At 73.7% G+C, this 57,671-nt stretch carries 43 protein-coding genes; 34 read left to right on the top strand and 9 right to left on the bottom strand.

What is annotated here, in order from left to right; all coding sequences use genetic code 11:
- Positions 1-229 precede the first annotated feature (229 nt).
- The gene (locus ACFWPQ_RS09620) at positions 230-643 is read right to left on the bottom strand and encodes a TIGR03618 family F420-dependent PPOX class oxidoreductase (protein ID WP_361286565.1); all 414 of its coding nucleotides are present in this window, start codon (positions 641-643) and stop codon (positions 230-232) included.
- A 113-nt stretch (positions 644-756) separates the two neighbouring features.
- Between ACFWPQ_RS09620 and clpB the strand changes: the two genes are divergently transcribed.
- A complete protein-coding gene (gene clpB, locus ACFWPQ_RS09625; protein ID WP_384031677.1) occupies positions 757-3,369 on the top strand; it encodes an ATP-dependent chaperone ClpB in 2,613 nt (870 codons plus the stop codon).
- 184 nt (positions 3,370-3,553) lie between these two features.
- On the opposite strand, the gene ACFWPQ_RS09630 is transcribed toward clpB, so the two are convergent.
- The gene (locus tag ACFWPQ_RS09630) at positions 3,554-4,483 is read right to left on the bottom strand and encodes a LuxR C-terminal-related transcriptional regulator (RefSeq protein WP_384031679.1); all 930 of its coding nucleotides are present in this window, start codon (positions 4,481-4,483) and stop codon (positions 3,554-3,556) included.
- 474 nt (positions 4,484-4,957) lie between these two features.
- On the opposite strand from ACFWPQ_RS09630, the gene ACFWPQ_RS09635 reads away from it, so the two are divergent.
- The 10 genes from ACFWPQ_RS09635 (at position 4,958) to ACFWPQ_RS09680 (ending at position 25,803) form a co-directional block, all read left to right on the top strand.
- The gene (locus ACFWPQ_RS09635; protein ID WP_384031680.1) at positions 4,958-5,206 is read left to right on the top strand and encodes a phosphopantetheine-binding protein; all 249 of its coding nucleotides are present in this window, start codon (positions 4,958-4,960) and stop codon (positions 5,204-5,206) included.
- Complete coding sequence (locus ACFWPQ_RS09640; RefSeq protein ID WP_384031682.1) at positions 5,203-8,427, top strand: amino acid adenylation domain-containing protein; 3,225 nt, start codon at positions 5,203-5,205, stop codon at positions 8,425-8,427. The genes ACFWPQ_RS09635 and ACFWPQ_RS09640 overlap by 4 nt, the downstream gene beginning before the upstream one ends.
- The gene (locus ACFWPQ_RS09645) at positions 8,424-14,978 is read left to right on the top strand and encodes an amino acid adenylation domain-containing protein (RefSeq protein WP_384031684.1); all 6,555 of its coding nucleotides are present in this window, start codon (positions 8,424-8,426) and stop codon (positions 14,976-14,978) included. The genes ACFWPQ_RS09640 and ACFWPQ_RS09645 overlap by 4 nt, the downstream gene beginning before the upstream one ends.
- Before the next feature lie 69 nt (positions 14,979-15,047).
- A complete protein-coding gene (locus ACFWPQ_RS09650; protein ID WP_384031686.1) occupies positions 15,048-19,127 on the top strand; it encodes an amino acid adenylation domain-containing protein in 4,080 nt (1,359 codons plus the stop codon).
- A 50-nt stretch (positions 19,128-19,177) separates the two neighbouring features.
- Positions 19,178-20,512 carry an MFS transporter gene (locus ACFWPQ_RS09655; protein ID WP_384031688.1) on the top strand — a complete coding sequence of 445 codons (1,335 nt, stop codon included), beginning with the start codon at positions 19,178-19,180 and terminating at the stop codon, positions 20,510-20,512.
- The gene (locus ACFWPQ_RS09660; RefSeq protein WP_384031690.1) at positions 20,509-20,694 is read left to right on the top strand and encodes an MbtH family protein; all 186 of its coding nucleotides are present in this window, start codon (positions 20,509-20,511) and stop codon (positions 20,692-20,694) included. The genes ACFWPQ_RS09655 and ACFWPQ_RS09660 overlap by 4 nt, the downstream gene beginning before the upstream one ends.
- A gap of 35 nt (positions 20,695-20,729) precedes the next feature.
- Entirely contained in the window at positions 20,730-21,818 is a 1,089-nt protein-coding gene (locus ACFWPQ_RS09665; protein ID WP_384031692.1) for an LLM class flavin-dependent oxidoreductase, read from the top strand.
- A 157-nt stretch (positions 21,819-21,975) separates the two neighbouring features.
- On the top strand, positions 21,976-23,607 hold the full coding sequence (locus tag ACFWPQ_RS09670; protein WP_384031694.1) for an ABC transporter substrate-binding protein: 1,632 nt from the start codon (positions 21,976-21,978) through the stop codon (positions 23,605-23,607).
- Positions 23,600-25,201 (top strand): amino acid adenylation domain-containing protein, encoded by a 1,602-nt coding sequence (locus ACFWPQ_RS09675; protein WP_384031696.1) that lies wholly within the window; start codon positions 23,600-23,602, stop codon positions 25,199-25,201. The genes ACFWPQ_RS09670 and ACFWPQ_RS09675 overlap by 8 nt, the downstream gene beginning before the upstream one ends.
- Positions 25,202-25,275: 74 nt before the next feature.
- Positions 25,276-25,803: a YbjN domain-containing protein gene (locus tag ACFWPQ_RS09680; RefSeq protein WP_361286556.1), complete on the top strand. Its 528-nt coding sequence runs from the start codon at positions 25,276-25,278 to the stop codon at positions 25,801-25,803.
- A gap of 20 nt (positions 25,804-25,823) precedes the next feature.
- On the opposite strand, the gene ACFWPQ_RS09685 is transcribed toward ACFWPQ_RS09680, so the two are convergent.
- The 3 genes from ACFWPQ_RS09685 to ACFWPQ_RS09695 all read right to left on the bottom strand — a co-directional run bounded on the left by ACFWPQ_RS09685 (position 25,824) and on the right by ACFWPQ_RS09695 (position 30,713).
- On the bottom strand, positions 25,824-27,011 hold the full coding sequence (locus ACFWPQ_RS09685; protein ID WP_384031698.1) for a hypothetical protein: 1,188 nt from the start codon (positions 27,009-27,011) through the stop codon (positions 25,824-25,826).
- Between the two features lie 191 nt (positions 27,012-27,202).
- The gene (locus tag ACFWPQ_RS09690) at positions 27,203-29,404 is read right to left on the bottom strand and encodes a serine/threonine-protein kinase (RefSeq protein ID WP_384031700.1); all 2,202 of its coding nucleotides are present in this window, start codon (positions 29,402-29,404) and stop codon (positions 27,203-27,205) included.
- Positions 29,405-29,525: 121 nt separating this feature from the next.
- The gene (locus tag ACFWPQ_RS09695; protein WP_384031702.1) at positions 29,526-30,713 is read right to left on the bottom strand and encodes a pyridoxal phosphate-dependent aminotransferase; all 1,188 of its coding nucleotides are present in this window, start codon (positions 30,711-30,713) and stop codon (positions 29,526-29,528) included.
- Between the two features lie 140 nt (positions 30,714-30,853).
- On the opposite strand from ACFWPQ_RS09695, the gene ACFWPQ_RS09700 reads away from it, so the two are divergent.
- From ACFWPQ_RS09700 to ACFWPQ_RS09735, 8 genes are all read left to right on the top strand, one after another.
- Complete coding sequence (locus ACFWPQ_RS09700) at positions 30,854-31,144, top strand: hypothetical protein (protein WP_384031704.1); 291 nt, start codon at positions 30,854-30,856, stop codon at positions 31,142-31,144.
- A gap of 332 nt (positions 31,145-31,476) precedes the next feature.
- The gene (locus ACFWPQ_RS09705) at positions 31,477-32,007 is read left to right on the top strand and encodes a DUF2617 family protein (RefSeq protein ID WP_384031706.1); all 531 of its coding nucleotides are present in this window, start codon (positions 31,477-31,479) and stop codon (positions 32,005-32,007) included.
- A gap of 85 nt (positions 32,008-32,092) precedes the next feature.
- The gene (locus ACFWPQ_RS09710) at positions 32,093-33,724 is read left to right on the top strand and encodes a polyamine aminopropyltransferase (RefSeq protein WP_384031708.1); all 1,632 of its coding nucleotides are present in this window, start codon (positions 32,093-32,095) and stop codon (positions 33,722-33,724) included.
- Positions 33,725-33,810: 86 nt separating this feature from the next.
- Positions 33,811-34,566, top strand: coding sequence for an SRPBCC family protein (locus ACFWPQ_RS09715; protein WP_384031710.1), 756 nt, complete (start codon positions 33,811-33,813; stop codon positions 34,564-34,566).
- 160 nt (positions 34,567-34,726) lie between these two features.
- Complete coding sequence (locus ACFWPQ_RS09720) at positions 34,727-35,533, top strand: aldose 1-epimerase (protein WP_384031712.1); 807 nt, start codon at positions 34,727-34,729, stop codon at positions 35,531-35,533.
- Positions 35,534-35,543: 10 nt separating this feature from the next.
- A complete protein-coding gene (pyrE, locus tag ACFWPQ_RS09725) occupies positions 35,544-36,092 on the top strand; it encodes an orotate phosphoribosyltransferase (protein WP_384031714.1) in 549 nt (182 codons plus the stop codon).
- Between the two features lie 162 nt (positions 36,093-36,254).
- Entirely contained in the window at positions 36,255-37,277 is a 1,023-nt protein-coding gene (gene fbaA / locus ACFWPQ_RS09730; RefSeq protein ID WP_384031716.1) for a class II fructose-bisphosphate aldolase, read from the top strand.
- Between the two features lie 67 nt (positions 37,278-37,344).
- Positions 37,345-38,787, top strand: a complete 1,443-nt coding sequence (locus tag ACFWPQ_RS09735) for an MFS transporter (RefSeq protein ID WP_384031718.1) — start codon at positions 37,345-37,347, stop codon at positions 38,785-38,787.
- Between the two features lie 30 nt (positions 38,788-38,817).
- On the opposite strand, the gene ACFWPQ_RS09740 is transcribed toward ACFWPQ_RS09735, so the two are convergent.
- The 3 genes from ACFWPQ_RS09740 to ACFWPQ_RS09750 are packed head-to-tail and all read right to left on the bottom strand — an operon-like array spanning position 38,818 to position 41,062.
- The gene (locus ACFWPQ_RS09740) at positions 38,818-39,519 is read right to left on the bottom strand and encodes a hypothetical protein (protein WP_384031720.1); all 702 of its coding nucleotides are present in this window, start codon (positions 39,517-39,519) and stop codon (positions 38,818-38,820) included.
- Positions 39,516-40,550, bottom strand: a complete 1,035-nt coding sequence (locus tag ACFWPQ_RS09745; protein WP_384031722.1) for a metallophosphoesterase family protein — start codon at positions 40,548-40,550, stop codon at positions 39,516-39,518. The genes ACFWPQ_RS09740 and ACFWPQ_RS09745 overlap by 4 nt, the downstream gene beginning before the upstream one ends.
- Complete coding sequence (locus tag ACFWPQ_RS09750; RefSeq protein ID WP_384031724.1) at positions 40,547-41,062, bottom strand: cupredoxin family copper-binding protein; 516 nt, start codon at positions 41,060-41,062, stop codon at positions 40,547-40,549. The genes ACFWPQ_RS09745 and ACFWPQ_RS09750 overlap by 4 nt, the downstream gene beginning before the upstream one ends.
- A gap of 144 nt (positions 41,063-41,206) precedes the next feature.
- On the opposite strand from ACFWPQ_RS09750, the gene ACFWPQ_RS09755 reads away from it, so the two are divergent.
- The 3 genes from ACFWPQ_RS09755 (at position 41,207) to ACFWPQ_RS09765 (ending at position 43,288) form a co-directional block, all read left to right on the top strand.
- Positions 41,207-41,809, top strand: coding sequence for a sigma-70 family RNA polymerase sigma factor (locus ACFWPQ_RS09755; protein ID WP_384031726.1), 603 nt, complete (start codon positions 41,207-41,209; stop codon positions 41,807-41,809).
- Between the two features lie 25 nt (positions 41,810-41,834).
- Positions 41,835-42,617, top strand: coding sequence for a zf-HC2 domain-containing protein (locus tag ACFWPQ_RS09760; protein ID WP_384031728.1), 783 nt, complete (start codon positions 41,835-41,837; stop codon positions 42,615-42,617).
- Positions 42,618-42,859: 242 nt separating this feature from the next.
- Positions 42,860-43,288, top strand: coding sequence for an ATP-binding protein (locus ACFWPQ_RS09765; RefSeq protein WP_384031730.1), 429 nt, complete (start codon positions 42,860-42,862; stop codon positions 43,286-43,288).
- A gap of 398 nt (positions 43,289-43,686) precedes the next feature.
- Here ACFWPQ_RS09765 and ACFWPQ_RS09770 read toward each other — a convergent pair whose 3' ends face one another.
- Complete coding sequence (locus tag ACFWPQ_RS09770) at positions 43,687-44,106, bottom strand: DUF3151 domain-containing protein (RefSeq protein ID WP_384031732.1); 420 nt, start codon at positions 44,104-44,106, stop codon at positions 43,687-43,689.
- Between the two features lie 97 nt (positions 44,107-44,203).
- Here ACFWPQ_RS09770 and ACFWPQ_RS09775 point away from each other — a divergent pair, with 97 nt between their 5' ends.
- The 12 genes from ACFWPQ_RS09775 (at position 44,204) to ACFWPQ_RS09830 (ending at position 57,667) form a co-directional block, all read left to right on the top strand.
- Positions 44,204-45,379: a M23 family metallopeptidase gene (locus ACFWPQ_RS09775; protein ID WP_384031734.1), complete on the top strand. Its 1,176-nt coding sequence runs from the start codon at positions 44,204-44,206 to the stop codon at positions 45,377-45,379.
- Positions 45,380-45,578: 199 nt separating this feature from the next.
- Complete coding sequence (locus tag ACFWPQ_RS09780) at positions 45,579-46,433, top strand: tryptophan 2,3-dioxygenase family protein (RefSeq protein ID WP_384031736.1); 855 nt, start codon at positions 45,579-45,581, stop codon at positions 46,431-46,433.
- On the top strand, positions 46,426-47,622 hold the full coding sequence (gene kynU / locus ACFWPQ_RS09785) for a kynureninase (protein WP_384031738.1): 1,197 nt from the start codon (positions 46,426-46,428) through the stop codon (positions 47,620-47,622). The genes ACFWPQ_RS09780 and kynU overlap by 8 nt, the downstream gene beginning before the upstream one ends.
- A 176-nt stretch (positions 47,623-47,798) precedes the next feature.
- Positions 47,799-48,674, top strand: coding sequence for an alpha/beta hydrolase (locus tag ACFWPQ_RS09790; protein ID WP_384031740.1), 876 nt, complete (start codon positions 47,799-47,801; stop codon positions 48,672-48,674).
- Positions 48,675-48,949: 275 nt separating this feature from the next.
- Positions 48,950-49,966, top strand: a complete 1,017-nt coding sequence (locus ACFWPQ_RS09795) for an alpha/beta hydrolase (protein WP_384031742.1) — start codon at positions 48,950-48,952, stop codon at positions 49,964-49,966.
- Positions 49,967-49,994: 28 nt separating this feature from the next.
- Entirely contained in the window at positions 49,995-51,173 is a 1,179-nt protein-coding gene (locus ACFWPQ_RS09800) for an acyltransferase (protein WP_384031928.1), read from the top strand.
- A gap of 10 nt (positions 51,174-51,183) precedes the next feature.
- Complete coding sequence (locus tag ACFWPQ_RS09805) at positions 51,184-52,575, top strand: sensor histidine kinase (protein ID WP_384031744.1); 1,392 nt, start codon at positions 51,184-51,186, stop codon at positions 52,573-52,575.
- Positions 52,572-53,258 carry a response regulator gene (locus tag ACFWPQ_RS09810; RefSeq protein ID WP_384031746.1) on the top strand — a complete coding sequence of 229 codons (687 nt, stop codon included), beginning with the start codon at positions 52,572-52,574 and terminating at the stop codon, positions 53,256-53,258. The genes ACFWPQ_RS09805 and ACFWPQ_RS09810 overlap by 4 nt, the downstream gene beginning before the upstream one ends.
- 114 nt (positions 53,259-53,372) lie before the next feature.
- Positions 53,373-54,734: a sensor histidine kinase gene (locus ACFWPQ_RS09815; RefSeq protein ID WP_384031748.1), complete on the top strand. Its 1,362-nt coding sequence runs from the start codon at positions 53,373-53,375 to the stop codon at positions 54,732-54,734.
- On the top strand, positions 54,731-55,396 hold the full coding sequence (locus ACFWPQ_RS09820) for a response regulator transcription factor (RefSeq protein ID WP_361286478.1): 666 nt from the start codon (positions 54,731-54,733) through the stop codon (positions 55,394-55,396). Before ACFWPQ_RS09815 ends, ACFWPQ_RS09820 begins: the two co-directional genes overlap by 4 nt.
- 250 nt (positions 55,397-55,646) lie before the next feature.
- Positions 55,647-56,492 carry an MHYT domain-containing protein gene (locus ACFWPQ_RS09825; RefSeq protein ID WP_384031750.1) on the top strand — a complete coding sequence of 282 codons (846 nt, stop codon included), beginning with the start codon at positions 55,647-55,649 and terminating at the stop codon, positions 56,490-56,492.
- Positions 56,493-56,632: 140 nt separating this feature from the next.
- Positions 56,633-57,667, top strand: a complete 1,035-nt coding sequence (locus ACFWPQ_RS09830; protein ID WP_384031752.1) for a YHYH protein — start codon at positions 56,633-56,635, stop codon at positions 57,665-57,667.
- The last annotated feature ends 4 nt before the right edge of the window (positions 57,668-57,671 follow it).

Raw genomic sequence — 57,671 nt, forward strand, 5'->3', positions numbered from 1 at the left:
CCGCACGCGCCCCAGATAAAACCACGTGATAAAAGTCAGGCTGTGGGGTCCCACCCCTCGCCGGCTCCACCGGAATCTAACCATGTGCCGCCCGCTGCAGTTTCGGGGGGACATTTCATGGTATCGACTGGTTTCGGCCATACCCCATGGTGGCCGAAACCAGCCGCCAGAACGGGTCGGTCGCCCCGGCCCCGCACCCGCCCTCACCCGCGCCCCGTACGTCCGTTCGTCACCCCCGCCCCAGCGCCCGCTCCACCGTGATCTCGATCACCACCCGGGACGGGTTCTCCCCGGGTGTCCTCCCGTACCGCTCGGCGTACCGCCGCTCCGCCTCCGCGACCCTCCCCGGCTCGGTCCGGACGTGCGCCCGCCCCTCCAGCGTCGCCCACCGCCGCCCCGCCACCTGGCACACCGCCACCCGTGCCCCGTCCGGGCCCGCGGCCAGCACGTGGGACACCTTCGCGCTCGCCTTGTTCGTGATCACCCGGGCCAGTCCCGCCTCCGGGTCGTAGGTCACCCCCACGGGGACGACGTGCGGGCTGCCGTCGGGGCGCGGGGTCGTGAGGGTGCACAGGTGGTGCTCCCGCCAGAAACGCAGATACGCCTCGCCCGGCGCGGCGGGATTCACGCGGTATGTACTCATGGCCCGGAAGGTAGTCCCCGGAAGGGCTCCCGATCGCACCTTGAGTGGATTAGACTCAACTTTGTGTACGTTGGCTGAGTCAGCCGTACGACGCCGAGGAGGAGAACGCGAACGTGGACGCCGAGCTGACCAACAGGAGCCGGGACGCGATCAACGCGGCCAGCAGCCGGGCCGTGACCGAGGGGCACGCGGATCTGACGCCTGCTCACCTGCTGCTGGCTCTGCTGGCCGGGCAGGACAACGAGAACATCACCGACCTGCTCGCGGCCGTCGACGCCGACCAGGCCGCCGTACGCCAGGGCGCCGAGCGCGTGCTGGCCGCGCTGCCCAGCGTGACCGGTTCCACGGTCGCGCCGCCGCAGCCGGGCCGCGACCTGCTCGCGGTCCTCGCCGACGCCGACGAGCGCGCCAAGGAGCTCGGCGACGACTACCTCTCCACCGAGCACCTGCTCATCGGCATCGCCGCCAAGGGTGGTGCCGCCGGCGAGGTCCTCGACCGGCAGGGCGCGACCGCGAAGAAGCTGGTGGAGGCCTTCCGGAAGGCGCGCGGCGGGCGCCGGGTGACCACCGCCGACCCCGAGGGCCAGTACAAGGCGCTGGAGAAGTTCGGCACCGACTTCACGGCGGCCGCCCGGGACGGCAAGCTCGACCCGGTCATCGGACGCGACCAGGAGATCCGCCGGGTCGTGCAGGTGCTCTCCCGCCGCACGAAGAACAACCCCGTCCTCATCGGTGAGCCCGGCGTCGGCAAGACCGCCGTGGTCGAGGGGCTCGCCCAGCGGATCGTGAAGGGCGACGTCCCCGAGTCCCTGAAGGACAAGCGGCTCGTCTCGCTCGACCTCGGGGCCATGGTCGCCGGGGCCAAGTACCGCGGCGAGTTCGAGGAGCGGCTGAAGACCGTCCTCGCCGAGATCAAGGACTCCGACGGGCAGATCATCACCTTCATCGACGAGCTGCACACGGTCGTCGGGGCGGGCGCGGGCGGCGACTCCGCCATGGACGCCGGCAACATGCTGAAGCCGATGCTGGCCCGCGGCGAGCTGCGCATGGTCGGCGCGACCACCCTGGACGAGTACCGGGAACGGATCGAGAAGGACCCGGCGCTGGAGCGCCGCTTCCAGCAGGTGCTGGTGGCGGAGCCGACCGTCGAGGACACCATCGCCATCCTCCGCGGCCTGAAGGGCCGTTACGAGGCCCACCACAAGGTACAGATCGCCGACAGCGCGCTGGTGGCCGCCGCGACCCTCTCCGACCGCTACATCACCTCCCGCTTCCTCCCCGACAAGGCCATCGACCTCGTCGACGAGGCCGCCTCCCGGCTCCGCATGGAGATCGACTCCTCGCCCGTCGAGATCGATGAACTCCAGCGCTCCGTCGACCGGTTGAAGATGGAGGAGCTGGCGCTGGTGAAGGAGACCGACCCGGCCTCCCGGGAGCGCCTGGAGAAGCTGCGCCGCGACCTCGCCGACAAGGAGGAGGACCTGCGCGGCCTCAACGCCCGCTGGGAGCGCGAGAAGCAGTCCCTGAACCGGGTCGGCGAGCTGAAGGAGAAGCTCGACGCCCTGCGCGGCACCGCCGAACGCGCCCAGCGCGACGGCGACTTCGACACCGCCTCCAAGCTGCTGTACGGCGAGATCCCGCAGCTGGAGAAGGAGTTGGAGGCCGCGTCCGAGGCCGAGGAGGAGACGGCCAGGGACACCATGGTCAAGGACGAGGTCGGCTCCGACGACATCGCCGACGTGGTGGCCGCCTGGACCGGGATCCCGGCCGGGCGCCTGCTGGAGGGCGAGACCCAGAAGCTGCTCCGCATGGAGGACGAGCTGGGCCGCCGCCTGATCGGCCAGACCGAGGCCGTACGGGCCGTCTCCGACGCCGTCCGCCGCTCCCGCGCGGGCATCGCGGACCCGGACCGCCCCACCGGCTCGTTCCTCTTCCTCGGTCCGACCGGCGTCGGCAAGACCGAACTCGCCAAGGCGCTCGCCGACTTCCTCTTCGACGACGAGCGGGCGATGGTCCGCATCGACATGTCGGAGTACAGCGAGAAGCACAGCGTGGCCCGGCTGGTCGGCGCCCCGCCCGGATACGTCGGCTACGAGGAGGGCGGCCAGCTGACCGAGGCGGTCCGCCGCAGGCCGTACACGGTCGTGCTCCTCGACGAGGTGGAGAAGGCCCACCCCGAGGTCTTCGACATCCTGCTCCAGGTGCTGGACGACGGCCGCCTCACCGACGGCCAGGGCCGCACGGTCGACTTCCGCAACACCATCCTGGTGCTGACGTCGAACCTGGGCAGCCAGTACCTGGTGGACCCGGTCCTCGGCGAGGAGGAGAAGAAGCGGCAGGTCCTGGAGACGGTCCGGCAGTCCTTCAAGCCGGAGTTCCTGAACCGGCTGGACGACCTGGTGGTCTTCTCCGCCCTGGCCAAGGACGAACTGGCCCGGATCGCCCGGCTCCAGATCGACCGGCTCGCGGGGCGCCTCGCCGACCGCCGGCTCGCCCTGGAGATCACTCCGGAGGCGCTGGCGTGGCTGGCCGAGGAGGGCAACGACCCGGCGTACGGCGCCCGTCCGCTGCGCCGTCTCGTCCAGACCGCCATCGGCGACCGGCTGGCCAGGGAGATCCTGTCCGGCGAGGTCAAGGACGGCGACACGATCCGGGTGGACGCGTTCGGGGAAGGCCTGATCGTGGGGCCGGTGACGGCCGAGGAGAAGCCCGCCAAGACGCTCTGACGGCAGCGGCAACTGGGGCCGGGGGCCCGTGAACCGGTGGGTTCACGGGCCTCCGGCCTTTGCAGCGCCCCGTAAGGGGCGCGGGGCTGTATTGCATGTGCGGCTACCGCCGCGTGGGCGCGACCAGCCACGACGATGCCGCAGCCGAACGACGACACATCGCGGCACTGCCGAAGCGGAGCGCTCAGCGGGCGATCTCCCCCAGCAGGTCCCGGGTGGCCGCCAGATACCCCGCCTGGAAGCGGCTCTCGGCCTGCAGCTCCTGGAAGAGGTCCGCTATGTGCTTGCGGCAGGTGCGCAGCGAGATGCCCAGCCGGCGGGCGATCACCTCGTCCTTCAGGCCCTTGCTCAGCAGCCGCAGGATGCCCTGACGCAGGTCGTCGACGGCGACCTTGGTGCGCTCGGCGCCGCAGAACGGGGTGGCGTGGTCCCAGGCACGGTCGAAGGCGTCGCACAGGTAGGCCACGGCGGCCGGCGAGCGCAGCACCACCGCCCCGCCCCGGCGCTGGTGGTGCGGGACGAAGGCGATCCTGCGGTCGAAGGCGACCAGCCGCCCGAACAGGTCGGTCATCGTCCGCACCTGGGCGCCCGCGGGAGTGACCCGGTCCACGTAGGCCTGGGTGGGCGCGTGCCGCCGCGCGGAGTGCTGGTAGAGCGTGCGCATCCGGACGCCCCGGGCCAGCAGCGCGGTGTCCCGGTCCACCGCCTGTTCCAGTTCCGCGGGGGGTCGGCCGCCGCCGGGCTGACAGGTGATCATCTCCTGCGTGCACTCGGCGCTGGCCTGCTCGATCAGAGTGATCACGTCGTCGAGCGAGTCCACCACCTCCAGCGCCCCGGAGGGCTGGGCCTCCCGGTGCGCGCCGGCCGGGTAGGCGGAGGCGAGGGCGGTCAGCGAGTCGCGCCGGGTGTTGAGTTCGTAGAGCTGCCGGCGCAGCCGTGACTCCGCGCCCGCCATGTGGGCGGCGGCCATGTGCGGATGGACGGTGCGCCACCAAGGACCGTGGTCGCACATCCCGTCGAGGTTCTCCGAACCGTTCACGCGGTCGACGAGATGGAATTCCTCCAGGGCGTCGACCGCCTCGACCGTTTCGGATTCGCTGATGTCCAGGACCACCGCGGCTTCTTTCGTCGTGAAAAAGGCCTGGGTGGCCCCCCAGTGATAAAGCCGTATGTGGCTCGGCGAGAGTCCCTGGAGAAGCAGCGAAGGGTCGGTTTCCAGGATTTTGTCCATTTCTTCCCCCCTGCAGTTTCCTGTTCGCAACATCATGCGCGCCGACCTCCCTGGACGGCCATGGAGACGGGATTACAACATCGTGAAGCGGCTGCCCATGCGGTCGGCCGGTCACACAGCGTCTCGACTACGGGGGAATTTCCATGAAGAAGTACAGGTCTGTCGCTTTCGCTCTCCTGGTCGCGGGTGGGCTCGTCGGTGGTGTGCACGTGGTCACCGAACCCGTTGCCCATGGTCCTGCTACGGCCGCGGTGGCCGAAAACACGCGTTCCGCCGCCGTCGACCCGCTCGGTGACAGCGGCTGGAGCTAGGAATCCGTTCGTCCGGCCCGGCCCGCTGAGCACTGGAGAAAACGATATGAGTCATCTCGATGTCACCGGGGAAATCACCGCGGAAAGCATCCGGCTGCTTCTCGCCGAGATCCTGGACACCGAAATCCACGACGACCTGACTTTCCTGGCGCAGGGCGGCGACTCGTTCCACGCGGTACTGGTGGTCGAGCGTGTCGCGGATGTCTGGGGAATCGAGGCCGACTTCACCGCCGTACTCCGGTCGACCCCCGTCGAACTGGCGGAAGTGCTCGGCACGGCGCCCCGGCTGTCATGACGGTCCCGCGTCCTTCGGTCGCCGTCGGCCCGGGGCGGCCCGTCCCGGCCGGTGCCACCGCCCACGAGGCGGTACTGCGGCAGGCCGCCCGGTCCCCGCGCGCCACCGCGCTGCGCGGACCGGGCGGTTCCCGGCTCACCTACGCCGAACTGGTGGCCCGGGCCCGCGCGGTGCGCGACCTGCTCGTCGCCTCCGGCGTCCCGGCCCGCGGCCTCGTGCCCGTGGCCGCCCGGGCCGGCGGGGAGTTCGCCGTCGCCGCGCTCGGCGTGCTGCTGGCGGGGGCCGCCTACGCCGCCGTCGACCCGGAGTGGCCCGCACGGCGGCTGCGCGAGGTCATCGACGACCTCGGCGCGCCCGTCGTCCTCGACGCCACCGGCGGTACCGTCCGGCTCCCGGCCGGGACCCGGGCCATACCGCTGCCGGACCCCGCCGCCGCACGGCCGGCGGCCCCGGACCCCGGCCTGCCGGCCGTCGGTGCGGACGACCCCGCCTGCGTCTTCTTCACCTCCGGCTCGACCGGCCGCCCCAAGGGCGTCGTCCTGCCGCACCGGGCCTTCGTCCGCACCTTCGTGGACGGCGGATACGCCGCGTTCGGGCCCGGCACGGTCATGCCGCTGCTCGCCGCGCCCTACTGGGACGCCGGCGCGCTGGAGGTGTTCGGGCCGCTGATGAACGGCGGCTCCTGCGTGACCCCCGACGAGTCGCCGATCACCCCCGACGGACTGCGGGCCCTGATCACCGAGGACGGCGTCGACACGCTCTGGCTCACCAGCTCCCTGGTCAACCTGATCGTCGACGAGGACCCGGACGCGTTCACCGGGATACGGCACCTGCTCTGCGGCGGCGAACGGCTCTCCCCGCCGCACATCGCGGCCCTCCTCGACCGCCACCCCGGCCTGCGCGTCACCAACGGCTACGGGCCCGTCGAGTCCATGGTCTTCGTCAGCACCCACGACGTCCGGCCCCCCGACACCGCCGACCCCTCCGGCATCCCGGTCGGCCGCCCGGTCCGCGGCACCGTGCTCGCCGTCCTCGACCCCGAGAACCTGCGTCCCGTGGCCCGCGGCACCGAGGGCGAACTGTGGGTGGCGGGCGACGGACTGGCCCTCGGCTACCTCCACCGGCCGGAGGAGGACGCCCGCCGGTTCACCCGGGTCGCCGTCCCGGGCCACGGCACGCTGCGTGCGTACGCCACCGGGGACCGGGTCCGGATGGACGCCGAGGACCGGCTGTCGTACGTCGGCCGGGCCGACCGCCAGTTCAAGATCCGCGGCCACCGCGTGGAGCCCGGCGAGGTGGAACGCCGGATCTCCGCCCTGCCCGGCATCCGGCACGCCTTCCTGGTGCCGCTGCGGGACGCGGGGGCCACGGTCACCTCGACGGCCTGCGCGTACACCACGCAGGACGCGGCGCCCGTCCCCGAGCACACCCTCCGGCACGCGACCGCGGACGCCCTCCCGGCCTACCTGCGCCCCGACCGCTTCCTCCACCTCCATCCGCTGCCCCTGGGCCCGACCGGGAAGGCGGACCTGCGGGCGGTGGAGGCGTGGGTACGGGAGCGGGTGGCGGCGGGTGGCGACGGGGCTGTGGAGAGCGCCGGGGTGGCTGGAGCGGAAGCGGCTGGGGTGGCGGAGGCCGCCCTGCGCGAGGCGCGGGCCGTGCTGGCGTTGCCCGGACTGGGCTCCGGCTCGGATCTGCTGGCGTCCGGTGCGAGTTCGCTGCACGTGCTGCGGATCGCCGCCCGGCTGTCGCGGCTGTTCGGCGTACGGCTCTCGGCCCGCGACGTGTACGAACACCCCAGTGCGGCCGCCCTGGCCGAGCTCGCGGCGGCACGCCGGGCGGGGAGACCGACGGACGGCACCGGCTCGGGCGGCCCGGCCGCCGACAGCGCCTCGGGAGTCCTGGCCGGTTCGGCATCCGGCACCGGCTCGGCCGACCCGGCCGGTGGCTCGGGCTCCGGCGACCCGGCCGGTGGCTCGGGCTCCGGCGACCCGGCCGGGCTCTCCCCGGGCGAACGCCGCTTCTGGCTGGCCTCCCGGCTCGCGCCCGGTGCTCCCGGGCAGGTCGCGGTCAGCCGGATCGAGGTCACCGGCACGCTGGACCCGGCCCGGCTGCGGCAGGCGCTGGCCGCGGTCGCCGCCGCGCACCCGGCCCTGCGCACCACGTTCCCCCGGGAGGGGGGCCGCCCGCGCCGGCACACCGCCGAGGCCCCGCCGCCCCCGCTGCTGCTCGGTACCGGTACCGAGCAGGCACTCACCCGGGAACTCGTCGCCCGGGTCGGCGACCTCGGCACCGGTCCCCTGTTCGCCGCCGGTCTCCTCGGCCGGGCGTCGGCCGGGCGGCGGCTCCTGCTGCTCGCCGTCCACCACATCGTGTACGACGCCCGGTCCGAGGAGATCCTCGTGGCCGACCTCGCCGCCGCGTACGCCGGCCGCACCCCGGAGCCCGCGCCCGCGCCGCCCGTCGGCGGGCCGCGGCCCGGTGCCGGGGCGGCCCGCGCGTTCTGGCGCGGTCGGCTCGCCGGGCTCACCGCCCCGGAGTGGCCCGGCGGCGCGGCGCTCGGGATGCGGGAGGTGTGGACGCGGCCCGCCGTCGCGCACCCGCTCGACCTCGGGCCCGACACCACCGCCCGGCTGCGGGAGTTCGCCGCCCGGGAGCGCCACCCGGTGCTGGTACCGCTCCTCGCCGCCTGGTGGCGGGCGCTGGCCAAGGTCACCGGGCGGGAGGACCTCGCCGTCGGCACCGTCGTGGAGGACCGCGACGCCGCCCACGAACGCACCGTCGGCTACTTCGCCAACGGCCTGCCCGTACGGATCGCCGCCGACCCGGCCCTGGACGGCCCGGCCCTGCTGGCGCTGGTCCGAGAGCGGCTCCTGGAGGTCCTCGCGCACACCGGCCTCGGCACCGACGAGGTCGCCGCGCTGGCCCCCCGCCCGGCGCCGGGCCGCGCCCCGCTCTACCAGAACCTGCTGGTGCTGCAGCGCGTCGCGGCCCCCGCCGAGGCGGACGGCGTCCGGTTCACGCCGCTGCCCGCGCCCGCGCTCGGCTGCCAGACCGAGCTGACGTGCGAACTCTGGGACGACGGCCGGTCCTTCGCCGGCGCCGTCACCGCACCCGAGGGCCTGCTGAGCCCTGCCGCGCTCGCCGAGACCGCGGCCCTGTTCACCGTCGGCCTGGCCGACCTCACCGGCCGCACCGACTCCCTGGGGGACCCCACATGACCGACCACCCGCCCTCCCACCCGCCGTCCCACGCGCTCTCGCACGCGCCCTCCCACCCGCTGTCCTGGACACAGGAGCGGATCTGGTTCGAGGAGCAGCTGCGGCCGGGCGACACCGCGTACCACATGCCGGTGATCCTGCGGGTGCGCGGACCTCTCGACCCCGCCGCGCTGCAGACCGCCGTGGACGCCCTGGTGGCCCGGCACGACGCCCTGCGCACGGTCTTCGGCACCGCGGACGGGGAGCCCCGGCAGCGGGTGCTGGACGCGGTGACCGTGCCCGTCCGCACCCAGGACGTGCGCGGGTCCGCCGACCCGGAGGCGGCGGCGCACGCGGCGCTGCGCCGGGCCGTGCGCGAGCCGTTCGACCTGGCCCACGGCCCGCTGCTGCGGATCCTGGCGGTCCGGTACGCCGACGACGCGCGGCTGCTCCTGGTGTCCGCCCATCACCTGGTCGCGGACGGGCAGTCGTTCGCGGTCCTCTTCGACGAGCTGACCGCGCTGTACGGCGCCGCGGACCCGGAACTCAGGCCGTTGCGGCGCGGCTTCGCCGAGACCGTGCGGGCCGAGCGCGAGCGGGTCGGCGAGGCGGGCGCCGACGCGCTGGTGGCGTGGTGGCGCGGCCATCTCGACGGGGTGCCCCGGGTGCTGGAGCTGCCCGCCGACCGGCCGCGCCCCGCCGTACGCGGTTCGCACGGCGCCCGCGTCCGGACGGAGCTGGACGCGGCGGCCGGGGCGGCCGTCCGCGAGCTGGCCCGGGCCCACGAGGCGACGCCGTTCATGGCCCTGCTCGCCGCGTTCGGGGTCGTACTCGCCCGGCACAGCGGGCAGCAGCGGATGGTCGTCGGCACCCCGGCGTCCACCCGCGGCCCCGGCGGCCGCGACCTGGTCGGCTGCTTCCTCAACACCCTGCCCCTGAAGGTGGACGCGGCGGGCGACCCGGGGTTCGCCGAACTCCTCGGCCGGGTCCGCGACGACGCGCTGGAGGCCTTCGCCCGGCAGCGGGTGCCGTTCGGCAGGCTGGTCGCGGACCTGGCGCCGGAGCGCGACCTGTCCCGGGGACGGCTGGTCCAGGTCTTCTTCAACATGCTGCCGCCGGTCGGCGCCCCCGCCCTGCGCGGCTGCACGGTGGAGCAGCTGCCGTTCGGGGACATCGACAACAAGTTCGACCTCACCCTGTACGCCGGTGCCCGCCCCGACGGCGGCTACACGCTGGAGGCGGTCTACGACGCCGGTCTCTTCGACGCCGCCCGGGTCGAGGACCTGCTGCGCCAGCTGGCCGCCGTACTCGCCCAGGCGGCGGCCGAACCCGCGCGCACGGTACGGGACTTCGACCTGGCGACCGCCCGGTCCGCCGCCCTGCTGCCCGACCCGGCCGCCGACCTCGTGCCCGCCCGGCCCGAGCCGCTCACCGACCGGCTCGCCAAGCACGCCGCGGCGACCCCGGACGCCCCCGCCCTGATCCTCGGCGACCGCGTCTGGTCGTACGCCGAGACCGAGCGGACCACCGACCGGCTGGCCCGGCTGCTGCACGACCGCGGCATCCGCCCCGGCGACGTGCTCGCCCTGCACGCCGTGCGGCACCCCGCCGTCGTCCTCGGCATCCTGGCCGCCGTCAAGGCGGGCGCGGTCTTCGCCGTGCTGGACGCGGACCACCCCGACGACGCCCTGCGCGCCCGCGCCGAGGCCCTCGCGCCCCGGGCCTGGCTCGGCTGCGCCCCCGGCCTGCCGCTGCCCGGCTTCGTTACCGGACCGGTACTGCGCATCGAGCCCGGAGAGGGGCTCGACCGGGCCCTGGCCGGACTGCCCGACGGCGCGCCCGTCGCCGCGCCCGCGCCCGACGCCGACGCCTACGTCGCCTTCACCTCGGGCACCACCGGCCGACCCCGCCGGGTCGTCGGCACGCACCGGCCGCTCACGCACTTCCTCGACTGGTACACGCGCACCTTCGACCTCGGTCCCGACGACCGGTTCGCGGTGCTGTCCGGGCTCGGTCACGACCCGTTCCTGCGGGACGTCCTCGCCCCGCTGTGGGCGGGCGGCGCCGCCGTCTTCCCCGACGCGGACGTCCGCGACACCGCCGCCCTCGCCGGCTGGCTCGCCGACGCCGCGCCGACCGTCGCCCACCTCACCCCGGCCCTCGGCCGCGCCCTCGCCGGCCAGGCGGACGGCACGGCCGGCTGGCCCGCGCTGCGGTTGGCCGGCTTCGGCGGCGACACCCTGACCGGCCGCACCCTGCGCGCCTGGGCCCGGCTCGCCCCCGGCGCCGACCTGCTGAACCTGTACGGCGCCACCGAGACCCCGCAGGCGGTCTCCGTCCACCTCGCCCACCGCGCGGGTACGCCCGCGGACGCGATCCCGGCCGGGCCGGTGCCGCTCGGTCCGGGCATCGAGGGCGTCCAGCTGCTCCTGCTCGCGGGCGACCGGCCGGCCGGGATCGGGGAGATCGGCGAACTCGTCGTCCGCACGCCGTACCTGGCCCGGTACGCCGACCACACCGGGTCCGGGGACGGCGACCACACCGGGTCCGGGGACGGCGACCACACCGGGTCCGGGGACGGCGGGGAGGCCTCCGGTTTCGTCCCCGACCCGTTCACTGGCGTCTCCGGCGTCTCCGGCGTCCACGGCGGCTCGCCCGGCGCCCGCCTCTACCGCACCGGCGACCTCGCCCGGCTGCGCCCCGACGGGCTGCTCGACCCGCTCGGGCGGGCCGACCGGCAGGTCAAGGTGCGCGGCCACCGGGTGGAGCCCGCCGAGGCCGAGGCCGCGCTCGACGCGTTGCCGGGGATCCGGCAGAGCGCCGTCCTCGCGGTGCCGGACGGCGACGGCGACCACCGCCTGGTCGCCTTCCTCGCCACCGGCGGCGCGTCTCCGGACCTCACCGAGGTCCGTGCCGCACTGGCCCGCCGGCTGCCCGGCCACCTGGTGCCGTCCGCGTACGCCGTCCTCGACACCCTGCCGCTCACCGCCAACCGGAAGGTCGACCGGGACGCCCTGCACGCCCTGGAGCACCGTGCCGAGGCCGCCACCGGCGGCTACGTCGCTCCCGCGGGACCGGTGCAGGAGCGGCTGGCCGAGCAGTGGCGGGTGCTGTTGCGCCGCGAACGCGTGGGTGCCACCGACGACTTCTTCGCGCTCGGCGGCCACTCCCTGCTGCTGACCCGGCTGTTGGCCCGGATCCGGCGCGAGTTCCCCGGTGCCGCCGCCGAACGCCTCACCCTCCAGGACCTGTTCGCCCACCCCACCGTCGCCGGACTCGCCGCCCTCCTGGCGGAGACGACCCCGGCACCGCACCCGGACGACATCCCGCGCACCGACCCCGCCGAGCCCGCGCCGCTGTCCTGGACCCAGGAACGCCTGTGGCTGGAGGAGCAGGTACGCCCCGGCGACGCGGCCTACAACATGCCCGTCGTGCTGCGGCTGCGCGGCCCGCTGGACCCGGCGGCGCTGCAAGGGGCCGTGGACACGGTGACCGGCCGGCACGCCGTCCTGCGCACCGTCTTCGGGACCGGCCCGGACGGCAGTCCGCACCAGCGGGCCGTCCCCGGCGCCCGGACCGTCGTCCGCACCACCGATCTGTCGGACCGCCCCGACCCCGAGACGGCGGCCCTCGCCGCCGCGATGGACAGCGTCCGGGAGCCGTTCGACCTCACGCGCGGCCCGTTGCTGCGGGTGGCGCTGCTCCGGATCGGCGACGGCGACCACCTGCTGGCACTGACGGTGCATCACATCGTGTTCGACGGCTGGTCGTTCGGGGTGCTGCTGCGCGAGCTGTCGGCCGTGTACGCCGACCGCCGGGACGAACTGGGCGAGCCCGCCCTCCAGTTCGCCGACGTGGCCCGCTGGGAGCGCGCCGACCTGGCCGGGCCGGTGCTCGACGGCCTGGTGGCCTGGTGGCGCGGGCATCTCGACGGCGCCCCCCGGGTGCTGGAGCTGCCCACCGACCGGCCGCGCCCGGCCGTCAGCGCCCACCGGGGCGCCCGGCGCCGGATCACCGTGGACGCGGCCACCTCGGCCGCCCTGCGCGAGCTCGCCGTCGCCCACGGCTCGACCCTGTTCATGACCCTGCTGTCGGCCTACGCCGTCGTGCTCTCCCGCTGGAGCGGGCAGGAGCGGCTGCTGGTCGGCACGCCCGTCGCCAACCGGCCCCGTGCGGAGTTCGAGGACCTGCCCGGCTGCTTCCTCAACACCCTGCCGCTCCGCGTCGACCTGGACGGCGACCCCGCCTTCGGCGACCTCCTCGGCCGGGTCCGGGACAGCGCCCTGGCGGCCTTCGCCCACCAACGCGTGCCGTTCGGGCGGCTGGTGGGCGAGCTGGCCCCGGAGCGGGACCTGTCCCGCGGCCCGCTGGTGCAGGTGCTGTTCGCCCTGCAGAACGTGGAACTGGGCACCTTCGACGTGCCGGGGGTCGAAGGCGAGCTGGTGGACGTGTCCGTCGCCAACAGCCAGTTCGACCTCAACCTGCGGATGATCGACACCGGCCGGGAGCTGATCGGCTGGCTCGACCACGACGTGGAACTGTTCGACACCGCCACCGTGGAGCGGTTCGCCGAGCACTTCACCAACGTGCTCACCGCCGTCGTCGCCGACCCGGCCACCGCGCTCTCCGGCATCGACCCGCTGGGCACCGCCGAGCGCGCCCGGCTCCTGGACGTCTGGAACGACACCGCCGTGGACCGGCCGGCCGGCGACACCCTGACCGGGCTGCTCGCCGAGGCCGCCGTACGGCACGCGGACGCGGTCGCCGTACGGTTCGCGGACCGCGAGCTGACGTACGCCGCACTGCACGCCCGTGCCAACGCGCTCGCCCACCGGCTGCGGAGCCTCGGCGTCGGCCCCGACACCGTGGTCGGCGTCCACCTGGACCGCTCCCCGGAGCTGATGGTGGCCCTGCTCGCGGTGCTCAAGGCGGGCGGCGCCTACCTGCCGCTGGACACCGGATACCCGCACGAGCGGCTGGCGTTCATGCTCGCCGACGCCCGGGTCCCGGTGCTGCTCGCCCACCCGGGCGGGGGTGAGGCGCTCGCCGCCGACGGCGTCACCGTCGTCGCCGTGGACGAGCGCGCCGGGGACGGCTTCCCGGAGACCGAGCCCGCCCCGGCCGCCGGGCCGGCCCCCCTGACGCCGGACCACCTGGCGTACGTGATCTACACCTCCGGCTCCACCGGCCGCCCGAAGGGCGTGCAGGTGCCGCACCGCGGGATCGTCAACCGGCTGCGCTGGATGCAGGACGCGTACCGGCTGACCGGCGCGGACACCGTGCTGCAGAAGACGCCGATCAGCTTCGACGTGTCCGTGTGGGAGCTGTTCTGGCCGCTGCTCACCGGCGCCCGGCTGGTCCTGGCCGAACCCGGCGGGCACCGCGACCCCGACCACCTCGCCACCCTGGTGCGGGACGAGCGGGTCACCGTCTGCCACTTCGTGCCGCCGATGCTGGACACGTTCCTCGCGGCCGGCCGGGCCGCCGACTGCGGTTCGCTGCGCCTGGTGGTGTGCAGCGGCGAGGCGCTCCCCGCGGACCTGGCCCGCCGCTTCCACCTGGCCCTGCCCGAGGCCGCCCTGGAGAACCTGTACGGCCCCACCGAGGCGTCCGTCGACGTCACCCGCTGGACCTCCCGCCCCGGCTGGACCGGCCCGGCCGTCCCCATCGGCACCCCCATCGCCAACACCCGCGCCTACGTCCTCGACGCCTTGCTCAGGCCCGCCCCCGTCGGCGTGCCCGGCGAGCTGTACCTGGGCGGTGTGCAGCTGGCCCGCGGCTACGGCGGGCGGCCCGACCTGACCGCCGACCGGTTCGTGCCCGACCCGTACGGCGGCTCGCCCGGCGCCCGCCTCTACCGCACCGGGGACCTGGCCCGCTGGCACGCCGACGGTTACGTGGAGTACCTCGGCCGGACCGACCACCAGGTGAAGGTGCGCGGCTTCCGCATCGAACTCGGCGAGATCGAGGCGGCGCTGCTGGACCTGGAGCCGGTCGGCCAGGCGGTCGTGGTGGTCCGCGAGGACCGGCCGGGGGACCGGCGGATCGTGGCGTACCTGACGTCGAGCCGCAGTCCTTCCGCGGGCGACCTGCGGGCCGCCCTCGCCGAGCGGCTTCCCGAGCACATGGTGCCCAGCGCCTTCGTCGTGCTGGCGGCGCTGCCGCTCAGCCCCAACGGCAAGGTCGACCGCAAGGCCCTGCCCGCCCCGGACCACGGGGCGGGCAGGACGGGCGACCACCTCGCCCCGGCGACCCCGGAGGAGGAGCTGCTGGCCGGGCTCTGGCAGCGCGTCCTCGGCCTCGACCGGGTCGGCACGCGGGACAACTTCTTCGAGATCGGCGGCGACTCGATGCACGCCGTCCGGATCGTCGGCCTGGCCCGCGAGGCCGGTCACGAGATCCCGCTCCAGCGGCTGTTCGCCGCGCAGACCGTCGAGACCCTCGCCCGCTGGCTGGCCGAACACACCGGCCCCGCGGGCTCCGCCGCCGACCCCGCCGCCGGACCCGCCCGCCAGGAGGTCGCCGCCTTCGGCCTGCTCTCCCCGGAGGACCTCGCCCGCCTCCGGGCCTGACCCTCCGGCCCGCCCCCGCCCCCGGTCCGCCCTCGCCCGGCTCCCCAGACGCACTCCGGAAGGAACCCCGTGCCGTCCCACGACGACATAGCCGACCGCACCGACCGCACCGACCGCACCGACTTCGCCGACCGCACCGAGCTCGCCGACCCCACCGACACCGCCGGCGGCACCGCGGCCGCCGAGATCATCGACGCCTACCCGCTGACCCTCCTCCAGTCCGGCATGCTGTTCCACAGCCACGCCGACGGCGACACCCCCACCTACCACGACATCTCCGCCGTCCGGCTGTCCGGCCGGTTCGACGAGGCCGCGCTGCGGGCTGCCCTCGCCGGGGTCATCGCACGCTCCGACATCCTGCGCAGCTCCTTCGACCTGACCCGGTTCAGCAAGCCGATGCAGCTGGTGCACGCGGCCGTGGCGACCCCGCTCACCGTGCAGGACCTGCGCGGACTCGACCCGGCCGAGCAGGAGCGGCAGGTGGCCGCGTGGACCGAGCGGGAGAAGGCGACGCCGTTCACCCTGACCCGGGCCCCGCTGCTCACCCTGCACGTGCACGTCTTCGCCGACGACGACTTCCGGCTCAACCTGAGCTTCCACCACGCGGTCCTGGACGGCTGGAGCCTGTCCCTGGTCACCTCCCAGCTGATCACCGGCTACGACGCCCGGCTGGCCGGCCGCCCCGACCCGGCGACCGCCCCGGTCACCCGGTTCCGCGACTTCCTCGCCCTGGAGCAGGAGGCGCTGGCCAGCGCGGAGTCCCGGGCGTACTGGGCCGACGTGCTGGCGGACACCGACTTCACCGGGCTGCCCCGGCGCGCGGACCCGGAGCTCGCCGCCGTCCGCGAGGCCCGGGTGCACGAGGTGCCGCTGCCCGCGGGGCTCGGGGAGAAGCTGCGCGCGGTGGCCGCCGAGGCGCGGGTGCCGGTGAAGTCGGTGATGTTCGCCGCCCACGCCCGCGTGCTGTCCCTGCTGTCCGGGCAGAGCCGGATCGTCACCGGCCTGGTCGGCAACGGCCGCCCGGAGACCGCCGACGGCGACCAGGTCGTCGGCCTGTTCCTCAACACCCTCCCGCTCGTCGTGGACGTCACCGGCACCACCTGGACCGAGCTGGCCCGGCGCGTGCACGCCGCGGAGAGCGGGGCGCTGCCGCACCGCCGCTACCCGATGGCGCAGATGCTCCAGGACCAGCGCCGGCCGGGGTTCTTCGAGACGGTCGTCGACCACCGCAGCTTCCGCAGCTACGACATGGAGCTGGAGCAACTGGCCGTCACGGGCGGCGAGTTCTTCGAGCAGACCAACTTCCCGTTCACCGCGAACTTCGGCACCGACCCGGTCACCGGCGAGGTCCGGCTGCGGATCAACCACGACGCCGCCGAGTTCACCGCCGCCTGGATCGACACCGTCGGCGGCTACTACGCGGGGGCCCTCGCCGCGCTGGTCGCCGACCCGCACGCGGCCGTGCACGCCACCCCGCTGCTCGGCGCCGCCGACCTGGACCTGCTGTTCACCGAGTGGAACGACACCGCGGCCGGCTGGGACCTCGACCGCACCCTGCCCGAGCTGCTCGCCGAGCGGGCCGCCAAGCACCCCGACCGCACCGCCGTACGCTTCGGCGAAACCACCCTGACCTACGGCGAGTTCAACGCCTGGGCCAACCGGCTCGCGCACGAGCTGCGCGGGCTCGGCGTCGGCCCGGACACGCTGGTCGGCGTCCACCTGGAGCGCTCGGCGGAGCTGGTGGTGGCCCTGGTCGCGGTGCTGAAGGCGGGCGGCGCCTACGTCCCGCTGGACCCCGGGTATCCGCGCGAGCGCCTCGCGTACATGCTCGACGACGCCCGGGTGCCGGTCCTGCTGACCGGCGCCGGGCTCGCCCCGCCCGCCGTGCCCGAGGGCACCGCCGTCGTCGAGGTGGACCGCACGGTCGCCGCGGACCGGCCGGAGACCGACCCGCTGCCGCAGGCCGGGCCCGAGCACCTGGCGTACACGATCTACACCTCGGGCTCCACCGGCCGCCCCAAGGGCGTGCAGATCCCGCACCGGGCCCTGCTCAACCTGCTGCTGTCCTTCGGCCGCGACCTCGAACTGACCGACGAGGACCGGCTGCTGGCGGTCACCTCGCTGTCGTTCGACATCGCCGCCCTGGAGGTGTACCTGCCGCTGCTGGCCGGCGCCGAGCTGATCGTCGCCCCGGACATCGCGGTGGACGGGCCCCGGCTGCGGGAGGCGGTCGAGCGGTCCGGCGCGACCGTCGTGCAGGCCACCCCGTCCAGCTGGCGGCTGCTGGTCGAGGCGGGGCTCGGCGGCGACGAGCGGCTGCGGGTGATCTCCGGCGGCGAGGCGCTCCCCGAGGACCTCGCACAGGAGCTGACCGCCCGCTTCCCGGTGGTGTGGAACGCCTACGGGCCCACCGAGACCACCATCTGGTCCGCCCTGGACCGGGTGCGCCCCGGCGAGCCGGTCACCCTGGGCCGCCCGATCGCCAACACCCGCGTCCACGTCCTCGACGCCTCCTTCGCCCCGGTCCCCGACGGCGTCCCCGGCGACCTCTACATCGCCGGTGACGGGCTGGCCCGCGGCTACTCCCGGCGCGGCGACCTGACCGCCGACCGCTTCGTGCCCGACCCGTACGGCGGCCCGGCGGGCGCCCGGATGTACCGCACCGGTGACGTGGCCCGGTGGCTGCCCGACGGCCGCCTGGAGTTCCTCGGCCGCTCCGACCACCAGGTGAAGGTGCGCGGCTTCCGCATCGAACTCGGCGAGATAGAGACCGTGCTCGCCCGGCACCCGGGCGTCGGCCGGGTGGTCGTCATGGCCCGCCACGACCAGCCCGGCGACGCCCGCCTCGCCGCCTACCTCACCCCCGAGACCTCCGGGACCTCCGGGACCTCCGGGACCTCCGGGACCTCCGCGGGCGGCACCGCCCCCAGCGCGGCCGAACTGCGCGAACTGGCCGCCGCCGCCCTCCCCGAGTACATGGTGCCCAGCGCCTTCGTGGTCCTGGACGCCTTCCCGCTCACCCCCAACGGCAAGGTCGACCGGCTCGCGCTGCCCGCCCCCGGCCGCGAGGAGACCACCGCCGGCGTCTTCGTCGCGCCCCGCACCCCCACCGAGGAGGCCATCGCGGCGATCTGGCGGGACGTCCTCGGCGTCCCCGAGGTCGGCGTCACCGACGCCTTCCTCGACCTCGGCGGCAACTCCATCTCCGCGCTCCGCGTGATCATGCGGCTGCCCGACATCACCGACGTCGAGGTGCCGGTGGCCGCGCTGTTCGAGGGCGGCACGATCGAGCGGCTCGCCGAGATCGTCAGCGGCGAGCGGCAGCAGGCCGCGTCCACCCTGGTGCCGCTGCGTTCCACCGGCACCCAGGCCCCGTTCTTCCTGGTGCACCCGCTGGGCGGCAGCGTCTTCTGCTACTCCGAACTCGTCGACGTCCTCGACCCGGACCGCCCGCTGTACGCGTTCCAGGCGCCCGAGTACGCGGGCCCGGACGTGCCCCGCCCGGACAGCGTCGAGGAGATCGCCGCGCTCTACCTCTCGGAGGTGCGCGCGGTCCAGCCCGAGGGCCCGTACTTCCTGGGCGGCTGGTGCATGGGCGGCATGGTCTCCTACGAGATGGCCCGCCAGCTGGAGGCCGCCGGCGAGGAGGTCGGCATGCTGACGATCATCAGCGCCAGCATCGACGACCCGGTCCCGCCGCGCTACGCCACCAGCGAGTCCGCCGCCATCCTCGGCGCGTTCGCCGGCCGGCTCGACGTCACCGAGGCCGAACTGGAGGCCCTGGACCCCGAGGCCCGCCTCGCCCACGTCGTCCGGCTCACCCAGGGCACCACCGACGAACGGGCCGACGCCCGCTCGGTCGAGGACCTGCGCCGGCTCGTCCAGCTGTACACCCGGCACGCCCGCGCCCTGCTCGCCTACCGCGACACCCCGCGCGAGCCGCTGCGCGGCGACGCGGTGCTGATCCGCGCCGAGACCGAGCTGTTCGAGGGCTGGCACATGGGCTGGCAGCCGCGGGTCGGCGGCACCCTTCTGATCGACGAGTCGCCCGGCGACCACTTCAGCATGCTCGAACAGCCCAACGTTCCCCAGGTCGCCCGCCGCCTGCAGGACGCGGCCGCCGGCCGCCCGCAGGGTGTCACCCCCTAGTTCCCCCTAGTTCCCCTCTGTAGGACCAACCCCCTGTGTAGGAGCACCCCATGAGCGACGCCGCGACCGTCGGGGAAGCCGCCGCCCCGCCCGCCCCCAGCGTCTGGCGCAACGCCGACTTCACCCGGCTGTGGACCGGGCAGACCGCCTCCCTGTTCGCCGCCCAGATCAGCGAACTCGCGCTGCCCCTGGTCGCGGTGCTGGCCCTGGCCGCCAGCTCGGCCCAGGTCGGCCTGCTCACCTCGGTGGTCAAACTGCCGTACCTGCTGGTCTCGTTGTTCGCGGGCGTGCTCGTGGACCGGGTCCGGCGCAGGAACATCCTCATCGCCACCGACCTCGGCCGCGCCCTCGTGCTGTCGGTCGTCCCCGTCCTCTACTGGACCGACCGGCTCGGCATCAGCTGGCTGTACGTGCTCGGCTTCCTCGCCGGCTGCGGCAGCGTGCTGTTCGACGTGGCCGGGCAGGCCTATCTGCCCCGGCTGGTGGAGCGCGACCAGCTCACCGCCGGCAACTCGGCGCTCGGCGCCAGCCAGTCCGCCGCCACCATCGGCGGGCCCGCGCTCGGCGGGGTGCTGGTGCAGTGGCTGACCGCGCCGGTCGCGGTGCTGGCCGGAGCCGTGTCCTACCTGGCGTCCGCGCTGACCATCAGCACCATCCGGCACAAGGAGGACCGGGCCGAGCACGCCGGGGACGCCTCCCCGGCGGGGACCCTGCGCGAGGTGTGGGCGGGCCTGAAGTTCGTCTTCGGCAACGAGCCGCTGCGCGCCATGACGATCATGGCCTCGATCTTCAACCTGTCCTTCACGGCGCTGGAGGTCGCCTTCGTCCAGTTCATGCCGCGCACCCTGGGCCTGTCCGCGGGCGAGATCGGCCTGGTGATGGCCGCGCTGGGCCCCGGCTTCCTGGTCGGCGCGGCCTTCGCGGGCCGGCTGCCGCAGCGCTTCGGCTACGGCCGCACCATGCTGACCACCGCCGCGATCGCCAACCTCGTCATGCTCGGCCTCTCCGCCGTGCACGGCTCCGGGCTCCTCGCGGTCGGCACCCTGATGCTGATCAACTTCCTGTTCGCGTCGTTCGGCGTCGCCAACAACGTCACCGTGCTCAGCATCCGGCAGACCCTCACCCCCGACTCCCTGCAGGGCCGGGTGGCCGCCACCAACCGCTTCGTCGCCATGGGCATCGCCCCCGTCGGCGCCCTCCTCGGCGGTTTCCTCGGCGGCGCGGTCGGCCTGCGCGCCACCGTCCTGATCACCGCCATCGGCCTGTCCTCGGCCCTGCTCCCGCTCGGCCTGTCCTCGCTGGCCCGGATCAGGTACGACCTGCCGTCCCCGCTCACGGACGGCACCTCCCCGTCCACGCCCGACACCAAGGAAGCCGCCCGATGACCGAACAGCACACCCTCCGCCATCTCGTGGTCGTCAACCACGAGGAGCAGTACTCGGTGTGGCCCGCCCCGCTGCCCCTGCCCGCCGGCTGGCGTGCCACCGGGTTCGAGGGCAGCCGCGAGGAGGCCCTCGCGCACATCGCCACGGTCTGGACCGACCTGCGCCCGCTCAGCCTGCGCTGACCGCCACCGACCCACCCGTCCCGAGAGGCCCCGAGATGGACTTCAGTCTCTTCTACTTCGCCGACGGCAGCGCCGGCGAGCGCTCCGACGGCAGCGTCGGCGAGCGCATCGGCGAAAGCGGCGGCGGCCGTTACGACCTGCTGCTCGAAGGCGCCAAGTACGCCGACACGCACGGCTTTTCGGCCGTGTGGACCCCCGAGCGCCACTTTCACCCGTTCGGCGGGCTCTACCCGAACCCGTCGGTGACCGGCGCCGCCGTCGCCACCGTCACCGAGCGGGTCGCGATCCGCGCGGGCAGCGTGGTCGCCCCGCTGCACCACCCGCTGCGCATCGCCGAGGAGTGGTCGGTCGTCGACAACCTCTCCGGCGGCCGCGCGGGCCTCTCCCTGGCCTCCGGCTGGAACGCCGTCGACTTCGCGTTGCGCCCGGAGGGCTACGCGGGCCGCAAGACCGCCGTCATCGACGCCGTAGAGCAGGTGCGCGCCCTGTGGCGCGGCGAACCCCTTGCCGTCACCGACGGCGCCGGGAACCCGGCCGAGGTACGCGTCTTCCCGCCGCCCGTCCAGCCCGAACTGCCGGTCTGGGTGACCAGCGCGGGCGGCCCGGAGACCTTCCGCGCGGCCGGCACCGCGGGCGCCGGGGTGCTCACCCACCTGCTCGGCCAGGACTTCGACCAGCTCGCCGAGAAGATCGCCCGGTACCGCAAGGCGCTCGCCGAACGCCCCGGCCACGACGGATGGCCCGGCCATGTCGCCCTGATGCTGCACACCTACCTCGGCGAGGACCCGGAGCAGGTGAAGGCGACGGTCCGGGAGCCGTTCACCGCGTACCTGAAGAGCTCCTTCGGGCTCATCGCCCGGTCCGCGGGCAGCATCCTGTCCGGCTTCGACCCCGACAAGCTTCGCGAGTCCGACATCGACTTCCTGGTCCGGCGCTCCTTCGACACCTACTACGGCACCAGCGGGCTGTTCGGGACGGTGGCGCAGGCGTCGGCCGTGGTGGAGCGGGCCCGCGCGGCCGGCGTCGACGAACTGGCCTGCCTGATCGACTTCGGGGTGGCCAAGGACGCGGTGCTGTCCGGCCTGGACCACCTGAACGCGCTGCGCGAGGCGTCGTCCTCGTGACCTCACCCGCACCCGTATCGGCACCCGTGCCCGCGCCCGTATCGGCACCCGCGCCCGCACCCGAATCGCCATCCGCACCCGCACCCGCACCCCCACCCGTGTCCGCGTTCGCCACCGACGGCCGCACCACCCCGCCCGCACGCATCGGAGCACGACCATGAGCAGGACATCCATCGCCCGCGACCCGCGCGACTCGCAGGGCCCGGCCCGCCCGGTGCCGGGCGCCGTGCGCGGCGGCACCCTGCGCGTGCTGCGCGACGGCGACCACGACCACCTCGACCCGCAGCGCATCCAGACCCTCCAGGCCACCGCGCTCGGCCACCTCCTCTTCCGCACGCTGACGATGTTCGCGGAGGACGGCGCGGGCGGCTGGCGGCTGGTCGGCGACCTCGCCGAGCACCCCGGCCGGGACGTCGACGGCGACGGCCGCACCTGGGAGTTCACCCTCAAGGCGGGCCTCAGGTACGAGGACGGCCGGGAGATCACCGCCGCCGACGTGGCGCACGGCATCGCCCGCTCCTTCGAGGAGAGCCTCGCCGGCGGCCCCCGCCACCTCCAGGAGTGGCTGGCCGCGAACGGCCCCTACGCGGGCCCCTTCACCGACGGCACCGCCGCGGTGCCGGGCCTGGAGGTGCGCGGCGCCCGCACCCTGGTGTTCCGCTTCCCCGAGCCGCGCCCCGACCTGCCGTTCGCCGCCGCCCTGGTGACCACCGTGCCGGTCCCGCGCGACACCGACACCGGCGAGACGTACGGCAAGGCCCCCCTCGCCTCGGGGCCGTACCGCATCACCGGACACCTCGCCGGCGAGCGCCTGGTCCTGGAACGCAACCCGCACTGGGACCCGGCCACCGACGCCGTACGGCACGACCACCCGGACCGCATCGAGTTCGAACTCGGCGCCGACGCGGCCGCCCAGAACCGGCGCGCCCACGCGGGGGAGGGCCCGGACGCCTTCGCCGTCGCCGAGAACAACGCGCCCGAGGAGGTCGCCGCGGAGCTGCTGGCCGACCCCGGCCTCGGGGCCCGGCTGCGCCGCGACCGCACCCCGCTGGTCTGGTACCTCGCGATCAACACGGCCCGCGTGACGGACGTCGAGGTCCGCCGGGAGATCGCCCGCGCCCTCGACAAGGAGGCGGTCCGCGACGCGATGGCGGGCGCCGCCCAGGGCGAGACCACCCACACCATCCTCTCCCCGGCCACCCTCGGCCACCGCCCCTACCCCGACCCGCACGCGGGCGGCCCGCGCGGCCTGCCGGACGGCTGGGACGGCCGTCCGCTGCGGCTGCTCAGCCGCGACGGCGCGTACTTCACGGCGGGGGCCCACGCGGTCGCCCGCTCCCTTCAGGCGGCGGGCTTCGCGGTCGAGGTGGTGGAGACCGACCGGCCCCGGCACAACACGACGGTCCTCACCCGCGGCCACGCCTTCGACCTCTACCTGATGGGCCAGGCCGCCGACTGGCCCGGCGCCGCCACCCTCCTCACCGGCTTCGACGGCCGTACCCTGCGACCCACCGGGAACGCCGACTACACCTACCTCGACGACCCGGACGTCAACGCCGAGATCGCCCGGATCTCCGCGCTGCCCGCCGACCTCGCCGCCGCCGAGTGGGCCGCCCTGGACGAGACCCTGACGACCTGGCACGTCCCGCTGGTGCCGATCTTCTCCTACGTGCACCTGGCGGTCTCCGGTCCGCGCGTGGGCGGGGTGTTCACCTCGTCGTTCCTCGGCACGCCCGTGTACTACGACGCGTACGTGACGCCCGCACCGGAGGCCGCCGGCCGTGGCTGACCAGCGCACCCTCTACGAACGGTTCGCCGCGTCCGCCGACGCCCACCCCGGGACGGCCGCCCTGGAGACCGGCGGCCGGGTCCTCGGCTACGCGGAGCTGCGCCGCCTCGCCGAGCACACCGCCGCCCGGATCCTGGGCGCCCTCGGCGGGCGGCGCCCGGAACGCGTCGGCGTGCTGGCCAACCGGACCGTCGCCGCCTACGCCTCCTACCTGGCCGCCCAGCGGCTGGGTGCGGCCGCCGTGCCGCTGGGCCCGGAGGTCGCGCCGGCCCGGCTGACCGCGATCGCCCGGGCGGCCCGGCTGGACGCGGTACTGGCGGAGCCGGCGGCCGAGCAACACGCGCGGCACACCGAATTCCCCTGCCCCGTCCTGCCGTTCACCGAGACGGCGGGCCAAGTGGAGGCAGCGGGCCAAGTGGAGACGGCGGGCCAAGTGGAGACGGCGGGCCAAGTGGCGGACCTTCCGCCGTACCGGCCGTGCCCCGACGCGATCGCGTACATCGTCTTCACCTCGGGTTCCACCGGCACCCCCAAGGGCGTCCCGGTGCTCCAGCGCAACGCGTCGGCCATGCTCGACCACGCCACCGCCCGCTACGGCATCGGCCCCGGCAGCCGGGTCTCGCAGACCTTCGACCTCACCTTCGACCCGACGGCCTGGGACATGTTCACCGCCTGGAGCACCGGCGCGACCCTCGTCGTACCGGCCCGCTCCGATCTGGTCCGCCCCGCCCGCTTCATCCGCGAGCACCGCGTCACCCACTGGTTCTCGGTCCCCTCGGTGATCACCTACGCCCGGCGGCTGCGCGACCTGGCCCCGGACAGCATGCCGGAGCTGCGCTGGACCCTGTTCGGCGGTGAGCCGCTCACCCTGGAACAGGCCGCCGCCTGGCGGGTGGCCGCCCCCGGCAGCGTCCTGGAGAACCTCTACGGCCCCACCGAGCTCACCGTCTCCTGCACCCAGTACCGGCTGCCCGCCGACCCCGCGCACTGGCCGGCCACCGCCAACGGCACGGTCCCCATCGGCACGCCCTACCCGCACCTCGACGCCCTGGTCCTGGACGACGACGGCCACCGGGCGGACGAGGGCGAGCTGTGCCTGCGCGGCCCGCAGCGCTTCCCCGGCTATCTCGACCCCGCCGAGAACCCCGGCCGCTTCGTCCGCTTCGACGGCGACCGGGCCACGGTGCACGACGACCTGGAGGCGCCCGCCGCGGAGCTGTACTACCGGACCGGCGACCGGGTACGGCGCGGGGCGGACGGCGCGCTGCTGCACCTGGGCCGGCTCGACCAGCAGGTGAAGATCCGCGGCCACCGCGTCGAGCTCGGCGACGTCGAGGCCGCCCTGCGCACGGCCGCCGGGGTCGCCGAGGCGGTGGTGGCCGTGGTGCGGGCGCCCGGGGAGCCCGAACCGTCGCTGGCGGCGGCCTACACCGGCACCGCCCAGGACCCCCTCGCGCTGCGCGCCCACCTGGCCGGACTGCTGCCCGTCTACATGCTCCCGCGCGGTTTCACGCACCTCGACGCGTTCCCCCTGAACGCCAACCGGAAGATCGACCGCCGGGCGGTCGCCGGGATCCTGTCAGCCCACGGCTGAAGGAGGGGCCGGGGTTGCGGCCCCCCTCCCCGCATGAGGGAGGATGGCGGAGTCCAGACGAAGGGAAAATCACGGTGACCATCGACCCGTCCTCGATTCCGAACTTCGGGGGCCAGCCCGAGCCGCAGCCCCAAGGACCGGCGGGCCCCGTCGTCCCGGATCAGGATCTTGTGAAGCAGCTCCTCGACCAGATGGAGCTCAAGTACGTCGTCGACGACGAGGGTGACCTCGCGGCGCCGTGGGAGCAGTTCCGCACCTACTTCATGTTCCGCGGCGAGGACGAGCAGGCCGTCTTCTCGGTGCGGACGTTCTACGACCGCCCCCACAAGATCGACGAGAAGCCGCAGCTGCTCGAGTCGATCGACGACTGGAACCGGCGGACCCTGTGGCCCAAGGTCTACACCCACACCCACGACGACGGCACCGTCCGTCTCATCGGTGAGGCCCAGATGCTGATCGGCACGGGCGTCGACATCAACCACTTCGTCTCGTCCACGGTCAGCTGGGTGCGGGCCGCGCTCGAGTTCGACAAGTGGCTGGTCGAGCAGCTCGGCCTGGAGGAGGCCGTCAACGAGGCCGAGAAGCCCGAGGACGACGAGTAGTCCGACCTCCCGCTTCCTCCCTACAGCGGTGTGTGCGCGTACACGACGAGGTACGTGCCGTAGCCGAACGAGAGCCCGGCCAGGGCCGTGACCACCACCGTCGCGTGCCAGGGCCGGGCTCTCGCCGTGCGGGCCAGCGCCCGGGCCAGCGGGAGCAGCAGCGGGAAGGCCGGCAGCAGGAAGCGCGGCTTCGACTCGAAGAAGCCCGAGCCGCCGAGCGCGATCAGCAGGAGCGCGGCGGTGTAGGCGAGCAGCGGCAGCGGCGCGCGGTCGAGGGCCAGGAGGGCGAACAGCACGACCGCCGCGGCCACGATCATCAGGGCCATCGGGAAGACGAACCGGTCGCCGCGCAGCAGCAGCGTACGGACGAAGGCCAGCGAGCCCCGGCCGAAGTCGAAGCGCGAGCCCCACAGCCGTTGTACGTCGAAGTAGCCGCCCAGCCGGTTCCCGCTGCGCCGGCCCACCCACAGGACGTACGCCGTCCAGCCGAGCGGGGCGAGCGCCGCGCCCGTCCACAGCCTGTGGGTAACCCGGCCGCGGGCGCGGCGCAGCTCGCACGCGGCGGCGACCAGCACGGCCACCGCGACCGCGAAACCGTTCGGGCGGGACAGCCCCGCCAGGGCGGCCAGGGCACCCGCCCACACCCAGTTCCCGGCCAGCACCGCGTACAGCGACCAGGCGGCGAAGGCGGTCAGGACGGGTTCCGTGTACGCCATGGACAGCACCACGGAGTGCGGAAGCAGCCCCCAGAGCAGCACCAGGACGGTGCCCACCGCACGGCCGTGCAGCCGGGCGCCCACCGCGTAGATCCCGCCCGCGGCGACGGCGGCGGCCGTCCAGGACACCAGCAGCCCCGCACCGGCCCCGCTGAGCGGGGTGACGGCCGTCAGGATCCGGACCAGGCCCGGGTAGAGCGGGAAGAACGCCAGATCGCTGTGGACGACGCCGGGCCCGAAGTACAGGGTGCGGCCGTAGCCGTGCGCCGCGATCCCCAGGTACCACGCCGCGTCCCACGACCGGCCGAGCAGCGTCAGCGGATGCCGGCCGCCCGCCCAGGCGGCCAGCGCCAGCACGGTCATCCCGGTGAGCCGGGCCATCGCGAACAGCCCCACGGCGACCCCGCCGACAGCGACGAGGGACAACCGGGCACCGGGCCGCTGAGCGACGGGCGGGGCGAGGGCGGCGGCGGTGGTACTGGCGTGGCTCACATTCGCACAGTGCCGGGGGACCAAGGCGATGTGCGAGAAATGTACGCCCGATGGGGTAGCCGCCCTGAACTGCAGCGCCCCGAGCTGCAGCGCCGCGCGGTCCGGAGCCCGAGGCGGACGCCCGCTGACGAAGGACTCCCGGTGCGGCAAGGCCGTGCCGGACCCGTCTCGTGCGGGAGTCGCTGCCGCCGTCAGTTCGCCGTCTCTCCCGCCGTCCCCCGGACCGGGCTCACCGAGAAGGCCGTCTCCCCTGCCACGGCCACGATCGCGTCGTACACCAGCAGCACGCTCGGGATCGTGTTCTGCGGCGAGGTGCCCGGGTCGTCGAGCTTGGGCGTGGTCCACCGGACGGCCCCGGTGGCCTGGTCGAGGGCGGCGAGGCGGCCGTAGCGGTTGGCGAAGTAGACGGTGTCGTACGTCGTCGAGCGCACCGGAGCCGACAGGTTCTCGATCTGCGTGTCCCGCTGCCACAGCCTGGTGCCGTTGGCGGCATCGACCGCGGTGACCGTCCCGTCGGGGCGGACGAAGTACACGGTCCGGTCGATCACGGTCGGCGTGCCGCTCGGGTCGCCTTTCAGGAAGATCCTGGTGGCGCTGCCGGTGTTCGGGTTCACCCGCAGCAGAGCGGTGTACGACGCGTCCCCGCCGTCGCCCGACTGGTACCCGGTGGTGTCCTTCGGCAGCGCGAACAGCGGCCCCCCGGCGAGGATGCCGAGCGGCGTCGCGCTCGCCGGCAGCGGGTCGAGTTCGTCCGCCGTGCCGCCGGCCGGGTCGAGGCGCAGCAGGCCGGCCGAGCCCTGGGTGGGGTCGTTCGCGTCGCCGCAGAGACCGTAGGGAGCGTCGCCCAGGACCACCGGGGCACAGAGGCTGCCCACCGACGACTCGGCCGGGGCGCGCCACAGGTCCTTGCCCGTGGCGGCGTCCAGGGCGACGAACTCCTTCGCGGTCTCCGACATCGCCAGGACGCCGCCGTCGAACAGGGCGACGCGGGCGGTCGCGCTGACATCGCGGGTCCAGACGCGTTTGCCGGTGTCGGCGTCGAGGGCGATCACCCGCTGGTCCGCCAGCACCTCGTCCGGTTGCTCGTAGGTGTACACGATCCCGTCCCGCACGCCCAGGGGCCGCTCGGCCGCCTGGGAGCTGTTCCCGTACCGCCACGCGACGCGGCCCGAGGCGGCGTCGAGACGGGCCACGGTGAAGCCGGTGCCCGCGCAGTACAGGGCGGATCCGGCGGACACACAGCCGGCGTCCACATCGTCCACGTTGATGCTCGACGAGTCGTCCCGCACGGCTCGGGTGAGATGCGTCTGCCAGGGCCGCCAGCCGGCGGGCAGCGCCGGGGCCGGGGACGCCGAGGCGCTCGCGCCGGGACGGGCGTCGCCGGACTGCGCGCTCGACTTGAGGTGGTACACCGACGCGGACACCCCGGTGACGGCCAGGACCGCGCCGAGGACAACCAGCCGACGCGTCCGGCGTCCGCGACCGGCGTGCCCGGCGGTGGTGGTGTCGCCGCCGCCCCGGGAGTGCCTCCGGTGTCCCGGCACGGTCGGCGGGCCGCCCGCCGCCACGGCGTCGGCCGTGCTCGGCAGGGACCTGAACAGCCGTTGCAGTTCGTCCAGCCGAGGCCTGTCGGCGGGGTCTTTGGCCAGGCAGCGCACGACGATGCCCAGCAGCGGCTCCGGTACGCCGTCCAAGGAGGGCTGCTCGTGCACCACCTGATAGCCCGTCATGTACGGGCTGCCGCCTTCGAAGGGACGGTTTCCGGTGGCGGCGTACACCAGGAGCGAGCCGAGCGAGAAGACGTCCGAGGCGGCGGTGACGTCCTTGGGCGAGGCGAACTGCTCCGGGGACATGAAGGGTGGGGTGCCGATGAGGCGTCCGGTCACGGTGAGGGCCTCGTTGTCGGCCGCCCGTGAGATGCCGAAGTCGATGACGCGCGGGCCGTCGTCGGCCATCAGCACGTTGCTCGGCTTCAGGTCCCGGTGCACGACACCGGCCTGGTGAATGTCCCGCAGCGCCTCCACCAGGCCGAGGGCCAGCGTGCGCAGTCCGGGTCCGCCGAGTGCGCCCTGCTCGGCGACGAGGTCGTCGAGGGTGCGGCCCGGCACGTACAGCGTCGCCATCCACGGCAGTTCGGCGTCCGGGTCCGCGTCCACGACGGGGGCGGTGAACGCTCCGCTGACCCGCCGTGCCGCCGCGATCTCCTGGCGGAAACGGGTGCGGAACTCCTCGTCCTGCGCGTACTGCGCGTGGACCACCTTGACGGCGACGTGGCGTCCGGAGGCGGAGCGACCGAGGTAGACGACTCCCATGCCGCCACTGCCGAGCCGGTCGACGAGCAGGTAGCCGCCTATCGCCCCGATGGACCCCGACTCCTCGGTGCTCAGCGGCATCGCCGGTCAACCCTTCCAAGTCCCACACGTCACGGAATCGTTCAGCGGCAACAGAGTAGTCCGCGTCCGGGGGAGGAACTGCGCGCTCAGTCCTCACGCACCAGCAGACTGGATCGGCCCCCTACGACAACTGCCGCAGCCGCTCCGCCGCCTCCTTCAAGACCTCCGCACGCTTGCAGAACGCGAACCGCACGAACGGCGCCCCCGCCTCCCGATGGTCGTAGAACACCGCGTTCGGGATGGCGACGACCCCGGCCCGCTCCGGCAGGGAACGGCAGAAGGCGAAGCCGTCCGTTTCCCCGAGGGGCCGGATGTCGGTCGTGATGAAGTACGTGCCGGCCGTGTCGTAGACCTCGAAGCCCGCCTCCGCCAGCCCCGCCGCGAGGATGTCCCGCTTGGTCTGCATGTCCCGGCGGAACGTCTCGAAGTAGGTGTCGGGGAGGGCGAGGGCCTCCGCGACCGCGTACTGGAAGGGGCCCGAGGAGACGTACGTCAGGAACTGCTTGGCCGAGCGCACGGCGGAGACGAGGGCGGGCGTCGACGTCACCCAGCCGACCTTCCAGCCCGTGAAGGAGAAGGTCTTCCCGGCCGAGCCGATGGTGACCGTGCGCTCGCGCATGCCGGGAAGGGTGGCGAGGGGCACGTGTTCCGCCTCGTCGTACACCAGGTGCTCGTACACCTCGTCGGTCACGACCAGCAGGTCCCGCTCCACCGCCAGTTCCGCGACCGCGGTCAGCTCCGCCCGGGTGAGGACCGTGCCGGTCGGGTTGTGCGGGGTGTTGACCAGGAGGAGGCGGGTGCGCGGGGTGACCGCCGCCCGCAGCTCGTCGAGGTCGAGGCGGAAGGCGCCGGCGTCGGGACGCAGGGTCACCGGGACCCTGGTGCCGCCGGCCATCGCGATGCTGGCCGCGTAGGAGTCGTAGTACGGCTCCAGGGCGACGACCTCGTCACCGGGTTCGAGGAGGCCGAGCAGGGCGGCCGCGATGGCCTCGGTGGCGCCCGCCGTGACCAGGACCTCGGCGTCCGGGTCGTACGACAGCCCGTACCGGCGCTGCTGGTGTGCCGCGACCGCGGTGCGCAGCTCGGGGACGCCCGGACCCGGCGGGTACTGGTTGCCGCGCCCCTCGCGCAGCGCGCGCACGGCGGCCTCCCTGACCTCCTCGGGGCCGTCGGTGTCCGGGAAGCCCTGCCCCAGGTTGATGGAGCCCGTGCGGAGGGCGAGGGCGGACATCTCGGCGAAGATCGTGGTCCCGAACTCGGCGAGCCGGCGGTTGAGGAGGGGGCGTTCGCTGGAGGTCATGCCGGCCATCCTGCGCCCAAGCTCTGGAGTTCCTCAACTCCGCTTTGGCCGCCGCGCCGGGCGGGCATCCCCAGGCCACGCCGCGTTCTCGCGGCGGCCGGGGCGCCCACGGGGGGTCGCCCTCGGGGGAACGGAAAGAAGGTGACGCCATGGGCACCGTCTTCATCGTGGTGGTGGCCGCGGTCATCTGCTTCGCGGTCGTCGCGTCGGCGGTCCGCAGGGGCGGCCGGCGCAAGGGGGCGTACCGCAGGGGAGGGTCCTCCTCGTCGTACGACAGCTCCGGCAGCTGGTGGGCCGGGGACTCGGGGTCGTCGTCCTCACACGGCGGTCATCACGGCGGCGGTCACTCGTGCGGCGGCGGCCACTCCTCCTGCGGCGGCGGCTCGTCGTGCGGAGGCGGCTCGTCGTGCGGCGGGGGCGGCTGCGGAGGGGGCAACTGAGCCGCCCCGCGGGCGGCCGGAGACCGGGGCGTCCGGGCGGAGAGCAGGGGAGCTCTCGCCGGGCGCTCCGGCGTGCGCCGGAAGCAGTGGGGCGCACAGCATGGTTGAACAGTTGAGCTGTGGAGCCCTCTGAGGGATGGAAATCCCACGAAGTTGGGTAAAAAGGCTGTGGCAGCGCCACAGTGCATGATTCCCTCTAAATCACCAAAGCAGCGCCTCGGACGTCCTGACGACACCCTCCCCCGGCTGGGCCGGCCGGGCCGATCTCCCGGTGTCGACCGAGGTGCGCCGAACCACACTCCCCGTCTTTTGCGTGTTAGCGGAGCCGATCCATGCTCACGACCCTGAACACCTCCTACACCGATACGCGTGCGGCCGACCTCGCCTGGGCCCTGGGACGCGAGCCGCTGCCCGCCCTGGCCACCCTCGACCTGGAGCTGACGGGGGCGAAGCTGCAGTTGAGACTGCTCGGCGCGTCCCACCAGGTGCTCCTGGAGGAGGAGTGCGGCGGCTGCTCGGAGACGGTGGCGTGCATCCCGGGGTCCAGCACCCCCCTGCCGCTCGGGGTCGCCAAGCGCATCGGCGACTGGGAGTACGAGTTCGCGGCCCGCGTCGAGGTGCTGTCGCCGGGCTCCTTCGCGGGCCGCGCCCAGGAACTGCTGGCCCTCGTCTCGGAGCATCCGCACGGTCTCGCCGGGGTCTTCCCGGGCAGCCCGCACGCCTTCACGGCGATGCTCGCCCAGCGCCACGAGGGCCAGGTGCACTGGCGCACCTGGCACGCGTACCCGCAGGACGGCCAGCTGGTGGCGACCCGGACCCGGGTCGGCGTACGGGTTCCGGTGCCCCGACCCGTGGCCGGATGACATAAACCAATAGTGCGTCAAGGGGCCCGGAGTTCCACACGTGTGGGTGACGAAGCGTACCGAGTGAGTGACGTAACGTCGCAGAGTGATCGATCCGCACGCACCCGCCCCGCCCGGCACACCGGCGCCCTGGGGTGCCCCCGCGCCGCTGCCCGTGCGGCCGGGGACGGGCCGCTTTCTGGTCCTGGCGTGCGTGTTCGTCTGCGCGGCCTGCGGACTGGTGTACGAACTCGAACTGGTCGCCCTCGCCTCGTACCTGATCGGCGACTCGGTCACCCAGGCCTCCGTCGTGCTGTCCGTGATGGTCTTCGCGATGGGCGTCGGCTCACTCGCCGCGAAACGGCTGCGCTGGCACGCGGCGGCCGGATTCGCCGCCGTGGAGGCCGCGCTGGCGCTGGTCGGCGGCTGCAGTGCCATGGCCTTGTACGCCGTCTTCGCCTGGACCGGCGGCTGGGGCGGCCTGTGGGCCACCGGCCCGCGCTGCCTCCTGGTCGCCTTCTCCCTCGCCATCGGCCTCCTCATCGGCGCCGAGGTGCCCCTGCTGATGGAGCTCATCCAGCGCATCCGCCGCCAGGACGCGGGCGGCGCCGTGGCCGACCTGTTCGCGGCGGACTACGTCGGCGCCCTCGTCGGCGGCCTGGCCTTCCCGTTCCTGCTGCTGCCCTTCCTCGGCCAGCTGACCGGCACCCTGCTCACCGGCACCGTCAACGTCGTCGCCGGGGGCGCCCTGGTCCTCGGCCTGTTCCGCCGCGACCTGTCCCGCCGGGCCCGCTGGACCCTGCTCGTCGCGGGCGTCACCGTCCTCGGCCTCCTCGCCTCCGCCGCCGTCCTCGTCGACGACTTCGAACGGGCCGCACGGCACGCCGTCTACGGCGCCGACGTCCGGGTCGCCCTCCAGACGGATGTCCAGGAGATCGTCCTCACCGGCGGCACCCACGGCCGCCCCCTCGACCTCTTCCTGGACGGCCGGCTGCGGGTCGGCGGCCACGACGAACGCCGGTACCACGAAGCCCTCGTCCACCCCGCGACGACCGGCCCGCACGCGCGCGTGCTGATCCTCGGCGGCGGCGACGGCATGGCCGCGCGCGAGGTGCTGCGCCACCGCGGCGTCGACCGCGTCGACATCGTCGAACTCGACGCGGGCCTGGTCCGCCTCGCCCGCCACGACCCCGCCCTCGCCGCGCTCAACGGCCACGTCTACGACGACCCGCGCGTCCACGTCTTCACCGCCGACGCCTTCCACTGGCTGCGCGAAGCACCCCGCTCCGGTTACGACGTCGTCATCGCCGACCTGCCCGACCCCGGCATCACCGCCAGCACCAAGCTGTACTCCCAGGAGTTCTATGGCCTCGCCCGCCGCGCCCTCGCCCCCGGCGGCCGCCTGGTCGTGCACGCCGGCCCGGTCCAGGCCCGCCCCCGCGCCTTCTGGACGGTCGCCGCGACCATGCGGGCCGCGGGCCTCGCCACCACCCCCTACCGGGTCCTCGGCCACGACGCCGGCTTCACCCCGGGCCCCGACCGCTCGGCGGGCGGGTCCAGGGCGCCGCACGACTGGGGCTTCGTCCTGGCGACGGCGGGACCGGTGGGGCCGCCGTTACGGCTCCCGGCCGACGGCCCGCGGCTGCGGACGCTCACGGAGGGGGCACTGGAGCGGGACGTGCTGAAGACCCCGGCCGCCTGGCCGCCGCCGTCGACGCTGGTGCATCCGCGGTACTGAGCGGGCCCGGCCCGTCAAGGAGGCCCGCAGCGTGCCGTGCGTCGGGGAGGGTGTGCCGGACCGACTCGTGGGTAGGCTCATTCGCCATGGAGCACCAGGTGTACGTCCCGGCCCCGGCCTCGCGGCTCAGGGCGGCGCTGGCCGACCCCGCGCGGGTCGCCCGGGCCGTCCCCGGCCTCCAGCAGGACGCGGGCGCCGCCCCCGGCACCGGCAGGCTCAAGGTCCGGATCGGCAGCCACTCGATCACCTACCGGGGCTCCCTGCGCGTCAGCACCCACGACGACGGCTCCTACGCGCTCGACGGCGACGCCACCGAGGCCCGCGGCACCGGCACGGTGAAGCTGGCGCTCACGGTGCGCCTCGCGGACCGGGGCGAGGGCTGCGAGGTCACGGTGACCGGCACGGCCTCCGCCGACGGGCGGGTCGCGGAGCTGCCGGCGGCGGCGGTTCAGGCGGCGGCGGCGCGGCTGCTGAGCCGCTTCGCGGAGGGGCTGGGCGAGGCGCCTGCGGACGAACCGGCCTCGATCTTCGAGACGGAGGTCCCGCCGCCGTCCCTGGCACCCGGGCCGGAACCGGTGGAAGAACCGGTGGAGGAACCGGTGGTGGAGCCGGTGGTGGAGCCGCTTCCCGAGATCTTCGCGGAGGCGGCGCACGCGCGCCGGACGATGATCGGCCGCAGCGCGGAGGAGGTCGACCACGCACCGCCGAGGGGGCGGTACGCGCCGGTCCCGGCGCCGCAGACCGTGGTCGGGAGCTCGGCGCTGCGATGGGCCGCACCGGCGGCGGCACTGGCGCTGGCGTCGGCGATCGTGGTGACGAGGGCGTTGCGGCGCCGACGCTGAACTGTGCGGGTGGGCTGGGGCCGGGGGGTGGGGACGCTCACCGGCGCTGGCCGGGTGCCGCTGGCCCGAGTGGAGCGCCCCTTCAGGGGCGCGGGGAACTGCGCGACCAGCCCCCACCCACCCGCACCCGAATCACAAGGCCCCCCACTACTCTCATCCCGTGAGTAACGAAGACATCACGCTGACCGCAGGCGACGTCACCCTCCACCTGCACCCCGGCAACGGCGGCCGGATCGCCGGACTCGAGATCGGCTCCCTCGAACTCCTCCGCCAGGGCGACCGCTTCGGCTGCTTCCCGATGGTGCCGTGGTGCGGCCGGATCCGGGACGGCCGCTTCCGCGACGGTGCCACCACCGTCCAGATGCCCCTCAACTCCCCGCCGCACGCCATCCACGGCACCGCCCGCGACGGCGCCTGGCGCACCGCGCGGCTCTCGGCGACCGAGGCCGTCATCACCCGCGACCTCGGCGCCCCCTGGCCGCACCCCGCCCGCGTCACCCATGTCGTCCAGCTCGCCGAGGACTCGCTGACGCTGACGATGTCCGTGGAGACGTACGACGACTCCTTCCCGGCGCAGATCGGCTGGCACCCCTGGTTCAACCGGAACCTCGGCGGCCAGGACACCCAGGACGTCCAGGACGTCCAGGTGGACTTCACCCCCGCCTGGCAGGAGGAGCGCGGCGACGACCACCTGCCCACCGGCAACCGCATCGACCCGAAGCCCGGCCCCTGGGACGACTGTTTCGGCATGCCCGACGGAGTCGACGTCACCCTCACCTGGCCCGGACAGCTGGAGCTGAAGGTCGCCAGCCGCGAGCAGTGGGTCGTGGTCTACGACGAGCAGGCGGAGGCCGTCTGCGTGGAGCCGCAGACCGGACCGCCGAACGGGCTGAACACGCTGCCCCGGCTGGTCACTCCACTGGAGCCGCTGGAAGCCGCGACCACCTGGACGTGGACGCGCCTCTAAGCTGGTCGGCATGACGGACGTACGCGCTGAGCTGCTGCAACAGATCAAGGACAAGGCCGTGGTGCACGGCAGGGTGACCCTGTCGTCGGGGCTGGAGGCCGACTACTACATCGACCTCCGCCGCGTCACCCTCGACGGCACGGCCGCCCCGCTGGTCGGCCAGGTGCTGCTGGACCTGACGGCGGAGCTGGAGTTCGACGCCGTCGGCGGGCTGACGATGGGCGCCGACCCGGTCGCCGGCGCCATGCTGCACGCGGCCGCCGCGCGCGGCCGGCACCTCGACGCCTTCGTCGTGCGCAAGGCGGCGAAGGCGCACGGCATGCAGCGCCGGGTGGAGGGCCCGGAGATCAAGGGCCGCCGCGTCCTGGTCGTCGAGGACACCTCCACCACCGGCGGTTCCCCGCTCACCGCCGTGGAGGCCGTGCGCGAGGCCGGCGCCGAGGTCGTCGCCGTCGCCACCATCGTGGACCGCGCCACCGGCGCCGCCGAGAAGATCCAGGAGGGCGCCGGGGTGCCGTACCTGTTCGCCTTCTCGAAGGATGAACTGGGTCTGGACTGACACCCCGGTTGACGAGTGGGATTGACCCGGATTTGACCGGCGCCCGGAGCATCGGTTCATGTCTGGAAAGATGGGGACGACGATGACGTCGCCCCCAAGGTCTAGGTCAGGGCCGTAAGAAAAACAGCAGTACGCCGACCCGCACACTCAAGGAGCGGACAGATGCCCATCGCAACCCCCGAGGTCTACAACGAGATGCTCGACCGGGCGAAGGCAGGCAAGTTCGCCTACCCGGCCATCAACGTCACCTCGACCCAGACCCTGCACGCGGCGCTGCGCGGCTTCGCGGATGCTGAGAGCGACGGCATCGTCCAGATCTCCACGGGTGGTGCCGAGTTCCTGGGCGGCCAGTACAAGAAGGAGATGGTCACCGGCTCGGTCGCGCTCGCCGAGTTCGCGCACATCGTCGCCGAGAAGTACCCGGTCAACGTCGCCCTGCACACGGACCACTGCCCGAAGGACAAGCTCGACGGGTACGTGCGTCCGCTGCTCGCGATCTCCGAGGAGCGCGTGAAGAACGGCCGCAACCCGCTCTTCCAGTCGCACATGTGGGACGGCTCCGCCGAGACCCTCGCCGACAACCTCGCCATCGCGCAGGAGCTCCTGGAGCAGGCCCGCCGCGCCAACATCATCCTCGAGGTCGAGATCACCCCGACCGGCGGCGAGGAGGACGGCGTCTCCCACGAGATCAACGACTCCCTCTACACGACGGTCGACGACGCGATCCGCACCGCCGAGGCGCTCGGCCTCGGTGAGAAGGGCCGCTACCTGCTCGCCGCCTCCTTCGGCAACGTGCACGGCGTGTACAAGCCGGGCAACGTCGTGCTCCGCCCCGACCTGCTCAAGGAGCTGAGCGACGGCGTGGCCGCCAAGTTCGGCAAGCAGTCGCCGTTCGACTTCGTCTTCCACGGCGGCTCCGGCTCCACCGAGCAGGAGATCCGCACCGCGCTGGAGAACGGCGTCGTGAAGATGAACCTCGACACGGACACCCAGTACGCCTTCACCCGTCCGGTCGCCGACCACATGTTCAAGAACTACGACGGCGTCCTGAAGGTCGACGGCGAGGTCGGCTCCAAGAAGACGTACGACCCGCGCACCTGGGGCAAGCTCGCCGAGGCGAGCATGGCCGCGCGCGTCGTCGAGGCCACGCAGAACCTGCGCTCCGCGGGCAACAAGATCAAGTAAGCCGCATTACGGTCAGGACCCGGCGTTCGTCTGTCTACGGCGCCGGGTCCGCTGTATACCTGGAACCATGCCCGACGTCCGGATCGCCTCAGCCCAGGGCAAGTGGATCCTGATCACCACCGTCCTCGGCTCCAGCATGGCGCTGCTGGACTCGACGGTCGTCAACGTCGCCCTGCCCCGCATCGGCCAGGACCTGAACGCGAGCCTGTCCGCGCTCCAGTGGACGATCAACGCGTACATGCTGACGCTGGCCGGCCTGATCCTGCTCGGCGGCTCGCTCGGCGACCATTACGGCCGCCGGAAGATCTTCGTGATCGGGGTCGTCTGGTTCGCGGCCGCGTCCCTGATGTGCGGCCTGGCCCCGACCGACGCGATCCTGATCGCCGCCCGCGCCCTCCAGGGCATCGGCGGCGCCCTCCTCACCCCCGGCTCCCTGGCCCTCATCCAGGCCTCCTTCCACCCCGACGACCGGGCCCGCGCGGTCGGCCTCTGGTCCGGCTTCGGCGGCATCGGCGCGGCCGTGGGACCCTTCCTCGGCGGCTGGCTGGTGGACGGCCCCGGCTGGCGCTGGGTGTTCCTCCTCAACGTCCCGCTGGCCCTGCTCTGCGTCCCCATCGCCCTGCGCCACGTCCCCGAGTCCGCCGACGGCCGCACCCACGGCCGCTTCGACGTCCTCGGCGCGGTGCTCGGCGCCCTGGCCCTCGGCCTGGTCACCTACGCCCTGATCGAGGCCGGGACCGCCTCCCTGCTCGCCATCGCGGGCGTCGCGGCCGGCGTGGCCTTCGTGTACGTCGAGAAGCGCCGCCAGGACCCGATGCTCCCGCTGGACATCTTCGGCTCCCGCCAGTTCACGGCACTGAACGTCGTCACCCTGTGCGTGTACGGCGCGTTCGGCGGCTACTTCTTCCTCACCGCGCTCCAACTCCAGGTGGTGGCGGGCTACTCGGCGCTGGCGGCGGGCACGGCCCTGCTCCCCACCACCGCCCTGATGCTGCTCTTCTCGGCCCGCTCGGGCGCCCTGGCCGACCGCATCGGCCCCCGCATCCCCCTCACGGTGGGCCCGCTGCTGTGCGCCACCGCGATGCTCCTGATGCTGCGCGTCGGCGAACACGCGAACTACCTGACCGACGTCCTCCCGGCGGTCCTCGTCCAGGGCGTCGGCATGGTCACCCTGGTGGCCCCGCTGACCGCCTCCGTCCTCGCCTCCGTGGACACGAGCCGGGCGGGCATCGCCAGCGGCATCAACAACGCGGCGGCCCGCGCCGCCAGCCTGATCGCGGTGGCGGCGCTGCCGCTGCTCGCGGGGATGGGGCCGGAGGCGTACCGGTCGGCGGCCGCCTTCAACGCGGCGTTCGACCGGGCCATGCCCATCTGTGCCGGCGTCCTGGTGGTCGGCGCGGCGCTGGCCTTCGCCCTGGTCCGCAGGCCGGCCCCGGGCTGCGTACGCCCGGAGTGCCGTACCCACGGGAACGTGACGTCGCCGCCGATCGAGGCGGAGGGCCGGCCTTAGCCTGCTGTGGCCCGCCCGGGGGAGCGGAGGCTAAGGCCGCCGGCGGAGCAGAGCGGTCCGCAGGTCGTGCTCGGTGATCTGGTCGGCGGGGCGGTGGAGTGTCCAGCGGTGAGTCTCGCCGCCGTCCATGGGCAGCACCTCGACGACGGTCTCCAGCGGCGGACAGCCAGGGCCGGGGCCGGGGCCGTCACGTCCGAGCTGGCGGATCACGACGGCGGTGTCGTCGTGCAGGCCGAGCAGGACGCGCACGGTGTCCCTCAGGTCGCGGAGGTGCGGGCTCGGCCAGGCGCTTCCCGGGCGTGGTTCCGGGCGTGGTTCCGGGCGCATGGGAGACACCTCCTGCCGTGCGGCCACGGCCACGGCCGTCTGCCAGGTCGCGAGGAGCAGCAGCGTGCCGGTCTCGGCGAGGAGGCTGAGGACGGCCTGCGGCGCGGGCTGCAGACCGCGCTCGGTGAACCCGAACACGCCCACCGTGCGCGAGGCCGTGAAGCCGCCGAGGGCGCCGAGCGCGACGCCCGCCGCGCCGGCCCTCAGCAGCAGGGGCGGCGTCCCCGTCATCAGCAGGGCGGCGAGTGCGAGGGAGGCACTGGCCTGGAGGAGGAACAGGGGACCGATGACGTGGATGAAGCGGTACCCGTCGACGTAGAGCTGGGCGTGGATGTACCCGCCGGCGGCGAGGGTTGCGGCAGTCGCCCGGCGCAGGGCGGGGGCGGGGAGTCCTCGGCTGTTCATGCCAGCCTCTGATCTTTGATGGCCAGTTCGCGGTCGCCCTGGCGGTAGCCGACGCTGCGGATGCCGAGTGCGCCCTTGAGCTGCCGGGCGGGGACGACCTGCGGGGTGGGGGCGGGGGCCCGGCCCGGCTTGGGCAGGGGGTAGGCGGTGGTGGTGGCGGAGTGGAAGGTGATGTTGCCCTCGGTCTTGGTGAAAAGCTGGTGGACGTGCCCGTTGAGGCAGGTGACGGAGGAGAAGCGGCGCAGCAGGGCGATGACCTTGAGGGCGTCGTCGGTGCTCCAGCCCCACTTCGGGTACATGGCGAACAACGGGATGTGGCTGAAGACCACGACCGGGGTGTCCGAGGACAGCCCGGCGAGGTCCTTGCGGACGAAGTCGATCTGGTCGTTGCCGAGGTGGCCGAGCTTCTCCGGGCTCAGGGTGTTGACCAGGGCGACGAAGTGCACGCCGTGGGTGTCGAAGCTGTACCAGCCGTCGCCGAGCGTGCCCGCGCCGAAGGCGCGCCGGTAGGCGCGGCCCGCATCGTTGATGGAGTCGTGCTCGCCCGGCACGGTGAAGACACGGTCTGTCTTCAGTCCCGACATCATCTGCTTGACCTGGTCGAACTGCCCGGCCGTGGACAGGTGGGTCAGGTCGCCGCTGTGCATGACGAAGTCGGGCCTGAATCCGAGCGAGTTGACCTGGTCGACCGCTTCGGTGAAGGAGCCGACCACGTCCGTGTTCGCCGGGCCCTGGAACCCGATGTGGCTGTCGGAGACCTGCACGAACCGCAGCACGCCGCTGTCCGCCGCGGCGGCACCGACGGCACCGGCGGCGGCCTCGGCGGTGCCGCCCCGCGGGTCGGCGATGTGGCTGATCACCTCCCCAGCGGCCACGGTCAGCACCACCGCGCCGCCGAACCACCCGGCGTGCCGCATGAGTTGGCGACGCGTCATGCCGTGTTCCCGCGCGGGCCGACCGGCCTCGCCGGCCGGCGCCCCGTCGTGACTGTCGTAGTCGTGACTGTCGTGGTAGCCGTCGTAGTCGTTCATCGGGTCACCTCGACGGTCGCGGTCATGAACGGATGGATGGTGCAGAGGTAGGCGTAGGTGCCGGGCTCGGTGAAGGTGTGGCTGTAGGTGGCGTGGGTGGCCAGGGCGGCGGAATGCAGCGGGCCGCCCGGTCCTGTGCTGGTGACGGTGTGGGCGTCGGTGTCCTGGTTGGTCCAGGTCACCGTCGTACCCACCGGCACCTTCAGCGTGGCCGGCGAGAACGCGAAGTTCTGGATCGCTACGGCGGTCCCGGTCACCGGCTTGCCTGCGCTCGTACTCGTACTCGTACTCGTACTCGTGCCCGTCCTCGGGGGACTTGAGGGCATGCTCATGCCGGACATGGGCGATGCGGCGGGGCGGGGGGCTCCGGCGGACGCGGAGTGCGGCGCCGGGCCGCATGAGGTGAGGAGTCCCAGCGTGCCGGCGGTGGTGAGGGCGGCGAGGGCCAGCCCGGCCGCGGCGCGTGATCGTCGGCCCGGTGTGTGGAAGTTCGGATGGGGTGTCCCGGTCACGTCTGCACCGTCCTTTGCGGTGTGGGGGGCGATGAGGAACTGCGCGTAAGTCGGTTCCTGTCCCGCTCCACGGGCCGCGAGGGGCATACGGTTCGGCATATATACGGTTTTGTGAGATTTCTGCATATGGGCGATGATCGACTTATGCCCCGGAGTTTCCGAAAGCGTGATCAAAGGGTTGATCCGGATCGCTCCGCGAGCCGTGTCTCGGGTAGAGGAACGCTTTCGACCGCGGACGAGGAGCTGCTGCGCACCCTGTACGCAGAGCACGCAGGGCCCCTGTTCCACTACGTGCTGCGACTGACGTCAGGAGACCGGCAATGGGCGGAGGACGTGGTGCAGGAGACGCTGCTGCGGGCATGGCAGCACCCCGCCGCGTTCGAGCCCGCACGCGGTCCCGCCCGGGCATGGCTGTGCACGGTCGCCCGGCATCTGGTCATCGACGCCCACCGGGCCCGGCGGGCCAGGCCGGCCGAAGCCGGCGGCGAGGCGCTGGAGCGAGCCGCCGAGCAGACGCCGGGCGAGGACGAGATCGAGCAGGCACTGCAGAGCTGGGCGGTCGCGGACGCCCTGCGGGCGCTGTCCCCGGATCACCGCGCGGTGCTGCTGGAGACCTACTACCGGGGGCGGACCATGGCGGAGGCCGCGCAGGTGCTGGGCATTCCGCTGGGCACCGTGAAGTCGCGGACGTACTACGCGCTGCACGCCCTGCGGCTGGCGCTCCAGGAGCGGGGGATCGAACCGTGACCGTGGTGTGCGGGAGGTGGCGACCGTGAGTGCGGAGCACGACACCCTCCGGCTGGCGCTGGGTGGATACGTCCTGGGCACACTGCCCGCGGCGGAGAGTGAACAGGTGCGCGTCCACCTCGCGGAATGCGACGCGTGCCGCGCCGAGCACGTCCGGCTGGCGGGGCTGCCCGCGCTGCTGGCGACGGTGACCGCGGCCGAGGCCGAAGCCGCGGGCGGAGCGATGCCGGCGGCCGGCACCGACCTGGCCGACCGGCTGGTGGCCCAGGCGGCCGAGAGTGCGCCGATCTCGCCGCCCGCACGACCTGTGGTGTCGACACCGCAGGCGGGTGTGCTGGAGAGCCTGCTGCAGCGGGCCGCGAACCGGCGGCGCAGGAGCCGGCGTCTGCAACTGGCCGGTGCCGCCGCCTCCCTGACGTTCGTCGCGGCGGCGGTCGGCGGCACCTGGCTGGCGGCTGTCGGCTCCGTGACCAGCGAGGCGACGCCGCCCGGGGCGACCGCGCCGACCGCCTCGCGCACGTTCTCCGGAAGCGATCCCGTCACCGGCGTCTCCGCCTCGGTGCAGGTCTACCCCTCCGCCTGGGGCAGTGTCCTGCAGGTCCACGCCAAGGGGGCGCCCGCCGGAATCACCTGCCGGCTGCAGGCCGTCGGGCCCGGCGGTGCCAGGTCGGACGGTGCCACCTGGCGGGCGGGCGAATACCCTCCCGGCACCATGGTCCAAGGGGCGGTCGCCATGTCCCCGAAGGACATCGAGCACTTCGAGATCCTCGCGGGCGACGGCCGGAAGCTGGTCACCATCCGGTCGTGAGACGCCGACGGCTCCCCCGACCGGCCTGTTCCTCAACCGACTTGACGCACCGGCGTGCCCGCCGTGACGCGACTCGCCATAATTCCGGCAAAAGGTGTGAATGTCTCGAACCGTCGGGTGGGTGTGGTCCGTGGAACCGGGTGAGCGCACCCATGCAGGACCGGTACACCGACCGCCTCGACGTTGCTCGGCGGTCCCTCCCCATTCCGGTCTCCGCACCTCCACGGAAGAGCCAGAAGACCATGTTCGTGACCGATTCGCCCCGCCCGAGTCCACTGCCCGGCCAGCCCTGCCGCCACCAGGCGCTGCTCACCCTGCCCGCGCAGGAGGCGCACGTCTCCGCCGCCCGTCACTTCGCGGCCGATCTGCTGGAGACCTGGAGCGTGCCCGCGAACGAACGGGACTCCGCCGTTCTCATCGTCGACGAACTGGCCGCCAACGCCGCCCAGTACGGCCGTGAGCGCATGACCCTGTCCCTCGCCCTCGACCACGGCACCCTGCACATCGTGGTCACCGACTCCGGCACGACAGTGGAGCGCCGTCACCGCGACACGGCTCCCGACGAACACGGCCGCGGCACCGGCATCGTCCAGTACCTCGCCCAGTCGACCGAGGTCCACCAGACGCGCAGCGGCCGCGAAGTCCGCGCCTGCCTGAGGTGCTCGGCATGACCGGCCCGGGCGACCCGGGACACCCGGTCACCGGACGACCCCGCGAGTGGGCCTTCGCGGCCCACAAGCCGTGCCCTGTCGACGACTGCCCGGGACCGGCCCGGGTCCCCATGCGGTCCACCGCGCGCCCATCACCCGCCGATCACGGCGATCTCGGCGATCATGGCGATCTCGGCCATGGTCCGGCGCTGTGCCGACGCTGTGGCACCGGCCTCCGTCCCGGCCTGCAGCCCGGCGGTGGCTGATCGCGCAGTTCCCCGCGCCCCTGAAAAAACTCAGCTGCGGGCAGGCGTGCCGCAGGGCGGCACGGGTGGGCGCTGGGGTCCCCCGGCCGAAGGCTGGGGGAGGCACCCTGCCGGCGCCGGTAAGCGAAACCCCCGCCCCCCGCCCCCGGGCCCCTACCCCTTCAGCTCCTCGTAAGCCTCGGCGCTGCTGTCCCGCAGGAACTGCCAGCACCGCTCGTACTCGTCCTTCTCACCGATCTCCCCGGCGCCCCGGCCGAGCGCAGCGAGACACCGCAGGAAGCCCTGGTTGGCCCGGTGCTCCCACGGCACCGGCCCGTGTCCCTTCCAGCCGGCCCGGCGCAGGGAGTCCAGCCCCCGGTGGTAGCCCGTGCGCGCGTACGCGTACGACTCGACGACCGCGCCGCGCCCGAACGCCTCGTCGGCGAGCAGCGCCCAGGCGAGGGAGAAGGTCGGGAACTTCGCGGCGACCTCGACGGGAGCCAGCGACTCCTCGTCCAGCAGGCGGTACGCCTCTTCGTTCGAGGGCAGATACGTCGGTTCCGGGCCACCGAGCAGGTTCTTGTGCGTCGTCATGGCGCCAGTCTGCCACCGCCGGCAACCGCGCCCGGCGCCCCGCCGTCTTCCTGAGCGCAGACCGCCGACCCGTACGCGACGGCAGGGGGGAGCACCCGTGCGTGATCCGATGTCCGGCGGGCAGCCGCCGGAGGCCCGCGTCCTGGCCCGGTTCCTGACCGCCGACCCGGAGCAGTGGCCGCGGCTCGCCCCGCGGGTGACGGAGGCGGTCGGGATGGCGACGCTGGAGCGGATCGTGCACGCCACGGCCGCCCGGATCGGCGGGTTCGGCACCGTGACGGACGGCCCGGACGGGCTGATCGTGTCCGGCAGCACCGGTCGGGTCAGGGCCTGGGCCCAGGTGGCCCCCGACGGCGAACTCACCGGGCTGCGCATCGAGGGCGCCCCCTACACCCCGCCCAGGCGCCGGCTCCCCGCCCACCTCGCCTGGACGGTCTGCCTCGTCCTGGTCGCCGCCTGGAACGTCCTGATCCTCTGGACGGCCGCCGACCGCACCGCCTGGACCGCCGACCTGGCGACCCTCGCCGCGTTCTACGTGGTCGTCGAGGGCTGCGGCGCACCGGCGATGCAGCCCCGCCCGCTCCGCCGCGCGGTCGAGGCGGGCGCCGTCGCCGCCGTCGCCTCGGCGTGGCGGCTGCCGGGGCTGCCGGCCGGAGACGGTCTGTTCGGTCTCGCCGTCGGGTTCGTCCTCCTCGCGGCGGCCGGGTGGCTGGTCGCCGCCGCCCGGCTGCACCGCCGCCGGGCCCCGCTCTCCCGGCCGCTGCGGTTCCCGCTGGAGGGCGCCTGGTACGTCGTACAGGGCGGCGGCCCGGCGGTGAACCACCACGCCCGGGTGCCGGAGCAGCGCGCCGCCCTCGACCTGGTCGCGCTCGGGCCGTACGGCACCCGTACCCGGCCCGGGCGCGAGCCGAGCGCGTACGCGGCGTACGGGCGGCCGGTCCGCTCCCCCTGCGACGGCACGGTGGTCTCCGCGGCCGACGGCGTCGCGGACCAGCGCCCGGGGGAGATCCGCTACCAGCCGCCGTACGGCAACCACGTGTTCCTGGACACCGGCCGGGAGATCGTGAAGCTCGCCCATCTGCGTCCCGGCTCGGTGACGGTGGCCGAGGGGGACACCGTCCGGGCGGGGCAGGTCCTCGGCGAGGTCGGCAACAGCGGCAACAGCACCGAGCCCCATCTGCACCTGCACGCGGAACGCGACGGGCTCGGCCTCGACCTGGAGTTCGAGGGGGTGCCCGGGCGGCTGTACCGGGGGCGGACGGTCCGCGGCTGAGCGGAGCGGCGGGACAGGGGCCGCGGGACAGGGGCCGCGGGACAAGAGGTCTCCGGACGGAGGCCTCCGGACGGGCGCCTCCGGCGGGCGGGCCTTGCCGGATCCGGGTTACGTTGCGGAAGATGCCGGTGGGGACCGGGGCCCCCGTGTCGGCATCGGCAGGGGCGGACCGCTACCCGGAGTACTACAGGAGACAGCGATGTCCCAAGAGGCTCTCGAAACCAACGAGCCCGAGACCCCGCATCTCGACTTCGCCGGCACGACGCCCTACGAGGACTACGTCCGGGCGGACGTGCTCACCCACCTCCAGCACACCCTCTCCGACGATCCCGGAGAGATGGTCTTCCTGGTCACCACCCAGGTGATGGAGCTGTGGTTCACCGTCATCGTCCACGAGTGGGAGACGGCCGCGGCGGCGCTGCGCGGCGACGACATCCCCACCGCGATCGCCGCGCTGAAGCGTTCCACCCGCGAGCTGGAGGCGCTGAACGCCTCCTGGAAGCCGCTCGGCCAGCTCACCCCCGCCCAGTTCAACTCCTACCGCTCCGCCCTCGGCGAGGGCTCCGGCTTCCAGTCGGCGATGTACCGGCGGATGGAGTTCCTGCTCGGCGAGAAGTCCGCGTCCATGCTCGTCCCGCACCGCGGCGCGCCCCGCGTCCACGCGGAGCTGGAGAAGGCGCTGCACGAGCCGAGCCTGTACGACGAGGTGGTGCGGCTGCTGGGGCGGCGGGGGCATCCGATCCCGGACGCGGTGACGGTGGAACGTGACATATCACTGCCCTATACACCTTCCGACGCCGTCGAGGCCGCCTGGACCGCCGTCTACGCCACCGAGGGCGACGCCGGCGCCGACGCCGAACTCGCCCGCCTCGGCGAGGCGCTGACCGACGTCGCCGAGCTCGTCTGGCGCTGGCGCAACGACCACCTGGTCGCCACCCGCCGTGCCATGGGCGCCAAGCCCGGCACCGGCGGCTCGGCCGGGGTCGCCTGGCTGGAGAAGCGCGCCCGCAAGAACGTGTTCCCCGAGCTGTGGACGGCGAGGTCCCATGTCTGAGCTGATCCTGAGGGCGGAGAAGCAGGACGCGGCCGACGAACTGGCCGCCGTCCGCGACCGTTTCGTCCTCGACGAGGTCGTCTATCTCGACGGCAACTCGCTCGGCGCCCTGCCCGCACACGTCCCCGGCCGGGTCGAGGACGTCGTCCGGCGGCAGTGGGGCGAGCTGCGCATCCGGTCCTGGGACGAGAGCGGCTGGTGGACGGCGCCGGAGCGGATCGGCGACCGGATCGCCCCGCTGGTCGGCGCGGCGGCCGGCCAGATCGTGGTCGGCGACTCGACAAGTGTCAACGTCTTCAAGGCACTTGTTGGCGCGGTACGCCTCGCGGGGGAGGGCCGCGACGAGATCCTCGTGGACGCGACGACCTTCCCCACGGACGGCTACATCGCCGAGTCGGCGGCCCGGCTGACGGGCTGCACGCTGCGCCCGCTCACGCCCGCCGAGGTCCCGGCCGCGCTCGGCGACCGTACCGCCGCCGTACTCCTCAACCACGTCGACTACCGCACCGGGCGCCTCCACGACCTGCCGTCCCTCACCGCCGCGGTCCGCGCGGCCGGGGCCGTCTCCGTCTGGGACCTGTGCCACAGCGCGGGCGCCCTGCCGGTGGGCCTCGACGAGCACGGGGTCGACCTGGCGGTCGGCTGCACCTACAAGTACCTGAACGGCGGCCCCGGTTCACCGGCGTACCTGTACGTCCGCCGTGACCTCCAGGACCGCTTCGACTCCCCGCTGCCCGGCTGGAACTCGCACGCCGAGCCCTTCGGGATGCGGCCGGTGTACGAGGCGGCCCCGGGTGCGGTGCGCGGCCGCGTCGGCACCCCGGACATCCTCTCCATGCTCGCCCTGGAGGCGGCGCTGGAGGTGTGGGAGGGGGTGCCGGTGACGGCCGTACGCGCCAAGTCGCTCGCCCTGACGGACTTCTTCCTGGAGTGCGTCGAGGCGTACGTGCCGGCGGGCCGCGTGGAATGCGTGACCCCGGTGGCCCACAAGGAGCGCGGCAGCCAGATCGCGCTGCGCTGCTCCGACGCCGGGGACGTCATGAAACGGCTGATCGAGCGGGGCGTGGTCGGGGACTTCCGGCACCCGGACGTGCTCCGCTTCGGCTTCACCCCGCTGTACGTCGGTTTCGCGGACGTGGAGCGGGCGGCGCGGGTGCTGGGAGAGGTGACGGGAACGGCCCTCGCCTAGCGACATGGCGACATAGTGATCCCCGGGCAACGGCCGGGACGGTACAGAACCGAGCAATCCTCACCGTGCGTGACATCCGCGTGTCCCCGCACGTCACCGGCCTGATACCGTCCCGGCCAACGGCCGATTTCCCCACCTGGTCCGCCAACACAATTACGTCGCTGAGAGGTTGGAGCATGCCGGACGACGACGCAGCAGCCCGGGACGCCGCCGAGGAGGAGTCGGCCTTCTCGCACCCGCATGTCGCGCCCGACGTCACGGCCGCCTACGGCGACCACCCCGACCAGGTGATCGACTTCTACGCCCCGCGCACCGACGAGCCTCTGGTCCCGCTGGTCGTGGTCCTGCACGGCGGCGCGTGGCGCGCACCGTACGACCGCGGCCACATCACCCCGTTCGCCGACTACCTGGCCCGGCGCGGCTTCGCGGTGGCCAACGTCGAGTACCGGCGCGGTGCCGTGCTCCCCGCGCAGGGCGGTACGGCCCCGGTGGCGGGCCGCTGGCCGGACACCTTCGACGACGTGGCGGCGGCGCTGGACGCCCTGCCGGCCCTGGTCCGCGAGGCGGTGCCGCGGGCGGACCTGCGGCGCACGGTCCTCGCCGGTCACTCGGCGGGCGGCCACCTGGCGCTGTGGGCGGCGGCACGGCACGTCCTCCCGGCGGACGCCGTGTGGCGCACCTCGGGCCCCGCGCCGCTGCGGGGTGTCGTGGCACTGGCCCCGATCGCGGACTTCGCGATGGCCGAGAAGCTGGACGTCTGCGGCAACGCGGCGCTCCAACTCCTGGGCGGTGAGGAGAAGTTCACCGACCGTCAGCACTATGCCGACCCGGCGCTGCTGCTCCCGACCGGTATCGCGACCACCCTGGTGCAGGGCCGCACGGACGTGGTCGTCCCGCAGGCGGTCGCCGAGTCCTACGCGGAGGCGGCGGCCAAGGCGGGCGAGGTGGTGGGCCTGACGCTGCTGGAGGAGGTCGGCCACTTCCCGCTCATCGACCCGGCGGCGGACGCCTGCGCGGTGGTGGCGGAGGAGATCGCCCAACTGGCCTGGTGAGCCGACTGGTCCGGTGAGCCGACTGGCCTGGTGAGCCAACCGGTCCGGTGAGCCGACTGGCCTGGTGAGCCCGGCCGGTCCGATGACGGGGCGCCCTTGAGCCTCCGGACCCCTGAGCCTCCGGACCCCTAAGTCTGCTTCCCCCACATACCCGTAGTACCTGAGAGCTACCTGCAAGGTGAGTTCTCAGGCGGGACGCGAGCGACACGGTCGGCTCCGTAATTTCCCGATCAGGCAAGCCCGACGGCCGGGCGGACTGAGCGGGGGGACCGACCATGACGGCGGCGACGGGGGAGCGGCGGAGGCAGGACCGGGCGCTCTGGCGCGGGAGGTTGCGCCGCACGCTGCTCGCCGCCCTCCTCACCGTCGCCGTGGTCCTCCCCCTCTCCGCGGCCGTCCGGCCCCGGATCCCGGCCCCGCCCCCCGCCGCCCTCCCCGCCCGCCTCACCCCGGCCACCCTCGCCACCGCCTACGAGGCCAACCGCGAAGACGCCGCCGAGGCCGCCCGGATGGCCGCCGACCACGGCGACACCTCCCGCGCCGCCGTCGACCGCGCCCTCGCGTCCCCGGCCCGGCGACTCCTCCGCTTCGACGGCCGAGGCGGCGGCCAAGTCACCGAGGTCTTCGGCGACTTGACGCACGCGACCCGCATCGCCGTGCTCGTCCCCGGCTCGGACACCACTCTCGACACGTACGCCCGCTTCCGCGCCACGGCCGTGTCCCTGTACCGACGCCTCACCCAGGAGGCACCCGGCGGCACCCGCACCGCGGTCATGGCCTGGCTCGGCTACCGGACCCCCGCCACCATCAGCGCCACGGTCCTCACCCCGGGACGGGCCGGCCAAGCCGCCCCGCACCTGCGCGAGTTCATCCGCGAATTGCGCACCCTCACCGCCCCCGGGCCCGCGTCCGTGGCGCTCCTCTGCCACTCCTACGGCACGGTGGTCTGCGCCCGCGCCGCCCCCACCCTCACCGGTCTCGGCGTCACCGACATCGCCCTGGTCGGCAGCCCCGGCACCGGCGCCGACTCGGCCGCGGACCTGCACACCTCCGCCCGCGTCTGGGCGGCCCGGGGAGCGGACGACTGGATAGCCGAGGTCCCGCACCTGCAAGCCGGCCTCTTCGGCACGACCGTCGGGTTCGGCACCGACCCCGTGTCCCCGGCCTTCGGCGCCCGTGTCTTCGCGGCGGGCCCCGGCGGCCACAGCGACTACTTCACCCCGGGCTCGGCCTCCCTGGCCAACCTCGCCCGGATCGTCCTCGGCGAGACAACGGAGGTCACCCGTGCGTAGGACACCGACGCTCAGCCTGTCGAACCCCATGGGCCCCGTACGACACCTCGCGCGCCGCGTGGAGGACTCCACGCCACCCGACCGCGACCGAGCCGTGGACGCCCTCCGGGCGTGTGCCGTCCTCGGTGTGGTCCTCGGTCACTGGCTGGTCACCGCGCTCGTGGCGGACGGCGGCACGCTGCACACCAGCAGCCCTCTCCAGCACCTGCCGTGGCTGGCCCCGATCTCCTGGGTGTTCCAGACCCTGGCCGTCTTCTTCCTGGTCGGCGGCCATGTCGCCACCCGCGGCTACGCCTCGGCACAGGCCAAGGGCACCCCCTACCACCGCTGGCTGACGGCCCGTCTGTCCCGCCTCTTCACACCGGTGGCCGCGCTCCTCGTCCTGTGGACGATCGCGACCACCGCCCTGCTCCTCTCCGGCACCGACGCCACCACCGTCCACACCCTCGTCAAGCTCGCGCTGTCCCCGCTCTGGTTCCTCCTCGTCTTCGCGGCGCTGACGGCGGCGACCCCGCTCGTCGCCCGGCTCAACCCGCTGTGGCCGCTGGCCGTCGTCCTTCACGTGGACCTTCTCCGTTTCGGCTTCGGCGCCCCGGCCGGCCTCGGCTGGGTGAACCTGGCGGCGGGCTGGCTGGTGCCGTACACCCTGGGCGCCGCCTGGGCCCGCGGCGAACTGGACCGTCCGCGCGCAGGCTGGGTCCTGCTCCTCGGCGGTACGGCGGCGACGGCCGGCCTCGTCGCGTGGGCGGGCTACCCGGCGTCGATGGTCGGCGTCCCCGGCTCGGCCGTCTCCAACCTCGACCCGCCCACCCTGGCGGCCGTCACCTTCGGCCTGGCGCAGTGCGGCCTCGCCCTGCTCCTGCGCGAGCGGCTGCGTCGTGCGATGCGCCGCCCGCTCGCCTGGGCGGCGGTGGCGCTCGTGAACCTCTCCGCGATGACGATCTTCCTCTGGCACCAGACGGCCCTGATGGCGACCACGGCCACCGGCCTGCTGCTCGGCCGCCTTCCCGGCCTCCACACACCCCCCGACGGCCTCACCTGGGTCGCGGCCCGCCTGCTCTGGCTGCCGGCCTTCGCCCTGACGCTCGCCGTCTGCTGGGCGGCGTTCCACACCTACGAGCGCGGCCGCCCCCGGATCCGCTCGCGCGTCGTCCGGACCCACCCCTCGTCCGATCGGGCGACCCCGGCGGGAGCCCGCCGTGTCTAGGCTGATCGCTGTGACGGAGACGGGGACCCGGCGGCCGGAGTGGATCGGGATCGACCGCGTACTGCGCTGGCTGCGGATACTCCGCGGCGACCTGTGCACCGTCCGCCTCGACCCGCTGCCCCCCTCCGTATGGCTGCGCTGGCTGCCGCACGGCGTGCTGTGCCTGGCGGCGTTCGGCATCACGCTCGGCGGCATCGCGCAGCTCTCGGACAACGGGCACCTGGGTCCCGGTCTCGCCTCCCTGCTCGGTTTCGCGCCGGGCGGCGCCGTGGTCCTCGCGATGTGGCGGCCCGTCCCGGCGTGGTGGCTGTCGACGGGGGCCATGCTGGTGGGCGCCCTCGCGCTGCACGGCCGGCTGGGCATGACACCGGGGGTCTTCTTCACCTGGCCCTGGACCACGGCCGGGATCATCGCGCACCTGCTGGTCCTGCTGCTGCTCACGCTGCGGGTCCGGGCCCGGGTGGCCGTCGAGGCCCTGGCCGTGACCGTGGTGGTCACCTGGCTCCTCGACGGCGTCTGGGGTGCGCCGCCGCACCAGTCCACCTCGGTGCTCACCGTCGTCCTGGCCACGATCGTCGTGGCGCTCGGCACCGCGCTGCGGGGCCGCCGCGAGGCGCGGGCGGAACTCGGCCGCCAGGCCTCGCTCACCGAGGAGGAGCGGGCCCGGCGCACCCTGCTGGAGGAGCGCAGCCGGATCGCGCGCGAGCTGCACGACGTGGTGGCCCACCACATGTCGGTCATCTCCATCCAGGCACAGGTCGCCCCGCACCTGGTGGAGAACCCGTCGGACGAGCTTCGCGAGAACCTCGACGGCATCCGGCACAACGCGCTGGAGGCGCTGACCGAACTGCGCAGGGTGCTGGGCGTCCTGCGTTCCGAGAGCCCCGACGAGGACGCGCCCGAGGACCCCGGCACCGGTCCGCACAGCCCGCAGCCCACCCTGGACCGACTGGACACGCTGGTCGAGAACACCAGGGCGGCCGGTCTGACCGTCACCGCCCGGACCAACGGCGAGCGGCGGCCGATGCAGTCGGGCGTGGAGCTGTCGGCGTACCGGATCGTGCAGGAGGCGCTGAGCAACGTTCTGCGGCACGCGCCGGGGGCGACCGCGCATGTCGAGATCGAGTACATCCCCTACGGACTCCTGGTGTCCGTGGAGAACTCCCGGCCGACCAGGCCCGCGCCGCCGTCGCCGGGCGCCGGGCACGGACTGCTCGGCATGCGGGAGCGGGCCGCGATGCTCGGCGGGTCGGTGACGGCGGGCCTCCGGCCGGACGGCGGCTACCGGGTCTTCGCGGAGCTCCCGGCCGCCGCTCCCGGCGTCCGCCTGGTGCCCGACCCCGCCTCGGACCCCACCACCGGCACCACCCGTGCCCCCGACCCGAAGGACGACCACGCATGACGAGCAGCAACGGCAACCCCATCCGCGTGGTCATCGCCGACGACCAGCAGATGGTCCGGCAGGGTTTCACCGTGCTGCTCAACGCCCAGCCCGGCATCGAGGTGGTCGGCCAGGCGGTGGACGGTCTGGACGCGGTGGCCAAGGTCGCCGAACTCACCCCGGACGTCGTTCTCATGGACATCCGCATGCCCGAGCTGAACGGCATCGAGGCCACCCGCCGGATCACCGGCGAACGCCCGTACATCAGGGTGCTGGTGCTCACCACCTTCGACCTGGACGAGTACGTGTACGAGGCGTTGCGGGCGGGCGCGTCCGGGTTCCTGCTCAAGGACGCGTCCGCGGACAAGCTGGCGGAGGCGGTGCGGGTGGTCGCGGCCGGTGACGCGCTGCTCGCGCCGGGCGTCACCCGGCGGCTGATCGCCCAGTTCTCCCAGCTGGACGGGGGCGGGGTACGGGCGCCGCTGAAGGTGCGCGTCGGTGATCTGACCGAGCGCGAGACGGAGGTCCTCACCCTGATCGCGCAGGGCCTGTCGAACGCGGAGATCGCCGAGCGGCTGGTGGTCGCCGAGCAGACCGTGAAGACGCATGTGGGCCGCATCCTGGTGAAGCTGGGCCTCAGGGACCGCACCCAGGCCGCGGTGTTCGCCTACGAGTCCGGGCTGGTACGGCCCTCCGGCCGCTGACCGGCACCGGCTTCCCGCTGCTCTGCGACGTACCTGTAGTACCTGAGGAGGATGCCCGAGGACCCACCTCACTGGTGACGACGGCTACCCCCGCCTCCGCCTACGGTCGTGTACGTGACCGAGACGACCCACACCCAGCCGCTGCCGCCGGAGCAGCCGGACGGCGCGTTCGAACCGTACAAGCCGCGCAGCCCGGAGGTCCGGGCGGCGCTGGAGGCGCTGAGCAGGCTGCGCCAGGACCTGTTCCAGGACGCCTTCGCCTACCGGCCGTTGCCCCCGATGAGCATCGACCGCCCGTTCGTCCGCCGTCTCCCCGTCCGGTGGCGGGAGTACGCGGCCTGGACCCCGCATCTCGCGGTGGCCGCGGCCGGGGTGGTGGCGCTGCTCGCGACCGTCGCGGACCGCTCGATGGGATCGGTCGGGACCCTGCTGGCCGGTCTGATCGTGCTGGCACCGGTGCTGCTCACGCTGGCGCGTCCGGTCGCCGCCTTCTGGCTGTCGCTCGTCGCGAGCTGGGCCGGCATGGTGCTGGGCGGAGCCTGGGGCGACTGGCCGTGGACGATGGGCAGCTTCATCTCCCACCTGGTGGTGCTCACGGTCGTCGCGGTCCGCACCCGTCCGCGTACGGCGGCCTGGATGTGGGCGATCACCGCGTTCTACAGTTTCGCGGTCGTGTCGACCCTGGGCGGCGGCCACTACGGCAACGACGCCGGTTCGATGCTGGTGGTCTCCGCGATAGCCCTGCTGGCCGTCACCGTCCGGCAGATCCGCCGGGAGGCCGAGCAGACGGTGACCGCGCAGCAGACGCAGACGGCGCACGAGCGTTCGCGGCGCACGCTCCTCGAAGAGCGCACGACGATCGCCCGTGAACTGCACGACGTGGTGGCCCATCACATGTCGGTCGTCGCCATCCAGGCGGAGGCCGCCCCCTACCGGGTCGAGAACCCGCCGCCGGAGCTGGAGAAGGCGTTCGCCACGATCCGGGAGAACGCGGTGGCGGCGCTCACCGAACTGCGCCGCGTGCTGGGCGTGGTCCGGGCGGAGGACTACGAGGCGCCGGACGCCCCGCAGCCCACCCTCGCCGACCTGGACGCGCTGCTCGGCAATGTGCGGGAGGCGGGCCTGACCGTCGACAAGGGGGTGACCGGAGCGGTCCGCGAACTCCCGCAGGGCGTCGAGCTGTCGGCGTACCGGATCGTGCAGGAGGCGCTGAGCAACACCCTGCGGCATGCGCCGGGGGCGAGCGCCCGCGTCGAGATCGGGTACGTCATCGGCGGCCTGGGCCTGCGCGTCGTCAACGGCCCTGCGCCGCAGCCCGCCCTCATCAAGCCGTCCCCCGGCGCCGGTCACGGCATCACGGGCATGCGGGAGCGGGTCTCCATGCTGAACGGCGAGATGACGGCGGCCGCCACGGCCGAGGGGGGCTACGAGGTGACGGTGTTCCTGCCGGCCACCGCCGCCGGAGCCGACGCATGACCATCCGGGTGGTGATCGCGGACGACCAGATGATGGTGCGCGAGGGTTTCTCGGTCCTGCTGAACGCGATGCCGGACATCGAGGTCGTCGGTGAGGCGGTCAACGGCCGCGAGGCGGTGGACCGGGTCCGTGAACTCGCGCCCGACGTGGTCCTGATGGACATCCGCATGCCCGAGCTGAACGGCATCGAGGCGACCCGGGAGATCGTGGCCGCCGACACCACGTCCAAGGTCCTCGTCCTGACCACCTTCGACCTCGACGAGTACGTCTACCAGGCCCTGCGCGCCGGAGCCTCCGGCTTCCTCCTCAAGGACGCCTCGGCCCGCCAACTCGCGGACGGGGTGCGGGTGGTGGCCGGCGGGGAGGCACTCCTGGCCCCCTCGGTCACCCGGCGCCTGATCACCGAGTTCTCGAAACTCTCCGACACCCCGCGCCTGATGCCCGCGGCCCACGCGGCCTACGGCGACCTCACCGACCGGGAGACGGAGGTCCTGGTCCTCATCGCCCAGGGCCTGTCCAACGCGGAGATGGCCGAACGCCTGGTGGTGGCCGAGTCGACCATCAAGACCCACGTCAGCCGCATCCTGGTGAAACTGGGCCTGCGCGACCGCACCCAGGCGGCGGTGTTCGCCTACGAGGCACGGCTGGTGACGCCGGGGTAGGACGCCGGGGCGGCACGGGAAACGCACATGCCATGCGCACTGTCGATATTGCGATTCGATCGCGGGCGGTACGGGTGTGGACACGGTGTGCTGCAGTTGTGTTTGAATGGTGAAGAAATCAGCCACCTGGCTGGTTCCCTTCCTCCTCTTCCCGTTCTTCCCACTCCCGTTTCCCCGGCGGGAGCCGCAGCCGTCCCCTCTGCTCCCCACCCCGTCCCCGTCCCCGTTTCGCGTGAAGAAAGTTGCCGCGATGACCGCTGACGTGTCCGAGTTCCACTACGGCCTGGTCACCCCGATAGCCGCCTACCTGATGGCCTGTCTGGGTGCCGTGCTGGCCCTGCGCTGCACGACCCGTTCGATCGGCCGCAGGCACGGAGAGAAACGATTCGGCTGGCTCGCCCTCGGTGCGGTGTCCCTCGGCTGCGGCATCTGGACCATGCACTTCATCGCGATGATCGGCTTCAGCGTCGACGGCGCCCTGGTCAGCTACGACACCGGCCGGACGGTGCTGAGCCTCTTCGTCGCCATCGCGGTGGTCGCCGTCGGCGTCTTCCTGGTCGGCTACCGGGGCTCGGGCCCCGTCACCCTCGGCACCGCCGGAGTCCTCACCGGCCTCGGCGTGGCGGCGATGCACTACCTCGGCATGACCGCCATGAACACCGGCGGCAGCGTGCACTACGACACCACGGTCGTCGTCCTCTCCGTGGTGATCGCCGTGGTCGCCGCGACCGCCGCGCTCTGGGCGGCGGTGTCGATCAGCGCGGTCTGGGCGACGATCGGCGCCAGCCTGGTGATGGGCGCGGCCGTCTCGACCATGCACTACACCGGGATGGCCGCGGTGAGCGTCCACGTCGCCCAGATGCAGACGGGCGGCCAGTCCTCGACGAGCCTGCTGGCCTTCCTCCTGCTCATGCTGGCCGGCCCGGTGGCGGCCCTGATCCTGGCCGCGGCGATCGTCATGTTCGACCCCGAGGTCGTGGGCGGCCAACGCGACTGGGCCGACGCCGACACCCCCGCCGCCCCCGCCCCGATCCCCCAGCCCTGGCACCCCACCGGCCACCAGCAGTCCCTGACGGACCGGCGTTACACGCCCTGACGGACGCGGGCTCACCCGAACGCGCGTACGTGTCGGCGGGGCAGCGGCAGCCGCGCGTGGTGAGGTGATGCGGGCGGCGGGAACCGGGCCGGAAGGCCGGCTCGCCGCCCGTCTCTTCCTTGCCGAGATGGGGAGCCTTCATGCGCGGCGTACTCAGATCCGTTGCCGTGGCGGGAAGTGCCGCCTGTGCGCTCCTGGGGCCGTCGACGGCCCCGGCCGGCTCCGCGGCCGTGGCAGCGGTCGTGCCTCATCCCGTACGGGCGGCCGAAGAGGTGCGAGGTGGAGGAAACGGCGGAGGCGGCACCCTCATCACCCGCCTGCGTACACCCCCTACCGGCACGTCGATCGCCTCGCCCGCGCGCGACACCCTCTTCGCCTGCAAGGGCGGGACCCTCACCCGGCCCGACCGCCCGTGGATCGACGCGCACGGTGTGATCGACGTACGCAAGCGCCCGTTCGTGTCCGGGACCATGCACTGGCACAAGTACCTGAAGGTGACGACGACCGCGACCGGGCGGCGCTTCCAGGGCAACGGGCTCCCGGACCACTCCACCGGGCGCTTCCCCGTGCAGCAGGGCACCCCCGCCTACCCGTACTACGCGGAGATTCCCGCGCACGGATACCCCAACGCCGCCGCGATCCCCATCGAGCCGTGGAACCTCGACGTCACCGTCCCCCGCGAACCGTCCGTCCGGGCGCAGCCCACCTGTATCGACCAGCTGACGACCGGGATGGCACTGGCGGGCGGCACCTTCCACCTGGAGGTGGCCACCGACGCGGAGGACCGGCCGGTCGATCCCAACGCGGCCCTGCCGCTGGACCGTTGCTGGGGCCATCCGTACGACACGCAGTACCACTACCACGGCCCCTCGCAGACCTGTTTCGGCAGCAAGTCCTCGAGCGCGGCCACGAACACCGGTTCCCGTGCCCGGCACTCACCGCTCGTGGGATACGCCATCGACGGCTTCGGGATCTTCGGCCCCCGCGGCGAGGACGGAAAGATCGTGAAGAACAGCGACCTGGACGTCTGCCACGGCCACACCCACGCGATCACGTGGGACGGCCGGAAGGTCGTCATGTACCACTACCACCTCAACGGAGAGTATCCGTACTCCGTCGGATGCTTCCGAGGGAAGCCGGTGACGGTCCCCGGGTCCGGGCACGGCTGGCACTAGGCGG

This window comes from Streptomyces sp. NPDC058464, from assembly GCF_042721035.1.
In the GTDB taxonomy this organism is placed as follows: Bacteria; Actinomycetota; Actinomycetes; order Streptomycetales; family Streptomycetaceae; genus Streptomyces.

Excerpts from the sequence above, each read along its gene's own strand:
- fbaA (WP_384031716.1), top strand. The coding sequence starts at position 36,255 with ATGCCCATCGCAACCCCCGAGGTCTACAACGAGATGCTCGACCGGGCG.
- ACFWPQ_RS09670 (WP_384031694.1), top strand. The coding sequence starts at position 21,976 with ATGAGCAGGACATCCATCGCCCGCGACCCGCGCGACTCGCAGGGCCCG.
- ACFWPQ_RS09635 (WP_384031680.1), top strand. The coding sequence starts at position 4,958 with ATGAGTCATCTCGATGTCACCGGGGAAATCACCGCGGAAAGCATCCGG.
- ACFWPQ_RS09745 (WP_384031722.1), bottom strand. The coding sequence starts at position 40,550 with ATGAACGACTACGACGGCTACCACGACAGTCACGACTACGACAGTCAC.
- ACFWPQ_RS09700 (WP_384031704.1), top strand. The coding sequence starts at position 30,854 with ATGGGCACCGTCTTCATCGTGGTGGTGGCCGCGGTCATCTGCTTCGCG.
- ACFWPQ_RS09620 (WP_361286565.1), bottom strand. The coding sequence starts at position 643 with ATGAGTACATACCGCGTGAATCCCGCCGCGCCGGGCGAGGCGTATCTG.
- ACFWPQ_RS09765 (WP_384031730.1), top strand. The coding sequence starts at position 42,860 with ATGTTCGTGACCGATTCGCCCCGCCCGAGTCCACTGCCCGGCCAGCCC.
- ACFWPQ_RS09655 (WP_384031688.1), top strand. The coding sequence starts at position 19,178 with ATGAGCGACGCCGCGACCGTCGGGGAAGCCGCCGCCCCGCCCGCCCCC.
- pyrE (WP_384031714.1), top strand. The coding sequence starts at position 35,544 with ATGACGGACGTACGCGCTGAGCTGCTGCAACAGATCAAGGACAAGGCC.
- ACFWPQ_RS09705 (WP_384031706.1), top strand. The coding sequence starts at position 31,477 with ATGCTCACGACCCTGAACACCTCCTACACCGATACGCGTGCGGCCGAC.
- ACFWPQ_RS09665 (WP_384031692.1), top strand. The coding sequence starts at position 20,730 with ATGGACTTCAGTCTCTTCTACTTCGCCGACGGCAGCGCCGGCGAGCGC.
- ACFWPQ_RS09795 (WP_384031742.1), top strand. The coding sequence starts at position 48,950 with ATGACGGCGGCGACGGGGGAGCGGCGGAGGCAGGACCGGGCGCTCTGG.
- ACFWPQ_RS09820 (WP_361286478.1), top strand. The coding sequence starts at position 54,731 with ATGACCATCCGGGTGGTGATCGCGGACGACCAGATGATGGTGCGCGAG.
- ACFWPQ_RS09695 (WP_384031702.1), bottom strand. The coding sequence starts at position 30,713 with ATGGCCGGCATGACCTCCAGCGAACGCCCCCTCCTCAACCGCCGGCTC.
- ACFWPQ_RS09770 (WP_384031732.1), bottom strand. The coding sequence starts at position 44,106 with ATGACGACGCACAAGAACCTGCTCGGTGGCCCGGAACCGACGTATCTG.
- ACFWPQ_RS09790 (WP_384031740.1), top strand. The coding sequence starts at position 47,799 with ATGCCGGACGACGACGCAGCAGCCCGGGACGCCGCCGAGGAGGAGTCG.
- ACFWPQ_RS09755 (WP_384031726.1), top strand. The coding sequence starts at position 41,207 with ATGCCCCGGAGTTTCCGAAAGCGTGATCAAAGGGTTGATCCGGATCGC.
- ACFWPQ_RS09780 (WP_384031736.1), top strand. The coding sequence starts at position 45,579 with ATGTCCCAAGAGGCTCTCGAAACCAACGAGCCCGAGACCCCGCATCTC.
- kynU (WP_384031738.1), top strand. The coding sequence starts at position 46,426 with ATGTCTGAGCTGATCCTGAGGGCGGAGAAGCAGGACGCGGCCGACGAA.
- ACFWPQ_RS09645 (WP_384031684.1), top strand. The coding sequence starts at position 8,424 with ATGACCGACCACCCGCCCTCCCACCCGCCGTCCCACGCGCTCTCGCAC.
- ACFWPQ_RS09690 (WP_384031700.1), bottom strand. The coding sequence starts at position 29,404 with ATGCCGCTGAGCACCGAGGAGTCGGGGTCCATCGGGGCGATAGGCGGC.
- ACFWPQ_RS09800 (WP_384031928.1), top strand. The coding sequence starts at position 49,995 with ATGGGCCCCGTACGACACCTCGCGCGCCGCGTGGAGGACTCCACGCCA.
- ACFWPQ_RS09735 (WP_384031718.1), top strand. The coding sequence starts at position 37,345 with ATGCCCGACGTCCGGATCGCCTCAGCCCAGGGCAAGTGGATCCTGATC.
- ACFWPQ_RS09830 (WP_384031752.1), top strand. The coding sequence starts at position 56,633 with ATGCGCGGCGTACTCAGATCCGTTGCCGTGGCGGGAAGTGCCGCCTGT.
- ACFWPQ_RS09810 (WP_384031746.1), top strand. The coding sequence starts at position 52,572 with ATGACGAGCAGCAACGGCAACCCCATCCGCGTGGTCATCGCCGACGAC.
- ACFWPQ_RS09715 (WP_384031710.1), top strand. The coding sequence starts at position 33,811 with ATGGAGCACCAGGTGTACGTCCCGGCCCCGGCCTCGCGGCTCAGGGCG.
- ACFWPQ_RS09740 (WP_384031720.1), bottom strand. The coding sequence starts at position 39,519 with ATGAACAGCCGAGGACTCCCCGCCCCCGCCCTGCGCCGGGCGACTGCC.
- ACFWPQ_RS09825 (WP_384031750.1), top strand. The coding sequence starts at position 55,647 with ATGACCGCTGACGTGTCCGAGTTCCACTACGGCCTGGTCACCCCGATA.
- ACFWPQ_RS09640 (WP_384031682.1), top strand. The coding sequence starts at position 5,203 with ATGACGGTCCCGCGTCCTTCGGTCGCCGTCGGCCCGGGGCGGCCCGTC.
- ACFWPQ_RS09660 (WP_384031690.1), top strand. The coding sequence starts at position 20,509 with ATGACCGAACAGCACACCCTCCGCCATCTCGTGGTCGTCAACCACGAG.